Origin of the sequence: Prescottella equi (assembly GCF_020171745.1) — a bacterium.
Taxonomy (GTDB): domain Bacteria; phylum Actinomycetota; class Actinomycetes; order Mycobacteriales; family Mycobacteriaceae; genus Prescottella; species Prescottella equi_A.
On record NZ_JAIVAH010000003.1, the window covers coordinates 1 to 56,845 of the forward strand.

Sequence of the window (56,845 nt, forward strand, 5' to 3'; positions counted from 1 at the left end):
GCGGCCCGAACCGAGATCCGCGAGGCTACCGAGATCCAGACCCGAGCTACCCGCGTCCGTGCCGCCCGCGCTGCCCGCGTCACCCGTGGACCCGAGGGCCGCCGCGCTACCCACGACTGGGAGGGCCAGGCTGCCGAACGGAAGCGCCAAGCTACCCAGAGCGGCCTCACCCAGGCTGCCCAAGTCGAGATCGCCACTGCCCGCAGTCAGCTCACCACTGCCGGTGTCGCCACTGCCCGTGTCGCTGCCGGTGTCGGCACTGCCCGTGTCGCTACCGGAATCGCTGCCCGAACCCAGGTCCGAGAGGCTCCCGGCATCCAGCCCCAAGCTGCCCAGTACAAGCTCGCCCAAGCTGCCCAAGTCGAGATCGCCACTGCCAGCAGTCAACTCACCACTGCCGGTGTCGCCGCTACCGGAGCCGCTACCCGAATCACTGCCCGAACCAAGGTCCGCGAGGCTACCGAGATCCAGACCCGAGCTACCCGCCTCGGTACCACCGGCACTACCCGCATCGCCTGTGGATCCGAGCGCCGCCGCACTACCGACAACCGGCAGGGCCAGGCTGCCGAACGGAAGCGCCAAGCTACCCAGAGCCGCCTCACCCAGGCTTCCCAAGTCCAGATCACCACTTCCGGCAGTCAGCTCACCGCTGCCGGTGTCGCTACCGGAATCGCTGCCCGAACCGAGATCCGCGAGACTGCCGAGATCCAGCCCCAGGCTACCCAGAGCGGCCTCACCCAGGCTGCCCAAGTCGAGATCGCCACTGCCCGCAGTCAACTCACCACTGCCGGTGTCGCCGCTACCGGAATCGCTACCCGAACCGAGATCCGCGAGGCTACCGGCATCCAGTCCCAAGCTTCCCAACGCGAGCTCGCCCAGGCTGCCCAGATCCAGATCACCACTGCCCGCAGTCAGCTCACCACTACCGGTCTCGAGGCTGCCCAGCTCGATACCCGAATCGCTACCCGACCCGAGGTCCGCGAGGCTACCGAGATCCAGACCCGAGCTACCCGCCTCGGCACCACCGGCGCTACCCGCATCACCAGTCGACCCGAGCGCCGCCGCACTACCGACAACCGGCAAAGCCAGGCTGCCGAACGGAAGCGCCAAGCTACCCAACGCGGCCTCACCCAGGCTGCCCAGATCCAGATCGCCGCTGCCCGCAGTCAGCTCACCGCTACCGGAATCGCTACCCGAACCGAGATCGGCGAGGCTACCCAGATCCAGCCCCGTGCTGCCCTCACCGAGGCTGCCGAGCGCAAGCTCGCCCAGGCTGCCCAAGTCGAGATCGCCACTGCCCGCAGTCAGCTCACCGCTGCCGGACTCGAGGCTGCCCAGCTCGATACCCGAATCGCTACCCGACCCGAGGTCGGCGAGACTGCCTAGATCCAGACCCGAGCTACCCGCCTCGGTGCCACCGGTGCTACCCGCATCGCCTGTGGATCCGAGCGCCGCCGCGCTACCGACAACCGGGAGAGCCAGGCTGCCGAACGGAAGCGCCAAGCTACCCAGCGCGGCCTCACCGAGGCTACCCAGATCCAGATCGCCGCTGCCCGCGCCCAGATCAGCCAGGCTACCCAGGTCCAGATCGCCGCTGCCTGCAGCGAGGTCCCCACTGCCGGCGGGAAGATCCAGGCTCCCCACAGCCAACTCGGCAAGGCTGCCGAGATCCAGAGCCGGGTTCGCACTGCCCGCTGTCAGGTCCGAGCTACCCGCGCTGCCCGAGTCGCTTCCGGTCTCACTGCCCGACGCGAGGCTCCCGAGGTCCGTACCGTCGCTGCCGGTGCCGAGGTCAGCAAGGCTGCCGGTGCCGAAATCGGCGCTACCCGCTGGCAGCCCCAGGCTGCCGAGAGCGAGATCCGCGAGGCTCCCGAGGTCGACTCCGCCTTCACCGGCACTCCCCAGCGCCAGTTGCGCCAGAGCGGCCAGGTCGAGGCTGCCGTTGTCCGATCCCAGGTCGGTCAGGCTGCCGAGGCCGGTGTCGCCACTTCCGGGAGCATCGCTGCCCGTGTCTGCGCTACCCGCGCCCGCGTTGCCGACGCTTCCCGCAGCCAGATCACCGATGGCCCCGAGTCCGAGCTCGACGCTGCCCAGACCGAAATCGCCTTGGTCGCTGCCGGTGTCGCCGATGCTTCCGGTGTCGCCCGTGCTGCCGCCGCCGGCGTTCCCGAGGCTTCCGAGCCCCAGATCGGGCACGACATCCGCCACGCTGCCCGCATCCACACCTCCGCCGCCGAGGCTGCCGGTGCCGAGGTTCGCGAGGCTGCCGAACGCCGTCTGCGCAAGATTCGCCAAGTCGAGGTTGCCGGCGCTGCCCGCGTCGATGCCGCCGTTGGCGCCACCGGGGCCCGCGGTGCTGCCGACGCCGGCATCACCGTTACCGCCGACGCTGCTGCCCAGACCTGCGAGTCCTCCGTTGGCGCCGCCGTTCGCGCTGCTGCCGAGTCCGTTCTGCGGGGTGGGCTGAGCCTGAGCGACCGCCGGTGTGGCAATCGTCAAAGCCCCGACCGCGGTGGCCGCGACCATGATTCGGCTCTTCATCCGCAGTGTTCTCAAGTTACGGGCCCTGTGGGTAGACATCGTTCCTCAACCTCCTCGATCGGCATGCCAGCGACGCACAACAAACACCCAGCCGCATGAAGACAGAAAACAGGCGAAGAACGCCCCCCGAAAAACCCGTCAGACCCCCATCTGAACGGATAGCAAAACCCCCAGCCACATGCTTACCGGCGTGATCAAGATAGCATCTCGAACCTATATCGATAGCCCCCGCATTCGGCGAAGCCGGCCGAATTCCATTCGCGGAACTAACCAAACCCGGTGCTGCACATGGCCGATCTGCGGGTTTCGATCAGGAGCCGAATGACACCGCGGGGTGATTCACCCCGACATTCACCCTGAGGTTGGCTTTCGATGGAGAACCGCAGGAAGACGGACGATTCCGCCTGTAACGACGACGCGCACAAATGCGATCACGCGCGCCCGTTGCGGCCTATTCACTGACGATGCATCCGGCGACCACGCCAATTTCCGGCGCGCTTCACACCCCCGTGGATCCGGGCAGACGAAAACGCACACCCACAGAGCATCTCCTCGATCGCCGGACTGCGTCTAGTCGATCCGGTACGAATGCCCGTGCATGGTCGCGTGCTCCTTGGCCCACCCGTAGTCGGGCTTGCCGCTCGGAGTTCGCACCACCTCGTCGGCGGTCCAGTAGGTCCTCGGGATCTTGTAGCCGGCCAGCTGACTTCGGGCGTGCTTCTCGACGGACTCGAAGTCCGGTTCGACGCCGTCTCGCACGCGGACCACGGTGGCCACCCTGCTACCCCACCGCTCATCAGGGACACCGATGACGATCGCGTCGTAGATGTCGGGGTGTGCCTTGACCACGGCCTCGACCTCCTCGACAAATACTTTCTCGCCACCCGTGTTGACGACCATGTTGCCGCGCCCCAGAAGGGTGATCGATCCGTCGTCCTCGATCCTGGCCCGGTCCCCGGTGACCACGGCACGCTGCCCGTCGACGACCCGGAAGATCTCGGCGGACCTGACGGGATCGTTGTAGTACCCCACTGGGACGTTGCCGAGCTTCGCCAACCATCCCTCGGCCCCGGAACCCGGTGTCAGCAGCCGGTTCTCGTCGTCGACGACGACCGAATACTTGTTCGCCCCGACCTTGGGTCCGCCGTGCTGCTCGAACCCCTTGGTGGCGAATCCGATTCCACCGAACCCGGTTTCGGACGATCCCACGGAGTCGGAGATCATCAAGTTCGGCAGGACGTCGAAGAATGCGTCCTTGACCGCGGCGGAGAACAGCGCCGCACCGGAGGCGAGCACGGCCAGGCTCGACGTGTCCCGGTCCTGCTCGCGATACGCCTCGACGAGGGGCCGTCCCATCGCGTCGCCGGTGATGACCATGACCTGCGGCCGGTACTCGGCAACGACTTCCCACACCCGGGACGCATCGAATTTCGGTTCCATGATGACGGTGTTGCCCGAGAAGAAGGCCGTGAACGTCGGCATCATCGCCGAGGTGTGGATCAGTGGCGGCAGCATCACCCAGCGCATCGCCTCGCCCGCCGCCACCCCGACCCGGGACTGCTGGAACTCGTCGGCGATCGGCTCGCCGGTGTAGAAGTCCAGTCCGCCGCCCAGTACCCGCCAGATGTCCTCGTGACGCCAGACCACGCCCTTCGGCCGGCCGGTGGTGCCGCCGGTGTAGAAGATGTAGTGGTCATCCGCGCTGCGCTCCTCGAAGCCGCGCGCAGCACTGCCCCCGGCGAGCGCGTCCCGGTACGCGACGGCTCCGATGACCTCGCACTCGTCGCCGATCGCCAGCTCGTCGGCCACCGAGACGAGGTGTCGGATGCGCGGAACCTCGGGCAGCACCTCGGCGACCCGGTCCGCGAAACCCTGATGGAACACCAGGCCTTCGAGGTCGGCGTTGTCGTAGAGGTAGCGCAGTTCGTCGGACGTGTAGCGGTAGTTCACCGTCACCGGGATCGCCCGGAGCTTGAAGGCGGCGATGATGACGACCATCGTCTCGATCGAGTTGTGCATGTGGACGCCGATGTGGCTTCCCGCGCCGAACCCGGCGCCCTCGAGGTGGTGGGCGAGTCGGTTCGCCCGCTCGTCCAGTTCGCGATAGGTGACCTGCTCGCCGGAGACGATCATTGCGAGACGGTCGGGCATCGCGTCCACCGAATGCTCGAACAGGTCAGCGAACGTATAGGCCATGCGGATGTCCCCTGTCTGGTCGGCCGATCAGATCACATAGAGCGGCAACGGAATTCCACGGTCTTCGAAGGTGAATGCGGCACCGGTGCTCACCTTGGTGATCGCGACCTCGACACATTCGGGTGCGGGTTCGTCGGTGACGTCGACGATGGCGTGCAGACCCGCCGGGTCCTCGCCGGTCACCCGCACGGTGAAGCGCGGGTTGACGCCACGCACCAGCGCCTGCAGCGCCTCGAGGTGTCCGGCGTCGATCAGCGTGGGCCAGCCGCCGTCGGCGTCGACGAGCCCGTCCCGTCGGATGGTGAGCGTCAGTTGCTCTCCGTCGAAGCGGATCTCGCTGTCCACGTACTGCTTGGGGTTCAGCAGCGGATGCACGGACAGCACGGTCGCGAGGCCCTCCAGATCGTCCGGCAGCCCGAGTGCGTCGCGGATCCGCTGCGCGGTGACGCCGGCGATTCCGGTGAGCTGCTTGCGGGTGATCTCCACCGCCTTGTCCTCGTCCACCCGCTTGCGGACCGCGATCAGGAAGCCGAGCGCGAGCAGGTGCTGCTGGAGGCACACCTCCTCGGCGATCCGGACGAGCGCGGACTGCGAGAAGTCTTGGAACCTCAGATCGGACAGCAGCGGTCCCGCGTAGTCGTGATTGCCGTCGCCGCCGGTGTCGATCGGGCTGAGTTCGACTGTGTAGGCCGCGGTCCGGCCGATCTGCTCGGTGTGCGGCTGCATCGTCGGCGGGACGTGCGCGTCGTCGATGACGACCGTCCACGCACAGTGCGGGTGCCGATCCGCCGGTCGGCGCGGCGGACGGTGGATGGGGCGGACCTGCGCGTGCGGATTGGTGGCCAACGCGGTCGCGTCGAAGGTGGGGTCCTCGATGTCGTGGCACATCGCCGTCACGTACTCGTCGCCGAGCGGTTCGACGTCCATCAGCGCACCACAGTGGTCGAGCCAGAACTCCCCGTGGTGCGGATCGTCCACCCGGAATCGGAAGTCCATGAACTGCGGCGGCGCCCCGATGTCGAGTTGCAGGCCCTTGAAGATGGTGACCACGTCGTCGCCCTCGTAGCGCAACGCACGCTGCATGCGGCGGGTGTACCACGGGCTCGACGCCTGCCACTCCTCGATCGCGACCTGCGCCATGCCCTCCCGCCCGAACTCGACGATCAGGTGGGCCATGCCGGACCGATCGATGAGCTGGCCGCAGAGCAACAGCTCCGGGACCAGCGTCGCGAGATCGACCCGCGAGAGCGCCCCGAACGAACGCGACGACTGCGCCTCGGTGCTCACCACAGCGGAACCGGGGCCTGTCCGGCCGGGTACCAGCCCGGCAGCTTCTCGCCCGAGATCGAGCGCTGGATGCGGGCCTGCATGCCCGCCGAGAGCGCGTTGTTCTGGATCATCTCCATGAACAGCGCCGACACGTTGCCGAAGTCGAAGAAGTCGCGCTGCCAGGACCACTGGAAGTTCCCGGAGTACCGGAACCAGCTGCCGCCGATGCCGTACACCGAGTAGTTGGTGCCGTCGGGACGCGCGGCGTCGGAGATCTGCTTCCACAGCCCGATCACGTTGCCGCTGCGCTCGTCGATCACGAACTCCTGGTAGGGGTACTCCCAGCCCTCGAGCCCCTGCATCTCCAGTCCGAGTGCGACCTCGCGGATCTCGTCCCGCCCCACCGCCATGAAATCCTGCTTGGGCCCGTAGTTCCAGCCGTAGGTGGCGTCCTCGGTGTAGAAGTCCGCCAACGGCTTCCAGTCGCCGGCCGCCTCGGCCTTCTTGTTGGCGTCCACCCAGCGCTGGACCATCTCGTCCAGTTCACCGCGGTCGAATCCGGTCATGCTGTCGTCTCCTTCGATAGTCCTGGTGTGGGTACGAACGCGAAATCTCTTCAGTCCTCGACGATCCGCAGGGCCTGCGTCGGGCAGTACCGGACCGCGTTCTCGACGTCGGCCCGCAACGACTCCGGCGGGTTCGCGTCGAGGATGGTGACCTTGCTGCGCTTGGGCACCTCGAACACGTCGGGCGCCTCCAGCTCGCACGCGGCATGCCCCTGACAGAGGTCGAGGTCGGCTTCGACGCGCATGATCAGGCCTCGCTCGCGTGGGCGACCGGGCACCCCGCCGGAGCCGCTGCCGCCGCGCCGACGGACGCCGCCCGGGTGGTCCGTCGCCGATAGCGGACCCGACACGGCTGCTGCAACTGCACCACCATCTTGCTGTGGTCGTTGCGGTACGAGTCGGCCGGCTGCGCCATCTCGAACTCGTAGTCGCGCAGCAGAATCGAGAAGATCGCCTTGAGCTGCATCTGCGCGAACGCCGCCCCGACGCAACGGTGACGACCCGCTCCGAACGGGATCCACGTCCAACGGTTCGCGGTGTCCTCCTGGTTCGGGTCGATGTACCGGGCCGGATCGAAGGCGTCGGGGTCCGGGAAGTCCTCCGGGATCCGGTTCGAGATCGCCGGCGTGGCCGCCACCAGGTTCCCCTCGTGGATCGAGAAGCCGCCCACCTCGAAGTCGCCGCGGGCGACCCGGAGCAGGATGATCAGCGGCGGATGCAACCGGAGGGTCTCCTTGATCACGGCCTCGAGCACCGGGATCTGCCGCAGCGCATGGAAACTGATGTCGGCACCGTCGGCGTACAGCTCGTCGAGCTCGGTGGTGACCTGCCGCATCGCGTCCGGGTGCCGCAGTAGCTCGATCAGCGACCAGGCCGCGGTACCCGAGGTGGTGTGGTGGCCGGCGAACATCATCGAGATGAAGATGCCGGTGATCTCGTCGGCGCTGAACCGCAGGTTGCCGTCGTCGTCCTTGATCGAGACCAGGACGTCGAGCATGTCCCGATCCTCTTTGCCCTGAGGAGGATTCGCGATCCGGCCGTTCATGATCCCTTGGACCAGCTCGACGAGCGCGACACGTGCGGCGTCCCGGCGACGGAAGCTCTCGATCGGGGCGTACGGGTCGACGAACGCGATCGCATCGGTGCCCTGTTCGAGTTCGTGGTAGAGCTTGGCGAACCGGTCGTCGAGTTCATCCCGGAACTTCTTGCCGATCAGGCACGCCGACGAGGTGTAGATGGTCAGTTCGGCGAAGAACTCGAGCAGATCGATCTCGCCCTCGTCGCCCCACCGGGAGACCATGTCCTCGACCTCGACGCCGATCGTCGCCGCATGGCCGCGCATCTGCTCGCCGCGCAACGCGGAGTTGTGCAGCATCTCCGACCGGCGTTCGGGGCTCGCGTCGAACACCACACCCTCTCCGAAGATCGGCTTCATGAATGGGTAGGCGGCCTGTTGGTCCAGATCCTCGTCGGAGGAGCGGAAGAAGAACTCGTTGGCCTCGGCCCCCGTGAGCAGGACGACGTCGCGGTCGACCAACCGGAACACCCCGACGTCGCCGCACTCCTCACGGACGCGGCGCATCAGCGCGATCGGGTCGGTGCGCAGTTCCTCGAGGTGGCCGTGCTCGTGCAGGCCGCCGGACACGCGGGGCGGATCGGTCAGGGTCATTTCGTCTCCTCGGACTTCGGAAGCGGCGCGAGCGGCGCCTCGGGCTGGACCTCGACGAGGACGAGGTGGACACCGCGGGGTGCCCCCACCACCGCGACAACGGCGTTCGCCATGTCCGACGCGCGCAGCATGTAGCCGTGGCGAGCGAAGCCCCACTTGCTCCACAGTTCGGCGACCGGCGCGAGGATCTCGGGCGTGGAGTTCATGCCCATACCGGTGGCGGTCGGTCCGGGTCGCACGATGGATGCGCGAATCCCGGTGCCTTCGAGTTCCATTCGCATCTGACGACCCATCGCCTCGAGGCCTGCCTTGGCCGCGTCGTAGGCGCCCATCATGGGGCGTTGACGGTCGGCGCAGTCCGAGCCGATCAGCACGAAGTCGCCGCGCCGGCGCTCGCGCATCCCGGGCAGGACGCGGTGCGCGAGCCGCTGTGCACCGATGAGGTGGACGTCGATCTGCTTCGCGAAGCGGGCCGGATCCATCTGGTCGGCGGCACCGAACTCGAGGTCCCCGGCACCGGAGACGACGATCTCGGCCGGGCCGAGCGCGTCCTCGGCGGCCGTGACGAACACGTCCACCGAGGCGTCGTCGGTGACGTCGAGGAAGTGGGCGAACGCCTCTCCGCCGTTGCTGCGGATCTTGTCCGCGATCGCCTCGGTCTCCGCCACCCGACGGGCGCCGAGCGCGACCGGGTGCCCCAGGTCGGCGAGCGCGTAGGCGGCGGCCTCACCGATTCCGGACGACGCGCCGCTGATCAGCGTCGGCCTGCGGGCGGGGTTGGGTTCGAAACGGGGCATCAGCGCACCTGCACCTTCATCGGCAGGGCCGCGAAGCCCCGCACGTTCGTGGAATGGACACGTTCGATTCCGGACTCGTCGACCTCGTATTGCTTGACCCTCTTGGCGAATTCGGCGAGGGCGATGTTCGCCTCGAGCCGCGCGAGATGCGCACCGAGGCAGAAGTGCACGCCGCCACCGAAGCTGACGAGCTTGTTGGTGGAGTCCCGGCCGATCCGGTACCGGTCGCCGTCCTCGAACACGTCGTCGTCCCGGTTTGCGGACCCGATCAGCAGCAGCATCTTCTCCCCTGCCGGCACCGTCTGTCCGTAGTACTCGAGATCGACAGCGGTTGTGCGGGCGACGATCTGGCTGGAGGTGTCGAATCGCAGGGTCTCCTCGACCCAGTCCGTCACCCGCTCCGGATCGTTCAGTACCTGCGCGACCTGATCGGGATTGTGCGCACCCCAGTACGCGGCGTTGCCGAGCAGCTTGGTCGTCGTCTCGTTGCCGGCGACCACCATCAGGAACAGGAACCCGAGGACCTCCTGGTCCGACAGCTTGTCGCCGTCGATCTCGGCGTCCAGCAGCGCCGAGGTGAGGTCCTCGGTGCGCGACCGGCGACGCTGCTCGATCATGTCCTTGTAGTAGGTCATCAGACTGAAGGACGCCTCCACCGACGCCGGCGGCACGTCGAGAACCCCGTCCTCCCGGTGCACCACCAAGTCTGCGAGACGACGCAGTTCCGCGCGGTCGGCCTCCGGCACGCCCATCAGTTCGGAGATGACGTCCATCGGGAGCTTGCCCGCGACCTCGGCGACCCAGTCGAACTCGCCCGCCTCCAACGCCGGTTCCAGGTACTGCCGGGTCAGTTCGAGGATCCGGCCGTCGAGTTCGGCGACGCGGCGCGGGGTGAATCCGCGGGACACCAACTGACGCAGGCGGGCGTGCCGCGGATCGTCCATCGCGAGGAAGGACATCACCAGGTGCGCGTGCGGCCCGTACGCGGCGGGATCGAGCGAGACGCCGTTCGCACTCGACAGCCGGGTGCTGTCCCGGAACGCTCGCAGGACGTCGGAGTGGCGCGACAGCGCCCAGAACCCGATCTCCGGGTTGTGGTAGATCGGCGCCTCGTCACGCAACCGCGCATAGATCGGGTACGGGTCCTCGTGGAAGTCGTAGTCGTACGGGTTGAAGAACGTCGAATCGATCGGCGCTTCGGCGCGGGTCGCACCGGACGGATCCAGCATGTGTTCACTCCAGAATCATTGTGGCGGAACGCTCCAACTGACCGGCCAGGTCTTCGTAGGAGCCGTACCCGATGCCGGCCCGGAGCAGCGCTCCGGCGTACAGGAGGTCGAGGGTCTCGAGAACCTCGGGATCGGCGGGCTTGCCGAGCGCCTCTCCGATTCGGCCGCGAATCTCGATGCCGATCCGCACCCGCAGGTGCTCGACGTCGGGGTCGCTACCGAGGAGCGCATTGGTGACGGCACTCGACAGCGCCGGTTCGTCGGCGAGCAGGAGCGCGATGCCACGCAGCACCGCGACGACGCGACCGGTCCGGTCGAGTCCGTCGGACTCGGGCCGCGGCGACTGCGAGAGCCTGCGCCAGAACACCTCGGCGACGAGGTGTTCCTTGGACGAGAAATAGGTGTATGCGGTCGCGGGTCCGACGCCGGCGCGCGACGCGACCGCGCGGACCGTCAGGCCCGCGAAGTCACCCTCCCGCAGCACCTCCACCGCGGCCTCGCACAGTCGGTCGACGGTCTCGGCCTGCTTCGGCGTCAGACGCCGACGCGTGGACTCGAAACTCATACTAGACACATGTCCGGACACTACTACAGATTCCTGTCCATCGGGAGGGATCACAGGCCGATCTTCATGCCGGCACCGGCGTCGATCCGCAACTGCTGTCCCGTGACGTAGCGCGACTCGTCGGAGGCCAGGTACACGACGGCGTGCGAGATATCCTCCGGTTCGACCCACGGAATCGGCATCGCCTGCATGAACGGGAAGGTCACCGCCGCGTCCTCGGCGGTGGGATTCTCGAGGTCCGGCCGGAAGGTCTTGTACATCGGCGGGCTCTGCAACATGTCGGTGTTGCAGTTGGTCGGATGGATCGCGTTGACCCGGATCGAACTGGGCCCGAGGGTCAGCGCCAGCGAGTTCGTGTAGGCCTGAATCATCTTCTTGGCCAACCCGTATCCGTCACCGCCCGGACCCTGCAGCGCCTGCTGACCATTGAAGCCGGTCTGCGGCACGAGGCCCGCCACCGAACCGATCGCGATCACCGAGGCGCCCGCCCCCAGGTACGGCAGCGCCGCGTGAACGGTGTTGACCACACCCACGAAGTCGACGTCGAACGCGTCGACGAACGCCTGCGGCGGCAGATGATTACCGAGCGGACAGATCCCCGCGTTGGCCACCACCACATCGAGGCGACCCAACTGCGCGACGGCATCGGACAGGCGCGCTTCGAGCTCCGCCCGATCCCGGACGTCCACCTTCGCGGCGACCGCCCTCCCGCCGGCCTTCTCGACCAACTGCACGGTCTCGGCCAGGTCCGCCTCGGTCGCGAGGGGGTACTCGTTGGTGCCGATGTCCGCACAGACGTCGAACGCGATGACGTCGGCACCCTCCTCCGCCAATCGAACCGCATGACTACGCCCCTGGCCCCGGGCGGCACCGGTCACCAGAACGACCTTGCCGGCAACTCTCTCCACGACTGCTCCCTTGCACTACGGCAATGGATTCCGAATGACATTCCATCGGAACGGCATTGCTGGCGACATTTGTTCGTACTATAGTCCAGACACCTGTCCAGTCAGAAAGGTTTTGCGCAATGACGCTTCGACCGACCGACAGCTCCGCGCTCCTCATCGACGGCAAACTGGTACCGGGCTCGGGTGGCGTGTTCGAGGTGATCGATCCCGCCACCGAGGAGGTCGTGGGCAACGCGGCGGAGGGCACGGCTACCGACATGGACGCGGCGATCGCGGCGGCCCGCCGGGCCTTCGACGACACCGCCTGGTCGCGCGATCCAGCCTTCCGGGCACGGTGCCTGCGCCAGCTGCGGGACGCCCTGCAGTCACACATCGAGGAACTGCGCGAGATCACGATCGCCGAGGTGGGCGCACCCCGGATGCTCACCGCCGGACCGCAACTCGAAGGCCCGATCGCGGACCTCGGTTACTTCGCCGACCTGGCCGAGTCGTACGCGTGGGAGTCCGATCTGGGCGTCGCCGCGCCGATGGGAATCAAGACCCGCCGCCGAATCCTCAAAGAGGCTGTCGGCGTGGTGGGAGCCGTCACGCCGTGGAACTTTCCGCACCAGATCAACTTCGCCAAGATCGGCCCCGCGCTCGCGGCCGGCAACACCGTCGTCCTCAAGCCGGCGCCGGACACCCCGTGGTGCGCGGCCCTGGTCGGCAAGGTCATCGCCGAGGAGACCGACATCCCGGCCGGCGTGATCAACATCGTCACCTCGACAGATCACCGACTCGGCGCCCAGCTGGCCGAGGATCCGCGCGTCGACCTGATCTCGTTCACCGGCTCGACCGCGACCGGCAAGGCCGTCATGACGGCGGCCGCGCAGTCGCTGAAGAAGGTGTTCCTGGAATTGGGCGGCAAGTCCGCGTTCATCGTCCTCGACGACGCCGACCTGGCCGCGGGATGCGCGATCGCCGCGTTCACAGTGTGCACCCACGCCGGCCAGGGCTGCGCGATCACGACCCGCCTGCTGGTGCCGCGCGAACGTTACGACGAGGCCGTCGAGGCCACCGCCCGCACCATGGCGGGGATTCGGCCCGGCAACCCGGATTCACGCGGAACCGTCTGCGGCCCACTGATCTCCGCCCGCCAGCGTGCCCGCGTGGAGAGCTACCTGAAGCTCGCCGTCGAGGAGGGCGGGACGATCGTCGTCGGCGGCGGCCGGCCCGCCGAGCACGAGCGCGGCTTCTTCGTCGAGCCCACCCTGATCTCCGGCCTCGACAATTCGTCCCGCGTGGCCCAGGAGGAGATCTTCGGGCCGGTGCTGGTGATCCTCCCCCACGACGGTGACGACGACGCGATTCGGATCGCCAACGACTCCCCGTACGGCCTGTCCGGGTCCGTGTGGGGCACCGACCCCGACCGCGTCCGGCACGTGGTCGAGGGCGTGCGGACCGGGACGCTCGCCGTGAACGGCGGCGTCTGGTATGCCGCGGACGCCCCGTTCGGCGGCTACAAGCAGTCCGGCATCGGCCGCGAGATGGGTGTGGCCGGCTTCGAGGAGTACCTGGAGACCAAGCTCGTCGCGGAACCCGCGACCGACTAGCCGAATTCGACGACAGGAGACAAGCAGATGGGACGTTTCGACGGACGCACCGCCATCGTCACCGGCGCCGCCCAGGGCATCGGCGAGGGGTATGCCCGGGCACTGGCCGCCGAGGGCGCCGACGTGGTCGTCGCCGACCTCAACCGTGAACTGGGCGAGACCGTCGCCAAGCAGATCACCTCCGACGGGGGCTCTGCCGTGTTCAAGGAAGTCGATGTGGCCGAGCCGGATTCGGCGCTGGAGCTGGCGTCGTTCACGATCGAGAGGTTCGGCCGCATCGACCACCTCGTGAACAACGCGGCGATCTACGGCGGCATGAAGCTCGACTCGCTGCTCACGGTGCCGTGGGACTACTACAAGAAGTTCATGAGCGTGAACATGGACGGCGCGCTCAACGTGTGCCGCGCCGTGGTGCCGCACATGCGCGCGAGCGGCGGGTCGATCGTCAACCAGTCGTCCACCGCGGCCTGGGTGTACTCCAACTTCTACGGGCTGGCGAAGGTCGGGATCAACGGCCTCACCCAGCAGCTCGCGTTCGAGCTCGGCTGGTCGAACATCCGGATCAACGCGATCGCCCCGGGCCCGATCGACACCGAGGCCACCCGCACGGTGACCCCCGGCAACATCGTCGCGGACATGGTCAAGCGGATTCCGCTGCAGCGCATGGGCACTCCCGACGACCTCGTCGGCATGTGCCTGTTCCTGCTGTCCGACGAGGCGAGCTGGATCACCGGCCAGATCTTCAACGTCGACGGCGGGCAGGTGATCCGGTCGTGAGCGAACCCACCCGCACGGTCGGCCACATCGGCCTGGGGAACATGGGCGCCGCGATGGCCACCAGACTGCTCGAACGTCCGGGCACGCTGGTGGTGTGCGACGCCCGTCCCGAGGCCGTCGAACCGTTCACGAAGGCGGGCGCGACGGCGGTCTCGACACCGGCCCAGGTCGCGGACCGCGCGTCGGTGATCTCGGTGACCGTGCTCGACGACGCCCAGGTCCGCGATGTCGTCGCCGGGCCGGACGGGATCCTGTCCACGGCCCGGCCCGGCACGGTGATCGCGGTGCACTCGACGATCAGCGACACGACGGCCACCGAACTGGCCGCAACGTGCCGGGCCAAGAGCGTCGACCTGATCGACGCCCCGGTCAGCGGCGGGGCACCCGGCGCGCAGCAGGGCCGGTTGGCCGTCATGGTCGGCGGCAGCGACGAGGCGTTCGAGGCGGTGCGTGAACCGTTCGGCTACTTCGCCGAACTGGTGATCCACGCCGGACCTGTCGGCGCCGGAACGCGGATGAAGCTGGCGCGCAACCTGCTTCACTTTGTCTCGTTCACCGCGGCGTGCGAGGCGCAGCGACTCGCCGAGGCCGCCGGCATCGACATTCGCAAGCTCGGCAAGGTCGTCCGGCACACCGACGCGATCACCGGCGGCGCGGGGGCGATCATGCTGCGCGACACGACCGCGCCGGTCGCCGAGGACGATCCGTGGTTCTCGATCCTCTCCCACGTCCGCAACCTCGGGGAGAAGGACCTCGCGCTGGCGCTGGGCCTGGGCGACCGGTTCGACGTCGACCTCCCCCTCGCCACCCGGGCACTCGCCGGCCTCGGCACCGGACTCGGGGTCGGCACCGGAACCGTTGCCGACCAGTCCGCCCACACCAAGGAGAACGCATGAGCGACCACAACGGCGATGCCGCCACGTCGGAGCGCCGCAAGCGCGGTGTCGCAATGATGAACCAGGTGTACGGCTGGGAGATGCCGGCGGACGTGCCGGGCGACTTCTTCGCCGTCACCGCCGACCACCTCTTCGCCGACGTCTGGACCCGCCCGGGCCTGAGCCTGCGCGACCGGCGCCTGCTGCTGCTCGGAGCGATCGCCGCGCAGGGGCAGACCGACGTCGCGAAGATCCAGATCAATGCCGCGCTGGGCAACGAGGAACTGACCGAACAGCAGATCGAGGAGGCCGCGATCTTCCTCTGCCACTACGTCGGCTGGCCGCTGGGCACCGGGCTGAACAACGCGCTGATCTCGGTCAAGGCCGAGCGCCGCAAGGCCGCGCGGGCGGCGGAGAAGCAGCGATCCGAGTAACTCCGCGCGATTCGGGCACGCCGCCCGCCCGATACGCGGATACTGATTTATAGAACACGTTCTACCCGATGCGCGAAAGGATCCACCTCCATGTCAGAGTCGACGTCCGCGGCCACGCCGGTCCGTCCCCTGTCCGCCGAAACCATCGAGACCTGGGACTACGAGGCCGACGTCGTGATCGCCGGCTACGGCATCGCCGGAGTCAGTGCTGCCGTCGAGGCGGCCCGGGCAGGCGCGGAGGTGCTTGTCCTGGAGCGCGCCGGCGGTTGGGGTGGCGCGGCCTCGCTCGCGGGCGGGTTCATCTACATGGGCGGCGGCACGCCGCTGCAGAAGGCACTCGGGTTCGACGACACCCCCGAGAACATGAAGACCTTCATGATGGCGGCGCTCGGACCCGGCGCCGACGAAGCGAAGATCACCGACTACTGCGAGGGCAGCGTCGACCACTACAACTGGCTGGTCGAGTGCGGCGTCCCGTTCAAGGAGAGCTTCTACGGCCAGCCCGGCTGGGAGACGCCGTACGACGACGGCCTGATGTACTCGGGCGGCGAGAACGCGGCGCCGTTCAACACCATCGCCACCCCCGCCCCACGCGGGCACATCCCGCAGATGGCCGACAAGAAGGTGGGTGAGAAGGGCGGCGGCTACATGCTGATGAAGCCGCTGGTCGAGACCGCCGAGAAGCTCGGGGTACAGGCCCAGTACGACATGCGGGTGCAGACCCTGGTCACCGATGCCACCGGCCGCGTCGTCGGCGTGCAGGCCAAGCAGTACGGCAAGGACGTCGTGGTCCGGGCGCGCAAGGGCGTCGTGCTGGCCACCGGCAGCTTCGCCTACAACAAGGACATGGTCGAGGCGTTCGCGCCCCGCCTGATCGGACGTCCGGGCGCCGCGATCGAGGAGCACGACGGCCGCTCGATCCGGATGGCCCAGGCCCTCGGAGCCGATCTCGCGCACATGGACGCCACCGAGGTCGCGTTCTTCGGCGATCCGCAGATGATGGTCCGCGGCATCCTGGTCAACGGGCGCGGGCAGCGCTACGTCAACGAGGACACCTATCCGGGACGGATCGGTCAGCTCACGCTGCTGCAGAACGACAATCAGGCCTACCTGATCATCGACGAGGACTCCTACGAGGAGGCGAAGACGACGCCGAGTTCGACGCCGTTCTTCCGGTTCCAGCCCAAGTGGGTCGCCGAGACCGTCGAGGAACTCGAGTCCGAGATGGGGCTGCCGGAGGGCACCCTGCAGGCCACGGTCGAGGTCTACAACAAGCACGCCGCGAACGGGCAGGACCCGGTGCTCGGCAAGAAGCCGGAGTGGGTCAAGCCGATCGGGTCGCCGATCGCGGCACTGGACCTGCGCAACTACACCGCCGGCTTCACGCTCGGCGGCCTGCGCACCAACACCGCGTCCGAGGTGCTGCACGTATCGGGCGATCCGATTCCGGGGCTGTTCGCCGCCGGACGGTGCACCGCGGGCGTCTGCGCGTGGGGCTACGCGTCCGGCACTTCGCTCGGCGACGGCAGCTTCTTCGGCCGTCGGGCCGGCATCAGTGCCGCGAAGGGCTGACCGCGAACTGACACTGCGGACATGCCGGATCAATCGGTCCGGCATGTCCGCAGCTGCTGACCTCGGCCGTTCGAGGGTGGATACTCGGAGGGGACCGTCGCCCCGCACGGGGCGTAGTCCAGCCGTCCGGGGATGCGCCCATGACCGACGTCGAGACTGCCGACGGGAACGATCTCGTCGTCGATGCGCTCGAAAACAACGGAGTCACAACGATCTACGGGGTCGTCGGGATCCCGGTCACCGATCTCGCCCGAACCGCACAGGCCCGCGGCATCCGCTACCTCGGTTTCCGTAACGAGCAGGCCGCCGGGCACGCGGCCGCCGCAGCGGGTTTCCTGACCGGCCGGCCCGGCGTCTGTCTCACGGTGTCGGCGCCGGGATTCCTCAACGGCCTCGTCGCGCTCGCGAACGCCACCACCGACTGCTTCCCGATGATCCAGATCAGCGGGTCCAGCGACCGGTCGATCATCGACCTGCGGCAGGGCGACTACGAGGAACTCGATCAGCTCGCGGCGGCTCGCCCGTTCGCGAAGGCCGCATACCGCGTCGACTCCCCCGACCTCATCGGGGTGGGCGTCGGGCGGGCGATCCGGGCCGCGGTGTCCGGACGCCCGGGCGGCGTCTACCTGGATCTGCCGGCCCGCGTCCTGGCCGCGACCGCGCCCCGCGCGCCGCGTCCCCCGCTGGTCGATCCGGCGCCGCGCCAATTGCCCGCGCCCGAGTCGGTCGAGCGGGCCGTCACGCTGCTCGAGCAGGCCGAGCGTCCGCTGATCCTGCTCGGCAAGGGCGCCGCGTACGCCCGCGCCGACACCGAGATCCGCGCATTCGTCGAGGCCACCGGCGCCCCGTTCCTGCCGATGTCGATGGCCAAGGGGCTGCTGCCCGACGACCATCCACAGTCCGCGGCGGCGGCCCGCTCGCTGGTGCTCGGCAGCGCCGACGTGGTGGTGCTCGTCGGCGCGCGGCTCAACTGGATGCTCGAGCACGGCCGCTCGCCCCGGTGGTCCCCCGACGCCCGGTTCGTCCAACTCGACGTCTGCCCCACCGAGTTCGACAGCAACCGGCCGATCGCCGCCCCGGTTGCCGGCGACATCGCGTCCTCGATGACGGCGCTGCTGGCGGCGTTGCGGCCCGGCGCGGTCACGCCATCACCGGAGTGGCTCGCCGAGATCGCGGCGAAGAAGCAGGCGAACACCGCGAAGATGGAGGCGCGGCTGCGCGCCGACGTGCATCCGATGAACTTCGCCGTCGCGCTACGCGCGGTACGGGACGTCCTCGCCGCCCATCCCGACGTGATCGTCGTCAGCGAGGGCGCGAACACCCTCGACAACGCGCGCAACATCATTCCGATCCACCGGCCGCGGCACCGGCTCGACACCGGGACGTGGGGTGTGATGGGCGTCGGACTCGGGTATGCGATCGCCGCCGCTGTCGAGACCGGGTCGCCGGTGGTCGCGATCGAGGGCGACAGCGCGTTCGGGTTCAGCGGCATGGAGATCGAGACGATCTGCCGGTACCGACTGCCCGTCGTCGTGCTGGTGTTCAACAACGGCGGCGTGTACCGGGGCGACGAGACCAACGCGCATTCGACGGATCCGGCGCCGACGGTGCTGCTGCACTCGAGCCGGTACGACACGCTGATCGAGGCGTTCGGCGGCGTCGGCTACCACGCGGAGACGCCCGACGAGGTGACCGCGGCGCTGCGGTCGGCACTGGCCTCGGGTGAGCCCGCGCTGATCGACTGCGTCATCGATCCGGCCGTCGGCACCGAAAGCGGCCACCTGCAGAAGCTCAATCGCCCGGCGCACGAGGAGGAAACATGACCGAACACGATCCCGGCGGACATCTCGATCCCACCAAGCCGCAGGCACTCGAGGGCATCACGGTCGTCGACTTCACTCACGTGCTCGCCGGGCCGACGTGCACCCGTATGCTCGCCGACTCGGGTGCCCGCGTCATCAAGATCGAGCGCCCCGGCATCGGCGACGACACCCGGCAGATGGGGCCGTTCGCGGACGACGGCAGTTCCGAGTACTACCGGTTGGCGAACGTCGGCAAGGAGAGCATCGCGCTGAATCTGAAGGACGCGGACGACATGGCGTTGGTGCGGTCGATGATCAAGCACGCCGACGTGGTCGTGGAGAACTTCCGCCCGGGAGTGATGGCGCATCTCGGGCTCGCGCCGGACGACCTCGTGGCCGAGCATCCCCGACTGATCGTCTGTTCGATCTCGGGGTTCGGCCAGTACGGGCCGATGCATCAGGAGTCGGCCTACGACACGGTGATCCAGGCGCTGTCCGGGATCATGGACGCCACCGGGTGGCCCGACGGCCCCGCGACCCGGGTCGGCACGTCGATCTCGGACATCACCGCCGGCATCATGGGGTACTGCGGAATCCTCACGGCCCTCGTCGCCCGCGATCGGACCGGGCGCGGCACCACCGTCGACATCGCGATGCTCGACAGCACGTTCGCGTTGATGGAGCACGGATTGATGGATGCGCTCGGTCCCCGCGTCCGGCCCACGCGCCTGGGCAACCGGCACCCCTTCATGTATCCGTTCGACACGTTCGAGTGCAGTGACCGCCCGATCGCGATCGCCGTCGGCAACGACCATCTGTTCGAACTCATGTGCGGCGCAATGGGCCTCACTCATCTCCCCGAGGACGCGCGGTTCGCCACCAACGTCGACCGCTGCGCCAACCACACCGACCTCAAGACCGCGATGGAGGACGTGCTGCGCACGGACACCGGCGAGGCGTGGCGGGGCCGCCTCATCGAGGCCGGTGTGCCGGTGGGCATCGTCCTCAACGTCGACGACACCCGGAAGCTCGACCAGATCGCCGTGCGCGGAATGATCAAGACCGTGGGCGGATTCGACGTCCCGGGTACGCCGCTGAAGTTCGGCACCTGGGATTCGCTCGGTGCGACGATCCCCTCCCCCGAACTAGACGACTGCGGCGACATGCTGCGCCGGGAGTTCGCTCCGCGTCCCGACGCGTGACGGTCAGCCGCGAGGCGTCACGGTGACCGTGACCTCCTGCCGGGTGGCCGGCGCCCGCAGCGTCAGGATCCGGGTGTCGGGATTCCAGTTCGCGACGTGCGCGCCGTCGACGTCGGCGCCGTTCGGGAACGTCCGGGCCGGCAGGTACACCTCGGTGGGCGCGGTGATCGACAGGTTCGGCACGTAGGAGAACTCGAGCCGGTCCGCATCAGCCGCCCATTCGGTGGGCTGGCCGGCGACCGCGCGCGGGTAGGGCTCGTCCAGTGTCGCAACAAGATTCCGTTCGACGCCGTCCTCCTCGTACGGCCCCCACGGGCCCGGATCCCGCGACCAGTAGGAGACGCCGGCCCCCATCTCGCGGGCGGTGTCGTAGATCCGGTCGACGTAGTCGAGGGCACCCGGCAGCGTGGTGTCGAGTCCGAACTCCCCCAGGATGATCGGCGCGTTGCCGAGGTCCTTCGCGGTGCGCAGGACGTTGCCGCGCCACGCGTCGATCGTCGCGTCCACCTGGGTCCGCGAACTGCCGGTGTACCCGCCGCCGAGGTCCATCGGCAGCGGGTAGATGTGCGGGCAGTAGGCGACGCGCTGTTCACCGTCACGGGCGTCGTCGATGGGGCGCAGTCCGCTGGGCGTGCCCCAGTTGGTGCCCATCGCCTGCGGGGCGACGCACACCCAGGTGTCCTGGTCGACCGTGCGGATCGCGTCGGACGTCTTCTGGTACAGCGCCGTCAGCGGCCCGGCCTCGAACGCCGGCCCCTGCAGGGTGCCGCCGTACGGCTCGTTCATCAGGTCGTACGCGACCACGGCGGGGTTGCCGGCGAAGCGCTCGGCCACCGCGCGCCACGCGTTCGCGTAGTGGTCGGTGAGTTCGGGGTGCGCGCCGGTGGTGTTCCAGAAGTTGTCGAACGCCCGGATCACGCCGGGCTCGAGGTAATACATCTCCCACATGTCGTTGTCGCCCACGGGAAGCCCGTCCAGGTACGTCGCCCACGCGGGCGCGCCGTTGCCGTTCTGCCCGCCCGGGGTGATGGCGCTCGAGTAGAGGTCCTGGTGCATGTCGAGCATGACGCTGTAGCCGCGGTCGGCGTACCAGCCGACGCGTTCGGCGACGCGGTCCAGATACTCCTGGCTGTACACACCGGGTTCGGGTTCGACCGACCGCCACGAGATGAGGAACCGCACGAAGTTGGTGCCCATGTCGGTGTGCTCGCGGTCGAGGTCCGCCTCGGTGAACGTCGGCATGCCGTCAGGCGTGCTCTTGGCGCTCGACGCGGTGTTGAAGCCGTTGAGGATCAGCGCACGGCCGGCGTCGTCGGTGAGATACGCGGTCGACGGTGCCGGGTCCGCCCGGAGCGCCGCACCGATTCCCCCGGCCAGGACCAGTGCCCCGACGGCAGCCAAGGACAGCACCCACACACGTCCCACCGCTCCACCACTCACTTTCGCACGCAAAACCTGGACGATCGTCCTACTTACTGGGCTAATGTTGCGCCATGTCTGTCCAGTCCGGGGCGTTTTCGGCAAGGCCGCTGATCCGGCGGATCGCAGTGGGTCCGTGGCCCGCGACCGCGACGCTCGTGCTCGCGTCGATCCTGTTCGGCACGTGGTCGATCACCGGCTGGGTCCTTACATTCACCCCGGAGTTGCTGGTTCCCAGCGCGATCGGGCTGCCGTTCGGGATCCCGCCGCTGCGTCTGTTCCCGCTGGGCGACACCACGTGGACGTTCTGGTTCGTCGACGTCGTCGCCGCCCTCGTGATGATCGCGACGGCCTGGGTCCGGTTGTCCGCCAGCCGGCGCCGCCCGTTCCTCGCCGGCCTGCTCGCCACCATGCTCGGTGTCGCGGTCGGCAACCTCGTGCGCATCGTGTACCTCAGCTTCGAGACCCACCAGGGCCTCGGGACGTATGCCCTCGCACTGATTCTCGGTCTGGTGGTCTCCGCGCTGTGGGGCGCCGTCGTCGGCCTGTTCGTCGGACTGGTGCACCTGCTCGACGAGAGGCTTCGGCGACGCGTCGAACCGGCGCCGACGAAGACTCGGGCCGCACGGCCTCGTGCCAGGGCCGGATCGCGCTGAGCCGGAGCGTCACCGACCATCAGTCGGTAGCTACGACATGGTGGTGATCGACGGCGCCGCCCTGGCCGTCCGCATCCACCAATCGCATCGGCCGCACCATCTACTCGTCAACGGGATGTGTCGCCACCGAGTCAGTAGGAACCTCGCAGCAATGACCAACTCTGAGGCGTTGATCGGTGAGCCACGTCTCCGAATCAACGTTGCCTCCGCCCAGTAGAGCGGAGGCAACGTCGTCAGTGCGTCGATACCGGGAGGACAGTCAGCTACCGAAGATCGACCCGAGGGAGCCGAGCGAGCCGCTCGCAGGTTCTTCGACTGTGACCGGATCCGGCGCAACAGTCACCGTCACGTCGAGGGTTTTGGGGGTTCCGACACCGTTGGCCGCGCCGAGGGTGAAATTGAAGATTCCTGTGGTGGTGGGTGTTCCGGACAGGGTCGGGACACCGGTGACGGGATCGTTCGCGAACGTCGTTCCAGGCGGGAGCTTCGCCGGGTCGACGACGGTGATGGTCGGGGCCGGCGTCCCAGTCGCGGTGAAGGCGCGGGTCAGTGTGGTTCCGACGGTGCCGGTCAATGCGACGGGAGCCGTGTCGTCGAACGCTGAACCGACAAGAGTGGGAATCGTAGGCGCCGGGATGGTCGCAAAGCCTGCGCTGCAGCAGCCCCCGCCACCCCAGGCCCAGCCCCCACCACTTACACGGCGCTCGAATACGAAACCATCGACCTCCACCACCTCGGTGAGACCAGTCGCTGTGGCGTTGTTGGGGTTCCAAGACAACAAGCGAACCCAGTCGCCCTCCGCGAGGTCGGTGCGCACGACGTTGTGACACCACATGCCGTTGCCGTAGGGAGTCCAGACGTCACCGTCCCACGTCTCGAACGTGACGTTCTCCATCCACTCGCCGTGCCAGCTGTCCTCGGGCGGGTTCTCAATCGGCTCACCCTCATTCACCTGAAAAGCAATGTTGTTCCCGTCCTTCGCGTCCGAGCAGAACTTGGCGCGGTAGGAGACCGTGGTGTCGGCCGACGCGGTACCGACCCCACCGGCGAGTGCAATGCCTGCGGTCGCGGCGAGGAGAGTGGCGGCGAAACGGCCACGCCGGATATGGCGTCGACGATCAGGTGTTGTCACAGTTGGTCTGCCTTTCCTGCAGTATCCGCTCGGGTGCGGAGCGGCCACGGAAGGCAACCGCCGCACTGAAACATAACGGACAGTCGCCTTTATGTATCCACTTCAGTGCGAGCGACTCCATCAAATCCGCCGCCACCGCGACCGGCACCGCACTCTCCGCGAGGACCTGGGATACCTCCGAGACGACCCGCAGCGTCACGTCGCCCTCGAGGCCGGCCGGGGGCCTGATCGAACGCGTCGACGAGCGTCTCGAGGTGCGCGGCCTGGACGTAGCCATCGGCACCCTCGCGATGACCGGTGGTCATCCCGAACCGCTCCGCCAACCCCGGATCCGCATCGAGCCCGGGGACGCCACCGACGTCGGATGGGCGACGGGATATGCATACGGGTGACCTACGTCGTTGCAGGCGTCGCGGCCGATCACCATCTACTCGTTCACCGGATGTGTCCAGATTTTTGCCTGCGCGCGGTCCGGCGTGCGCGGGCTCCCATTGGATGGGAGACCCCGTAGTCGGTCCCGGCCAACAGCTGCTTCTGTGATCTTCGACACCCCACGTTTCGGTTCTTCGGCACACCTGAAGTGGGGTCCCCCCCCGACGAAAGGCTTTCCCACCATGCGAATCCGACCCCTTCGACTATCCATTGCGGTGATGGCGACCGCGGTCGCGGCTACAACCGCTGCCACCGGCGTCGCGTCCGCCGATATCTCCTTCGGAAGTCTCGGGGGCAGCCTCGGCAGCAGCTTCGGCAGCAGCGACGGCGAGATGGTCATCACCCTGGTGCGTCACGCCGAGTCCGCCGGTAACCTCTCCGGACTGGTCGACACCAAGGTGCCCGGACCCGATCTGACCCCACGTGGCCGGACGCAGGCAGACAATCTGGCCGTCCAGTTGGCCGACCAGAATTTCGACTGCGGCTTCGCGTCCAACATGGTGCGTACCGCGCAGACTGCGGCACCGACCGTCGCCGAGCACCACCTGAGCCTCGACATTCAGCCCGGTTTCCGGGAGATCGAGGCAGGCGACTACGAGGGCACCCCGGAGGCCGAGGCGCTGGCCGGCTACCTACAGGCGCCGATCAAGTGGCTCTCCGGCGACCTGAACGCACGGATTCCAGGCTCCATCGACGGCAACGAGTTCGACGACCGCTTCGATCAGGCCCTGCTCGATGTGCAGCGCCGCGGCTGCACCAACCCGGTGATCTTCTCGCACGGCGGCACCATCATGTTCTGGTCCATGATGAACGCCGACAACGCCGATATGAGCAAGCTCGGCACCGATCCGATGCGTAACGGCGGCCACGTCACCCTCAAGGGCAGCCCGCAGAAGGGCTGGACGATTGTCGACTGGGTCGGCCACCCGGACCTCGGCTGATCCACCGCTTCCGCGCCCCGGTGCCATCGACACGATCGATGGCACCGGGGCGCAGTCGTATCTCAGCCAGGTATGCCGCGTCGCCTCGCGGTCAGCGGCTCGCACACCGCAGCGTGGCGGATGGACGCCTGGACCAAGTGGTCCCGCGGATTCGCCGGACCGGGGGCCGTGATCGAGTCGCTGTACGGCAAACGCCTGCAGCAACTCGCGCTACCCGCGGATGCCCTGGCCGTCGCACACGGCGTCGACAGCGAGATCGCCCGGACCGATCACGTCCTGAAGATGTGGGGCGCCACGGCGCGGTCCGGTTGCACTACCGGCTGGTTCCCGTCCCCGACGTGCGCCCGATCTCGGCCACCGCCCAGGCGACAGCCGAGATCGAGTAGGACGCCCGACCCGCCCTCAGAAGTGCCGGGTGAGCCAGTCGACGAGAATCTCGTTGGTGCCCTGCGGGTCCTCGAGCTGCGTCCAGTGCCCGGTGTCGATCATCCGGCGCTCGAAGGTCTCGAAGTACTGCAGCAGGTTGTCGGTGAGCATCGGGTGGCAGATCGGATCACGACGCGCCGCGACCAGCAGCGCGGGAACCGCGACCTTGGGCACGACGCCGTCCGGGAACAGCTCGGTGTGCACCTCCCAGTTGCGGATGATGCTGTGGTACCAGCTCAGTCCCCCACCGAATCCGGTGCGTGCGTATGCGTCTGCGTAGTAGCGCATCTCGTCGGAATCGAGGACAACCTCACCGGGCCACGTCGACTCGTCGTCGGCGAGCCAGTGGATGTAACTCATCGACTCGGGGTCGTGCTTGCCGGAGCGGGACAGGTTGGTGCCTGATCCGGTGTCGCGTCGCATGAAGAAGCGGAAGGTGCGCTCGGCGTCCTTGTCGAGCAGTTCCTCGCACTCGGGAGTCTGGAAGTGCGCCACGTAGTTCCGTGGGCCGTACGCCTGCTCGTACTTCTCGATGGGGTTCTCCCGCGAGTACCCGAACGGGGTGTTGAGCGTGATCACACCGGCCACCGAGTCGGGCTGCAGGTAGGGCATCATCCACGACACCATGCCGCCGAAGTCGTGTCCCACCACGACGGCCTTCTCGTAGCCGGCGTCCGCGATGAGGCCCGCGACGTCGGCCGTCGTCTCGGCGATGCTGTAGGCCCGGCGGTCGTCCGGCCCGGTCGACTGCCCGTAACCGCGCATGTCGGGGGCCATGACATGGAAGCCGGCGTCGGCGATCGGCTCCAACTGGTGCCGCCACGACGCAGCCAGTTCGGGAAAGCCATGGCACAACACGACGCACACGTCGCGGGTGACGCGCTCGGGCACGGCCTCGAAGACGGCGAGGCGGACACCGTTGGTGTCGACGAATCTCGGTTCGGGAAGCATTGCGAAAGTCCTTCCGGTTCAGTGGGCGTGGGAAGCAGCGGCCCGCTCGAGCCGCGGGACAGCGAGGGAGACCAGTGCGCCGATCGCGGCGGCGCCCGCCGCGATCAGGAACGCACCGCGGAATCCGGCGGATTCGTAGGCGACGCCGTGGCCGTCGGTGGCCACCACGTAGTGCGCGAGCACCGTGAAGCCGATGGTGGAGATCAGGGTGCCGGCCAGGGTCTGTGCGACGCCGACGAAGTTGGATCCGACGGCGCGCTCGGTCTCCGGGAGCGCGAGCAGCGCCAGGTTCGGGACGGCCGCGTAGATCATGCAACCGAGGCCGAACACCACCCATGCGAGCACGATCACGGCCGGAACGGTCGGGACCGCGGACAGCACCGCGGCGGCGATCGCGATGAACACCGCGCCGAACACCAGGTGGTTGCGGAAGCCGATCGACTTCGCGGTGGCGCCGACGATGAATCCGCTTGCGACGATCATCAACTGGCCGGGCAGCAGCCAGCCGGCCATCTCGGTCGCGGACAGACCGAATCCGTAGGGCGTGCTCTCGGGGGCCTGCAGCAGCATCGGGGTGAGGCTCGCGAGCAACGTGGTCGCGCCGTACGCGATGCCGCCACCGATGAGCGTGTACCTCAGGGCCGGTTTGGCGATGAGGTCGAGCCGGATCAGCGGTTCGTCGGTACGGCGCTCCCACCACACCCAGACGGCGAAGCCGACCAGCGCGACCGCGACACACGTGAGCGTGCGTCCGTCGGTCAGGCCCCACTCCTTGCCGCGGGAGAGGCCGACCATGATGACGAACATGCTGAACGCCAGCAGCACCGCACCGAGCCAGTCGATCCGCGCGTGCGAGCGGATCGGGGTCTCCGGCACGAAGAAGAACGTGAGCAACGCGCCGATCGCGCAGAACCCGAACGCGAACCAGAACACCGACCGGACACCGAGATGATCGATCAGCACACCGGCGACGAGCAGCGCCCCGACTCCGACGGCGCCGACACCGGTGTTCGCGATGCTGATCGAGATCGGCTGCAGCCGCGGCGGGAACGTGTCCCGGATCAGCGTGTATCCCAGTGCGAGGCAGGCGAAGCCCGCACCCGACAGGAAGCGGCCGGCCACCAGGACGGGGAACGTCGGTGCGGTAGCGGATATCAGCGCCCCCAGCGCCCCGATCGCCGCGGTGACGACGAGCATCCTCTTCTTGCCGTAGAGATCGGCGAGCTTGCCGATGATGGGCGACGCGACCGCGCCGGACAGCGTGAAGGCCGTCATCACCCACACCACCTGCGTGGTCTGGAACTCGGCGGCGACCTTGGGCAGCGTCGGCGCGAACAGCGAGAAGCCCAGCGCGGACTGCTCGGTGAGGAGGAGCAGGATCAGGAGGGTGCGCACCCAGTACCGGGTGGGCCGCTCGTTCGCATCCGCCGGCACCCGGCCGGCGCGTTGTTCATCCGGTCCGTCATTGGTCCGCAAAGACATGAATACCTCGCTCAGATGAGTAGGGACAGAACTGGATCGGACTCCGCCGAAAACCGGCGGGCATCACATCGAGGCGACGCCTCGGGGCAGGACCATGATCTTGACGTGGTCGTCGGGGGCGCGGAGGGCGTCGAACGCACCCGCCACCCCGTCGAGATCGACGCGGCCGGTGATGATCGCGTCGGCGTCGATCACTCCGGACGCGAGGCGCTCGAGCACGATCTCGTAGCCGCGTTCGGTGGGCCCGTGCCCGAAGTTGATCGCGAGGCGACGCAACTGGCCGATCACCGGGATGATCGTCTCGTCGGCGAACGGTGCCGCGAGGACCTGGATCCGCGAGTCGTAGGGCAGATTTCGCAGGAGCGCGTCGAGCATGCCCTTGCGTCCGCTGCACTCGTAGGCGATGAGGATTCCACCGCCGCCGCGCTCCGGGTCGTTGTGACCGTCCGCGACCATACGGTTCCACACCTCGATGGGATCGTCGGAGGTCGGGTCCACGACGACGTCCGCACCCATCTTCAGCGCGAGTTCCCGCCGTTTGGGCGACGGCTCGGACGCGATCACGGTGTGCGCACCGCGCGCCTTGGCCGCGACGATGGCACCGAGACCGATAGTGCCGCAGCCGATCACCAGCGCGGAGTCGGTGGCGGCGAGTCCCGATCGCTGCATGTGCAGCTCGCCGACGTGCAACGGCTCCGCGAGTGCCGCATGCTCGAACGACAGCCCATCGGGAATGTGCCGAACCCAGACGGCGTCGACGACGATCTGATCACCGAACCCGCCGTGATACGTGTTCGAGTACCCGATGATCTTCGGAATACCCGTGGAGGTGTCGGTAACGATTCCGAGGCCGGCCACCCGATCGCCGACCGCGAAATCGATTACCTCGGGCCCGACCTCGGCGACCACGCCGGCGTACTCGTGCCCGAGGACGACCGGTCGACCGTGGTCGAAGGTGGCGAGCGGGTATCGCGCGGCGTCGATGACGTCGACGAACCGGCACGGGTCCTTCGACACGCTCAGGTCGCTCCCGCAGATGCCGCACGCCATCACGTCGATCCGCAGCTGTCCGGGACCGAGGACGGGGAGGTCGGCAACATCGGCGAGCGTGAACTCGCCCTGATGGAACTGGACAGCGCGCATGGTCATGCCCCCGTCTGCGCGGGCGCGCCGTAGTAGTCGGTCCGCGCCTTCTCGAGTGCACCGACGAGGTTGCCGATGAGGTACTCGCGGTTGTCCTCGGCGAACTGCAGACTCGCCTGTCGCCGGACGTTGCGCCGACGGAAGTGGGGCACCACCTCCGATGCGAACAGTTCGTAGCTGCGCTTGGTGTCCTCCCAGTTCGCCATGTCGACGTGCAGGATGAGCATCGTCCCGAAGCCGCCGGTCTTCTCGATCAGCCGCTCGATCTGCGCGATGGCCTGATCCGGGGTGCCGATGATCGCCTGGCCGAACTCGCCGAGCGATTCGTGACGCCAGTGCTCGATGACGCCCTGCGGGGTCTCGCCCCACACCGGATAGCGGCCGTTCTGACGATTGGCGTAGTAGGCCATCGACTGGATGCGCCGACTGACGGCACGCTCCGCATCGGCCTGGGTCTCGGCGAGAAACATCGGATTCACGACGCGCCACGTCGACCGGTCAGCGGTGTGCCCGTGCTCGGCCGACACCTTCTCGTAGATCGACCAGTTCCGGTCGAGCGCATCGAAACCGGACGGCGAGCTGGCCGCCAGCGACAGCAGCGACAGCCCGTTCGTGCCGGCGAGCACCGACCCGTTGGGCGAGATGGTCGAGGCGGTGACGACCTCGATGCCCGCGGGATCGTAGGTGGGTAGCTGCGCGCGGGCGTCGCGCAGCGTGAACCAGTCCGTCTCCATGTTCACGATCTCGCCGCGCATGAGCGGGAGGATCGCCTCGAGTGCTTCTCCCTGTCGACGCCGCTGGTCGCGGGGATCGATGCCCATCATGTGCGCGTCCAGCGGGATCTTGCCCGGCCCGGTACCGAAGATGACCCGCCCGCGGGTCTGCAGGTCCAGCTGCATCATTCGGTCGACGGTGATCAGTGGGTGGTGGTACGGCAGCGACACCACCCCGGTGCCGAACCGGATCCGCTCCGTGCGCTCGGCCGCCGCGGCGATGAACACCTCCGGGGACGGCACGATCTCGGCGCCCGTCGAGTGATGCTCCCCCATCCACGCTTCCTCGAACCCCAGGTGATCGAGGTGCTCCATCAGGTCGATGTCACGCCGAAGTTGCAGGGCCGGATCGGCGTCGAGGGGGTGGAACGGAGCCAGGAAGGCCCCGAATTTGATGGAGTCCGGTGTCCACATGTCGTCTCCTACCTCGTTGGTACGTCGAACTTCTCGACGCACCGAGGTCTATCAAAGATTTGAAACACGTGTTTGAATTCTGGCGATTCGGGTCGACCGTCTCCCGCTCAGTGGGCCCACCGACACAGAAGCCCGCCCCTCGATCACGGGCTGATCGAGGGGCGGGCGAGAACGAGCCGGACGAGCGGCGTCAGCTCGGGACCGCGAGGGCCGCCTTCAGGCCGAGGTGCATGTCCTCACGCGTCCGATCGGAGACCCAGATTCCGGGAAAACCGTTGGATCCGTGGAACGTTCCCGGTCGGTGGTGCAGTTCGACGGGCACCCCGGCGCGCATCAGCCGCAGCGCGTACTCGATGGCCTCGTCGCGCAGCGGATCCAGTTCGTTGGCCGAGATCCAGGCCGGGGGCAGCCCCGAGAGGTCGGCCGCGCGTGCCGCGGCGGCGTAGGACGGGGTGTCCGCGATTCGGTCGCCGAGGTAGAACTCCCAGCCCAGGATCGCCTGCCCGTGGGTCCACAACGGCGTGTCCGTGAACTCGCGGATGGACTCGGTTTCCATGCGGTCGTCGAGCATCGGGTTGTCGAGCACCTGGTAGACGAGTCGGGGACCGTTCTCGTCGCGGACCCGCAGTGCGAGGGCCGCCGTGAGCCCGGCGCCGGCGCTGACCCCACCGATGGCCAGCCGCGCGGGATCGACGCCGAGTTCGTCGCCGTGCTCCGCTACCCATGTCAGTGCGGCGGAGCAGTCGTCGAGCCCCGCCGGGTAGGGATACTCGGGCGCCAGCCGGTACTCGACGCTGACGACGACACACCCCACCACGTCGGCGATCTCGACACAGGCACGCTCGGACGCCGCGATCTCACCGAAGACGTAGCCGCCGCCGTGGAACCAGACGAGCGCGCCGGCCTCGGCCGACACCCCACCAGGGGTGTAGATCCGCACCGGCACGTCGGGCGCCCCGACCGGACCGGGGACGAGACGGTCGACGACGGCCATATCGTGCGGCCGCACGACAGCCGCGGCGAGTTCGGTCGCGCGGATCCGCTGACGCTCGCGGAAGGCCGCCGGCTCGGCGATGTCCACCTTCGGGAGCGCGGGGATCAGGGTACGAAGTTCGGGGTGGATGCGATCGATCAACGCAGGCTCCTGGAGTCTCGGAACGGCACATGATCAGCGATGACGCTGCAGTTCGACAAGATCCAGGGTAGAAACGGACACCACCGCTCAGAACCGGTCCGCCCACCGAGCGGGACGGTCGCGGGACACCGGGCGATCGTCAGGTCAGCATGCGCTCGGCACCGCCGACCACGAAGGCCACGAGATCCTCGTAGAACGCGACGAGTTCGTCGCGACTCCGACCTGCACCGTCGGTCCAGTCGTCGACCCTGCCGAGGGACTGCAGGAAGCTCATCACCGCGATGGGCCACCGCTGGTCGATCCGCTCCGACGGAGTGTCGGGCAGCGCCCGCCGGACCTGGTCCCGCAGTCGCAGCGACAACTCGTCCTGCCCCGTCGCGGTGACGGCCGGCCGCGCCTCCCGCGACACCTGCACGACGATCTTGATCCAGCGGACCCCCCGGACCCGATGATTTTGAAGCAGTTCCAGGTACGGATCGGTGAGAGCCCGGACCACGTCCTCGAGGTCGGGGCGCCGTTCGGACGCGGCCAGTTTGTCGACGCGTGCGGAGATGTCCTGCTTGACCCGCGCACCGACGTCCAGCAACACCGCGGAGAGGAGGTCTTCCTTCGACCCGAAGTGGTAGTGGACGGCCGCCGGGCCCTGGCCCGCCGCGGCGGTGACGGCGCGCACGGACACCGCATCGACCCCCTGCGCGGCAAAGAGCTTTTCGGCGGTCTTGATCAGACGGATCCGGGTGGCGTCACCCTGGCGATTCGGCATCGTGCGGGCCATGCGGAGAGCGTAGCCGACCACCGCGGACCCCCTTCGGCGCAGGGAATCCGCGGCAATCGGCCACTACCGGAGGACGAAGTGCTCCTCGATCGGCGTGCGATGCTGCTGCCACACGTCCACCAGCCGCCAAGGGCTCGCGACGATCACGCGTCCGCTGTCGTTGCGGTAGTAGGTGTGAGCGCCCGGGGTGTGCCGCCACACCGTGCGCTCCATCGCCCGGTCGATCTCGTCGACGTAGGCCTCGTACGCCTCCCGGGTCGGCTCGATGGACCGGGCGCCGCGCGCGGCCAGCAGGTGCAGGCACTCGACGATGTAGTGGACGGCCACCTCGATGCCGAAGTTGTTGCCGGCGCCGTGGCTGGGGTTGGTGTTGGGCGCCGACGTCACGAACAGGTTGGGGAAACCGGGGACGGTACCGCCGCGGTAGGCCCGCGGGTTTCCGGACCACTCGTCGACCAGGGCGCGTCCGTCGCGTCCACGAATGTCCATGGTGGACAGGAAGTCCAGGTGGAATCCCGTCGCGTACACGATGACGTCCACCTCGACGACGTCGCCGTCCGGGGTGACGATCCCCTCCGGCACGATCCGGGCGGGCTCGGCGACCAGGACATCGACGTGGTCGCGGGCGAGCGCCGGGTAGTAGCCGCCGGGGTCGCGGATGATGCGCTTGCCGAACGGAGCGAAGTCGGGCGTCACCTTCGCGGCGAGGTCCGAGCCGGCACCGAACGTGCGGTCGATGTACGCGAGGCAGTCCTGCAGCAGCATGTCGTTGGCCCGCGAGATCGACAGGTGCGTCGACGACCATTCCGGGTCGACGATCACCACCGGGTAGGCGCTGTCCGCCGATCCCCAGAATGCCTTGAGCCGCAGCCAGTTCGCATAGAACGGGACGTGCCGTGACAACCACCGGTGATGCTCGGGAACGTCGTCGCTGTCCCGTTTACGCGGCGCCACCCAGTGGGGCTGACGCTGGAACAACGTCAGGTGCGCGACGTCGTCGGCGATCGAGTCGACGATCTGCGCGGACGTGCAGCCTGCCCCGATCACCGCGACTCGTTTGCCGGTCAGGTCGAGCGACGGATCCCACTCCCCCGAGTGGACGCTGATGCCCGCGAAGGAGTCTCGCCCGTCGACCCGCGGGAACTGCGGCCGGTTGAGGTAGCCCAGCGCGGTGATCACCGCCGCGGCGCGCGTCACCGAGCGGGCGCCGTCCGCCGACCGGGTGTGCACGTCCCAGCGGTGCTCCGCTTCGTCCCAGACCAGCGACTCGACCTCTGTGCCGAAGCGGGTGTGCTCGCGGATGCCGTGCTTGTCGGCGACCGCCCTCAGATAGTCCCGGTACTCGCCGCCCTTGGGGTAGTAGCTGGTCCAGTCGGGGTTCAACTCGGAGGACAGCGAGTAGTAGGACGACGGGGTGTCGACGCCGACACCGGGATAGTTCTGGATGAGCCACGTGCCGCCGACGTCGTCGTTGCGTTCGAGGATCTCGTACGCGATCCCCTCCCGCGCGGCGGCGATCGCGGCCGCGATGCCCGCCAGTCCCCCGCCGACGATCACCAGGTCGAGCGTTCGGGGCAGCGGTGCGGTGCGCGGCAGCACGGGCTGTGCCGGGTGGAATCCGCCCTGTTCGAGCAGCATCGGCAGGAACTCGTCGCCGGGCGTCACGCCGAGCGCCAGCGGAACCAGTCGGGCGAACAGACCGGGGTCGTCCGGTGCGAGGCCCGGTGCCCGGTCGTCGACGGACAGCGCCGCAGACAACTCCGAGACGATCGCGGCCGCCGTCGCGGGATCGGTAACGCCCGCCATCTCGGGCGCGTCGGGCACATGCGAGATCGCACCGACATAGCGGTCGAGCACGGCGGCATCCCCGGTGACCTGCGCGAGGACCGCAAGCAGCACGGCCGGGTCGGCCTTCCGCAGGTGATCCGCCAGAGCCGCGGCGTCCAGCGGGGAGCGGTCGTCGTCAGCGAAGGGCGGTGCCGCGGTGGTGGATGTCATGTGGTGTCTCCTTGCAGGCCAGGTGTTCCCGTGTGCCGGGACAGTAGGCCACCGAGCAGGCCGTGTCCATACCTACATCCCATTTACCAGACTCCCAGTCTGGTTTTTTGCACGAAGGTCTACCGCAGACCGTTTCAGTGGGCTACGGTCCGATCCGTACCCCAGCGTCCCGACGAAAGGTGTTGCCCGCCATGAATCCACTGCGCTACGACGGACAGGTCGCGCTCGTCACGGGCGTATCCACCTTCGGACTCGGCCTCGCGTACGCCCGCCTGCTGGCCTCCCGCGGCTGTTCGGTGGTCGTCAACGACCTCGGCCGCGATTGGGCGGGCGGCGCCGGCACTCCCGGAACGGATGAGGCCGTCCGACTGATCGAGTCCGACGGCGGTACCGCGGTCGGCGTCACCGGCGACGTCGTGACCGACGCGGATCGCATCGTGCAGGCCGCGATCGACGCCTTCGGCCGCCTGGACGTCGTCGTCAACAACGCCGGTGCGGGCGGCGACTTCGACACGCTGGTGGATGTGCACCTGCGCGGGGCACACCGCATCACCGAGGCGGCCTGGCCGCACCTGTCGGAGACCGGGAACGGCCGAATCCTCAACATCTCGTCGAACGGCAGCTACGGCGCACCCGCGATGCCCGGGTACGCCGCCGCGAAGGGCGCGATCCTCTCGCTCACCCGGACGCAGGCGATCCTCGGTAAGCGAAACGGTGTGCGCTCCAACGCGATCCTGCCCGCCGCATGGACCCGATCGACCGCCGGGATCGAACAGCCCGGGTTCGGAGAGTTCATGCAGACCCATTTCCCGCCCGACGCGGTCGCGGCGTTCGCCGCCTACCTCCTGCACGCCGACACCACCCTGAGCGGCGAGGTGTTCGCGGTGGGCGGCGGACTGGTCTCCCGCGTCGTGCAGGCCGAGACGGCGGGCGCACTGACCGACGACCACACCCCGGAGGCGTGGTCCGCGCTCATCGACGAGGTGATGACGCCGGGTGACGTGACCGTGTCGAAATCGCTGTGGTCCCAGCTCGATTCGTTCGTCTCCCGAATGGGACCGCAGACCCGCACGGACTGGGACGCGATCAAGGTCTCCCCCGACGTCGACGGCAAGGTCCAGGCCTGACTCCCAGCTCGACTCCGAGAGGACATCGCACATGCTCGAACTCGATCCCGACGTGGCCGCCTACCTGGGTACCCGTACCGACTGGGTACCCATGCACGTGGCCGGAGTGCACACAGCCCGCACCGCCTTCGAATCGCTGCCGCAGCGGCCTGGCCCCGACATGCACCACGTCGAGGACCGCGTCGTCGACGGGCCGCACGGACCGCTGCGCCTGCGGATCTACCGTCCCGCCGACGCACCGGACCTCCCGGCGATCGTGTACTTCCACGGCGGCGGACTGGTCATCGGCAGCATCGACTCGTTCGACCGCCTCGCCCGCCTGCTGGCCCAGGCGTCGGGCGCGGTGGTGGTCAGCGTCGACTACCGACTCGCCCCCGAACATCCCTACCCGGTGGCAACCGACGAGGCGTACTTCGCGACGCAGTGGGTGGCCGGCAACGCCGCGGACCTCGGCGTCGACCGGGGTCGGATCGCCGTCGCCGGGGACAGCGCCGGCGCGACGCTCGCGGCCGGAGTGACGCTGCAGACCCGCGCCGAGGGCGGGGTGCCACTGTTGTTCCAGTTGCACATCTACGCGGGCATCGACCGCGACGACACCAAACCGTCGGTGCTCGAGTTCGCGGACGGCCCGATCATCACTGCCGGCGACTTCGCGTGGACCAAGAACCTGTATCTCGGTGACGATCCCAGCCGAGACCATCCGTACGGGGTACCGAGCCTGGCGGAGGATCTGTCAGGTCTGCCGTCGGCGATCGTGGTGACGGCGTCGCACGATCCGAGCCGCGACGGCGCGGAGGAGTACGCACATCGGCTGCGGGACGCGGGTGTCCAGACGGCGGTGCTGCGCTATCCCGGTGTGGCACACGGCTTCCTGATGCACGCCGATCTCCACGTCCGAGCCCGGCTGGCACTCGCCGAGATCGGCGGCATCGTGCGCGCCAAGTTCGCGTTCGGGTGACCGCTACTCCGCCCGCAGGGCGGCACACCAGACGTCGGTGATCGTGTCGATCGCGCCCTCGCGATCGGCACGCCACCCGCGCACCATCCAGGTGTTGAGGAACAGTTCGAACCCGCTGATCAGCAGCAGCGCGCGCCGCTCGGCTTCCGCCGCCTCGAATCGTGCCCACAGATCGTCGTTCGCGGTGAGCGCGGCGACGAAGCGATGGTGGTAGTCGAGATAGAACTCGTCGTACCGAACCAGGCCCGCGGCCTGAACCCGCAGCTTGTCACGGCTGGCCTCCCACATCTCGACCACGCTCGTGACCCAAGCCCGGATCGTGCCACGCGACCAGTCCGGGAGTCTGCCGAAATCCTGGTACATGGCCTCGGCGCGATCCCACATCTCGACGACGACGGCCTGGACGATTGCGTCCTTGCTCGGGAAGTACGCATACAGCGTGGCGCGGCTCGCGCCGGCCGCCTTTGCGATGTCGTCGATGGTGGTCTCACGGAACCCGCGTTCCCCGATCAGGCGGGCCGCGACGTCCAGCAGGTGCGCCCGACTCTTCTGCTTCTGCAACGCGCGCAGGGACAGCGTCTCGCCGGGCTCGGTTTCCATACTCGCAGTCTAGTGTCCGCGGGCGACTGTCTGTGACCGCCCTTACACTCACGCCATGACCGTGGAAGTGACCCGCGCGCAGGTGCTCTCGTACCGATGGCATGTCCAGCAACTCGATCGCGGCCCGGGCACCGCGGCGGGGCCCGCCGACTGCGACGTCCTCGATCTCGGCATCCAGAACACCGGCCCGGACGGGGCCGCCTGGGCGCTGCACCTGCGCGGCACGCCGCCCGACGATTCGGACGATCTCGCACTGGCCTGGACCCTGCGTGGGGCGCCGCACTGTTATCGTCGCGCGGACCTGCCGGCCGTCGCGATCGCGACCGCACCGCTCTCCGACGCAGACGCCGCCAAACGGATCTTCGACGCCAACCGTCCGCTGAAGGCTGCGGGAATACCGACGCTCGATGCCCTGCGGGCGGTTGCCGCAGAGATGCGCGACATCGTCCGACAGCCCACAGTGAAGGGCGAGATGTCGGCGGCGCTCACAGCGCGGATGGATGATCCGTATCTGCGGTTCTGCCGCCCCTGCAACGCGACGCACATGTACGAGATGCCGTTCCGGCTCGCGGCGCTGCAGGCGGGCCTGGAATTGCGCCCAGACACCTCACCGCCCGTTCTCGAGAGGATCCCGGGATGGCGGGGAAAGCCGTACGCCCGCGCCGGGACGGACGCCGACAGCCGGTTCGACGTGATCCGCGGTTACCTCCGCTTCTTCGGCCCCGCCGACCCCAAGGCCGCCGCCGCGTACATCGACGCGCCCGTCAAGGACGTGAAACAGCGCTGGCCGGAGGACACGACGGAAGTCACGGTCGACAGCGCCACACGGTCGATCCTGACCGCGGACCTGGACCTGCTGCGCGACCCGCCGGCGGACGCCTCGGTTCGTCTGCTCGGCCCGTTCGATCCGTACCTGCAGCTCAAGGACCGGGAACTGCTGGTCGCCGACGGGATCCGTCGGAAGGAGTTGTGGCCGACGCTGGGTCGTCCGGGTGCGGTCGCGGTCGGCGGCGAGATCGTCGGGCTGTGGCGGCCCCGGACGTCGGGGAAGAAGCTCACGCTCGAACTGACGCCGTGGGCCCGGCTGTCGAAGTCGGTCCGGGCAGGCATCGACGCTCAGGCGAGCGCGCTCGCCGACTTCCGGGGAGTCGCGCTCGCCGCCGTCACCGAGACCGACTGACATCGGCCCGGCGCGGGGATCAGCCCAGGGACGCGTGCCAGACGAGGGCCGCGGCGAGCGCACCGATGCCGTTGAGTGACCAGTGCAGCGCGATCGGCGCCAGCAGGCTGCCACTGCGGCTGCGCAGCCACGTGAATACGAACCCTGCGACCGCGGTGGCCGCGACTGCGCCGGCGATGCCGAGGATCTGTCCCATCAGTCCGCCGCCGAGGATGCCGGTGAGGCCGCGATTTCCCGTCGTGAGTCCCAGCGACGAGGCAATGTGCCACAGACCGAAGAGCAACGACCCGGCCGCGAAGACACCACGGGCCCCCGAGACACGGGACAGCGTGCCCTGCAGGACGCCGCGGAACGCCAACTCCTCGGGGATGACGGTCTGCAGCGGGATGACGATCATGGATGCGATGAGGGCACCGGAGATGGTGGCGTAGCGATCGGCCATGAAGAACTGTCGGGTGAACGGCAGTGCGATACCGATAGCGACGACGGCGAGCACCAGACCCACGCACGCCAGGGCATACAGGGTCCCCTTCTTCCAATGCCGCGGTGACAGGCCCAACTCCGCCCAGCCGAGTCCGCGACGGCGGGTGAGCCCGACGAGGATGACTGCGGCGATCGGGACGGTCGCGATGCTGGCCCAGACGGTGGTGAAGTGCGCGATGAGGTTGGTCGACACCAGGACGGCGATGACGACGACGACGTCGAGCCAGGCGTGCGCGGCACGGATGCGATGAATGCCCGTGGTCGACACGGCACCGGCGTTCGCTGTAGCGACATTCATGCGGTGAGGATCCCCCGTCTGTGCGATCTACCCGATACCGACAGACAACGCATTGTTATCTGTCTGTTATCCAATTGAGCGTACGCCTACTCGACTCCGCCGCCGGGTGAACTTCCGCACACCTCCGAGGCGACCACCTTCGATGGTACGACCCGCGTCCCGCCCCGATTCGGACGTGCAAACGCCCGCCGTTAGCCTGGATACGAACTCAACAGCCCGTGTTCAGGAGAAACGATGCCGGAATTCCTCTACGAGGACCTGCTGCCGATCGGTGAAGACCCCACCGAGTACCGGCTGCTCACCACCGAGGGGGTGTCCACCGTCGAGGGACCGGACGGCCGCACCTTCCTGAAGGTCGAGCCCGAGGCCATGCGGTTGCTCACCGAGACCGCACTGCACGACATCTCGCACTACCTGCGGACCGATCACCTGAAGCAGGTCGCGAGCATCCTCGACGATCCCGAGGCATCGAACAACGACAAGTTCGTCGCGCTCGATCTGCTCAAGAACGCGAACATCTCGGCGGCCGGCGTGCTGCCGATGTGCCAGGACACCGGCACCGCGATCGTGATGGGCAAGCGTGGCCAGCAGGTGCTCACCCCCGGCGACGACGAGGAATCGATCGCCCGTGGCGTGTACGACGCCTACACCAAGCTGAACCTGCGCTACTCGCAGAACGCTCCCATCACCATGTGGGAGGAGAAGAACACGGGCAACAACCTGCCCGCGCAGATCGAGCTGTACGCGGACACCGCGAAGGGCCACGAGAACTCCTACAAGTTCCTGTTCATGGCCAAGGGCGGCGGATCGGCCAACAAGTCGTACCTGTACCAGGAGACGAAGGCCATCCTGAACCCGGACTCGATGATGCAGTTCCTCGAGGCCAAGATCCGTTCGCTCGGCACCGCGGCCTGCCCGCCGTACCACCTGGCGATCGTCGTCGGCGGCACCTCGGCCGAGTTCGCACTCAAGACGGCCAAGTACGCGTCGGCGCACTACCTGGACGAGCTGCCCACCGAGGGCGCAATCACCGGCCGCGGCTTCCGTGACCACGAGCTCGAGAAGCAGGTCTTCGAGCTCACCCAGAAGATCGGCATCGGCGCGCAGTTCGGCGGCAAGTACTTCTGCCACGACGTCCGCGTCATCCGTCTCCCCCGCCACGGCGCGTCGCTGCCCGTCGCGATCGCCGTCTCCTGCTCGGCCGACCGCCAGGCGAAGGCGAAGATCACCCCCGAGGGCGTCTTCCTCGAGCAGCTCGAGTTCAACCCCGGCCAGTTCCTGCCCGAGGTCACCGACACCCAGCTCGACACGGACACCGACGGCGTCTCGGGCACCGGCAAGGGCGCCGCAGTCAAGATCGACCTGACCCGGCCGATGCCGGAGATCCTGGCCGAGCTGTCCAAGCACCCGGTCAAGACCCGCCTGTCGCTGACGGGCCCGCTGGTCGTCGCGCGCGACATCGCGCACGCGAAGATCAAGGAGCGCCTGGACGCCGGCGAGGAGATGCCGCAGTACCTCAAGGACCACCCGGTGTACTACGCCGGACCGGCCAAGACTCCCGAGGGCTTGGCGTCCGGCTCGTTCGGCCCCACCACCGCGGGCCGCATGGACTCGTACGTCGAGCAGTTCCAGGCGGCGGGCGGATCGATGATCATGCTGGCCAAGGGCAACCGTTCCAAGCAGGTCACCGACGCGTGCAACACGCACGGCGGCTTCTACCTCGGTTCGATCGGCGGCCCGGCGGCCCGTCTGGCGCTGGACTGCATCAAGAACGTCGAGATCGTCGAGTACGAAGAGCTCGGCATGGAGGCGGTCTGGAAGATCGACGTCGAGGACTTCCCCGCGTTCATCGTCGTCGACGACAAGGGCAACGACTTCTTCGCCCACACCGGCGAGGTCACGCTGACGATCGGCAAGCGTCCCGGCCTGTGAACTGACGGACACGAATCCTGAAGGCCCGGTGGAGCATTCGCTCCACCGGGCCTTTCGTCGTCTTTGCCGCGTGCAGCGCGAACCCTTGCCAGGATCCGCCCGCGGGGCTTGACTGGAATGCGGACCACCGACCGCCACACGGAGCGAGGGTGCCGATGTCGACCCATCGAGCAGTACACGTCCAATCCCCCGGCGAACCGCTGACGCTCGCCGACGTCGAGACGGCACCACCCGGCCGCGACCACGTCCGCATCGCGGTCGCCGCGTGCGGCGTCTGCGGCACCGATCACGGGTTCGTCAACGGCGGATTCCCCGGAATGTCCTGGCCGCTCACCCCCGGACACGAAATCGCCGGGACGATAGCCGAACTCGGGGACGGCGTCGACGACTTCGCGGTGGGCGACCGGGTGGCCGTCGGCTGGTTCGGCGGGCACTGCAACGAGTGCGTCCCGTGCCGCAAGGGGATCTTCATCCACTGCGAGCGGATGCAGGTGCCCAGCTGGCAGTATCCCGGCGGCTACGCCGAGTCGGTGACCGCGCCGGCCAACGCGCTGGCCCGCATCCCCGACGGTCTGTCCTTCGCCGAGGCCGGCCCGATGAGCTGCGCCGGTGTCACGACCTTCGACGCGCTCCGCAAGACCCGGGCGCGTCCCGGCGACCGCGTCGCCGTCCTCGGAGTCGGAGGACTCGGACACCTCGGCGTCCAGTTCGCCCGGGCGATGGGGTTCGAGACGGTCGCGATCGCGCGCGGCGCCGAAAAGGGTGACGATGCACGCCGATTCGGCGCTCATCACTACGTCGATTCCACCGCGGGCGACGTCGCCGCGGCCCTGCAGTCGCTCGGGGGCGTGTCCGCGGTGCTGGCGACCGCAGCCAACTCGAAGGCCATGGCCGACACGGTCGGCGGGATCCTTCCGCAGGGTGAGCTGGTCGTCGTGGGCGTCACCCCGGATCCGCTGCCGATCAGCCCCCTGCAGCTGATCATGCCCGGAGTCAGCGTGACCGGTCATCCGTCGGGCACCGCCCGCGACGTCGAGGAGACGATGCAGTTCGCGGTCCTGTCCGGCGTGCGTGCGCAGATCGAGGAGCGCCCGCTGGCCGAGGCCGCAGAGGCCTACGCCGCGATGGACGAGGGCCGCGCGCGATACCGCATGGTGCTCACGATGTGAGCGCGCCCACCCCCGTCATTCCGCCGCGATCCGCTCGACCACCGGCTGCAGATCGACGTCGAGCAGTTCCCGCAGGAACACCGCGGCGACGCGGTGCTGCCGATCGAGGACGATCGTGGACGGGATGACACTCGTCGGATACTTGCCGCCCAAGGCCAGCAGCGAGCGCATCGACGGGTCGTAGATCGACGGGTAGGTGAGCCCGAAGTCGACGGCGAAGTCCTGCGCCTTGTCCCGCTGGGGATCTCGGACGTTGATGCCGAGGAACTGAACACCGCTACCCTGGGTCGCCTGATAGACCCGCTCGAGGTCGTCCGCCTCGGCGCGGCACGGCGCGCACCACTGGCCCCACAGGTTGATCACCACGACCTGCCCGGGGTAGTCCGCGACCGCGACCGGCTGATCGGTGATCAGCTCCGGGCCGGCGAGGTTCCCGATCGCACCCCGCGATTCCGGCGGGTCGTAGAAGATGTCCATCTGGCCACCCGGGGCGACGAAGTCGAACGTCCCGCCCTGCGCGACGGCGTCCGCTCCCGTGGCACACCCCGACAGCAACAGGACGGCTGCCCCAGCGGCGGCGATTGCGCGGCCGCTCCTCATTCCTCGCATCCACACGCCCCCAACATACTATCTACGTACGTAGGCAGTAGATATGCCCCCGGGGTGGCTTCACAGGACGAACGGGATCAACCGCCGCGTCCGCCGCATGTACTGCCGGTACGGCTCACCCAGCCCCTCGACGAGAACGTGCTCCTCGTGCGGGATCCGCACGACGTATGCCGCCGCGAGCCCCAGGACCGTCAGCGGCGCAAGCCAATTCGTGTAGGCGATCGTGAAACCGAGGGCACAGATCAGCGCACCTGTGTACGACGGGTGCCGGATCCGGCGGTACAGACCCGTGTCCACGACACGCTGCCCCTGCACGGTCTGGACCTGGAACGTGAACGACGCACCCAGTTCGCGGACAGCCCGCAGGCGCAGCGCCTGTCCCGCCGCAGCCACGGCGAGCCCCACCCAGAAGAACCACCAGGCACCGCCGGTGATCACGGTCGCGGGCACGAGGACGCTGACCGCCGCACCCCCGACGTACGCCGCCACCAGTCCGAGGCCCACGGCCGGTCCTGTCCAACCGTCCCGATGGGAGCCTGCACCCGGGTGCGTCCGGCCGATCCAGAGCTCGGAGAGCAGGACGCCGAGGAACGCGGCGGCCAGAATCGCGGCCGCGACCGCATCGGTCGCGAACAGCGGGAGTGCTGCGCCGTTGGCCGCCACCCTTCGAGTGTGCCGCGTCGACGGCCGTCCCACGACCCCAACGGACCGAACTCGGCGCAACGATCGGGTACACGCTCAGCCCACCACGACGCCCGCATCGACCGCAGCGGCCCGGTACGCCCGGGCCAGCGAGTCGACGGTGTCGTGCGCGTTGAGGCCGCTCGGATTCGGTACCACCCACAGCGCGGCGCCCTCGAAACCGTCGGGCTGACGTCCCGTCGCCGCCTTCCGCGCGCCGAACGCCGTCCGGTAGGCGGTGATGCCGGCGACCGCGACCACCCGCGGCCGCACCCGGGCAACCGTCTCCCAGAGGCGGGCCCCGCCCGCCCGCAACTCGTCCGCGGTCAGTTCGTCGGCGCGCGCCGTCGCCCGATGGGCGATGTTCGTGATCCCGATGCCGCGAGCGACGAGCAGGTCCCGGTCGTCGTCGGACATGCCGGCGGCCGGGTCGATCGGCCGGTCGACGATGCCGGCCCGCTGCAGCGCCGGGTAGAAGCGGTTGCCGGGCCGCGCGAAGTGCGCGCCGGTGGCCGCGGTCCACAGCCCCGGGTTGATGCCCACGAACAGCAGGCGGCAGCCCGGGCCGATCAGGTCCGGTACCTCCGCATCACGGAAGGCCTCGAGTTCGGCACGACTGAATCCCATGCGCTACAGCGAACCGCACCGATCGGGCACGGCCAAACCGTCAGTCGTTCTCGTACGCCTCACGGATGACGTCGATGTCGAGCTTGCGCATCTGCAGCATCGCCTGTGTGGCGCGCTGCGCGCCCGCCGGGGCCGGGCCCCCGATGTACGAGGCGAGGGCCTCCGGGATGATCTGCCACGACACACCCCAGCGATCCTTCAGCCACCCGCACTGACTCTCCTGGCCACCGTCGGCAGTCAACCGATTCCAGTACTCGTCGACCTCGGCCTGGTCTGCGCAGCTCACCTGGAACGACACGGCCTCGGTGAAGGGGAACTCCGGCCCGCCGTTGAGTGCCGTGAACTTCTGGCCGTTCAACTCGAACTCGACGGTCAGAGCGAGCCCCTCCGGCCGGTGCATGCCGGGCCCGTACCGGGAGATGTTCAGGATCTTGGAGTTCTTGAACAGCGCGACATAGAAGTTCGCGGCCTCCTCGCCCTCTGTGTCGAACCACAGGCACGGGGTGATCGTCTGCATGGTCGAGATCCTTCCGGTCGTCGTGTTCCTGGACATGCGCTGTCGGGATAGACCGCGGCCGCGGCGGAAACTCATCGGCCGGCGGTCGCGAGCGTACGACGAAGCGGCGACAACCGGCCGGACGTCCGCCGATCCGGCGGTAGATTGGGACGGGAACGAGCCCGCGCATCGCCGATCGCCGAGGTGGTTCCCCATGTATCAGGTTCCCGACATGACGGGCCGGTACGTCGTCGTCACCGGCGCCAACAGCGGCACCGGCAAGGAGGCCACCCGACGGCTGGCCGCGGCCGGTGCGCACGTCGTGATGGCCGTCCGCACCCCAGGCAAGGGCGAGGCGGCGTGCGCCGAGATCATGCACGAGAACCCGGACGCGCAACTCGAGATCCGTCGGATCGACCTCGCCGATCTCGGATCGGTGCGGGAGTTCGCCGCGGGCTTCCTCGACGACGGTCGACCGCTCGATCTGCTGGTCAACAATGCCGGCGTCATGTCGCCGCCGCGCAGGTTCGAGACCGCCGACGGGTTCGAGCTGCAGTTCGGCTCCAACTTCCTGGGCCCGTTCGCCCTCACGAATCTGCTGCTGCCCCTGCTGTTGGACGCGCCCGAGGCGCGGGTCGCGACGATGACGAGCGGCACGGCGCACTACGGCCGGATCAACTTTCGCGACCTGCAGTCCCGGCACCGGTACAGCCCGGCGCTCAGCTATGCGCAGTCCAAGCTCGCCGACATGCTGATGGCACAGCACCTGGCACGGGTGGCGGAAGCCAGCGGCTGGAGCCTGCTCAGCACCTACGCGCACCCCGGGTACACCCGCACCAATCTCCAGACCGCGGGCGCGAGCCTGGGCCGGGACAAGCCCAGGCACGGGATGTTGTCCGGCAACGACCGCACGATGCTGCCGTCGCAGGACGTACGCGACGGCGTGGAGCCGATCCTGTTCGCCGCCACCAGCCCCGAGGCCGTGCAGGGCGGCTACTACGGACCGGGTGGCCGAATGGCGCTCGTCGGCCCCACCCGGCGGTACGATCCGCCGCGCAGCTCGCGCGGCGAGGATCTGGCCCCCTCGCTCTGGGCGATGGCCGAAAAACTTACCGACACAACACTTCCCTACTGAGCATCCGACGACTGGAGGATCGATGACCGGCCGGACATCTGCCGCAAGCGTGACCACTACCGGCGAGCGCGGAGTGCACATCGAACGCGTCATCGCCGCACCGCGCGACCGCGTCTGGGCGGCCTACACCGAACCGGATCTGCTCGCCCAGTGGTGGGGGCGCGGAAACCGGCTCGACATCGAGAAGTGGGAACTGGAGCGCGGTGGGCACTGGCGCTTCGTCGAGCACCACGAGGGTGGCGTCGCCGGATTCGAGGGCCGATTCCGGGAGGTGACGCCGGTCGAACGCATCGTCTGGTCGTTCGAGTGGGACGGCATGCCCACCCACGTCTCGGTCGAGACGATCGAGTTCGTCGACCTCGGCGACGGCCACACCAAGCTGGTGACGGACACGATCTTCATGACCGGCGAGGACCGCGACGGCATGATGCAGTCCGGCATGGAGGCGGGCATGAATGCGAGCTTCGCGGCTCTCGACGCGCTGCTCGCCCGGACCACCTGACGTCACCGCCACCGGCCGCTGGACGCTTGTCCATGTCGGTTTGCACAAAACGCCCTTCACCAGCGCAGCGCTCGGCTATATTTCGGTCGCATAACGACCCGACACCCGGTCTCGCCCTGGAAAGGCCCAAGATGAACCTCAACCTCATCTCGTTGTTCCCGTCGTTGATCGGAACGATCGGAAACCTCGTGAACTTCGGCAGCACCATCGAGTTCAGCTGAGTTCGACTCTCTCTTCAGACGAACACCCCGGGGTTGCTCCCGGGGTGTTCGCGCGCCCGAGGCCCGATCACGTGCCCTTGACGTTGAGGATCTGCCGTAACTGGTGCCGGACCTCCACGAGATCACGGGCGTCGTCCATGACGACGTCGATGTCCTTGTAGGCGTCCGGGATCTCGTCGATCCACTCGGCTCCGTGCCGGTACTCGATCCCTTTCATCCGATCGGCCAGGTCGGCGACGGTGAACCGCTTACGGGCCTGGGTGCGGGAGAACCTGCGGCCGGCGCCGTGCGGGGCCGAGCACAGCCCGCGCGCATCGCCCTTGCCCCGGACCACGTAGGACCGGGTACCCATCGATCCTGGGATGACCGCGTCGACGCCCCCGTGGGCGTTCACCGCGCCCTTGCGGGTGAGCCAGACGCTCTCGCCGTAGTGCTCCTCCTGCTCGGTGTAGTTGTGGTGACAGTTGATCCGCTCGGCTTCCACCACCGGGGTACCGATCCACTCGCCGAACACCAGGGCGAAGCGGTCCAGCATCTCCGCTCGGTTCAGCAGCGCGAAGCGCTGCGCCCAGCGCAGTTCCCGGATGTAGTTCCAGAACTCGGGCGTCCCCTCCGCCAGGTAGGCGAGGTCCCGGTTCGGCAGGTCGATGTGCCATGTCCGGCACAGCCTCTGGGCGATCGCGATGTGCTTCTGCGCGATCTTGTTCCCCACGCCCCGGCTGCCGGAGTGCAGGAACAGCCACACCCGGTCCTGCTCGTCGACGCACAGTTCGATGAAGTGGTTGCCGCCGCCCAGCGAGCCCAACTGCTCGCGCCACTTCGGTGAGTGCGACAGGTCGACGCCGTCACGCGCGGCCCGCTCCTCGAGTTCGGCGATCCGCGGCTCCGCGAACCACTTCCCCAGCGACGCCGTGAGGTTGTAGTTACCCGGGGACAGCGGGATCGCGTGCTCGATCCGCAACCGCAGCGCGTGCAGCGTCCGCCCCGCGCCACCGGCACCCTCGATATCGGCCAGCGTGAACTGCGTTCGGGCGGCGATCATTCCGCAACCGATGTCGACACCGACGGCAGCCGGGATCACCGCGCCGCGGGTGGGGATGACCGTTCCCACCGCCGAGCCCTTGCCGAAGTGCGCGTCGGGCATCAACGCGACGTGCGGGTACACGAACGGCATGGACGCGGTCTCCCGCGCCTGCGCGAGGGTTCCGTCGTCGAGGTGGCTGGCGAAGTTCACGAGGTTCTGGTCGTGCTCGGTGGGGCTCACTGTTCCGCTCCGGTCGGGGACGAAGGCCACGGGGATCGCCGCGCCGTCGTCCGATCAATTGTTCGATCTTCCAACCGTAGAGCGATTTCGGGACAGGGCAAGCGAATTACGCTCCGGCGGCGTTCAATGGACCGCACGCGCGCAACGACTCGAGAACGGTGACGAGACATGACGGAACACGACGACTGGGCACGCCACAGCGGCGCTTCGGCGCTGCGCCATTTCGCTCCCGAGGTGGCATCGACGCTCGATCGACTCGTTGCGATCGCGCCCATCGATCTCGTCGCCGGCACCCGCGTGGTGTGCGCGCGGACGCTGTCGCTTCCGCCGCTACCGGCGCCCGCACAGACCACCGACGCACTCACCGCCGCCCCACTGGAGTTCGCCGAGCAGTTCTCGGTGGACGTGTCGATGATCGACGACGCCCAGCGGGCCGCACTGGCGTCCGGACTCGGCCAAGACACCGGCCGATTCGTCCAACTGCTGTACGTCGCCGACTGGGTGCCGCGGGCACGGGCCGGCCTCGACGCACTGTTCACGGCGCCGGAACCGGGATGGCCGGTCCCCGTCGAGTGGGACACCACCGGCGAACCGTGGCCACTGATCCAGCGCACGCTCGTCGAGGTTGCTCGGGTGCGGGAACTCGATCCGGTGACGACCGAGGTGGTCCGCCTCTACCAGGCCCGGCAACACAACTGCCGACTGTGCAAGTCGCTGCGCAACCGGACCGCGATGCTGGCCGGCGGCGGCGAGGAACTCTACGACGAGATCGACGACTTCCGGGCAAGCAGCCTGTCGCCCCGGCACAAGGCCGCGCTCGAGTTCGCCGACGCCCTCATCTGGCAGCCCGCGCACCTCGATCCACAGGTCGTGGCCGACGTGCGCACGCACTTCTCCCCCGCCGAGGCCGTCGAGTTGGTGATCGACCTGATGCGCAACGCGTGCAACAAGATCGCGGTGTCGACGGGAACGGACGGGGCGAACGTTGCCGACGGAATCGAGGTCTACGACGTCAACGCCGACGGCAGCGTCGATTTCGGTCTGGCGCTACCCGGCTGACCCACTTCGGGCTGCCGCAGCGCCATTGCCAGGTCCCCGGTACCGGAGGAAGGTGAAGTGAGAAACGGGACCGGTGGCGCCACCGGGGCGCCGCCCCGAGGAAAGGGAGTCGATCGTGTACGCGCGTTCTACAACCATTCAGGCGCATCCCTCGTTCATCGACGCCGGAATCAAACACATCCGTGACACCGTGATGCCGGCGCTCGCCGACATCGAGGGCAGCGAGGGACTGTCGCTACTGGTCGACCGCGAATCCGGACGCTGCATCGCCACCAGTTCGTGGAGGGACGAGGAGACGCTCCGGGCGAGCGAGGGACCCGCCATTCACCTCCGGGATCAGGCCACCGAGGTCTTCCACGGCACCGCGCACGTCGAGCGGTGGGACATCGAGGTCCTGCACCGCGACCACACGTCGCGCCCCGGCGCGTGCGTCCGCGCGACCTGGTTCAAGGTCGATCCCGGCACGATGACGCACGCAGTCGATGTCTGGAAGCTGAACTTGCCCGCGATGGAAGGCACCGACGGCTTCTGCAGCGCGAGCCTGATGGCCGACCATGCCGCGGGCCGGGCAGTGTCCTCGGTGACCTTCGACAGCGTCGAGCAGATGCGTGCCGATCGCGAGCAGGCCGAAGCGATCCGGACTCGGGCCCTCCGTGAGACAGGCGCCGAGCTACTGGAGGTGTGCGAGTTCGAGCTGGCAATTGCGCACCTGCACGTGCCCGAAATGGTCTGACCGTCGAGGAGGTCGGGTTCAGACGTACAGCCGGTCGACGAACGCGTTGATGTTGTCGCGCACGCGCTCGGTCTTCTCCTCCGGGCTGAGGTCCTCGCGGTACCGGCTGCCGAGCGCGGGCTTCTTCCTGCCGCGGGCATACAGCGGGCACGCCAGGTCGATGCACATGTAGATGCCCACGGAGTTGCCCGCCCGGCCCGATTCGCCGATCTTGTTCGCGGTCATCAGCGCGATGCCGCCACGGGTGTGGGTGGTGAGGCAGATCGCGCACATCTGGGACTTGCCGGACCCGTTGGGTTCGAAGCGCATCGCCACGCCGATCGGACCGTCCGCCCGGGGCACGACCAGGTAGCCGCGTCCGGGGAACGATTGGTCGGTCCAGCCCAGGAAATCCAGATCGTCCCAGGGGCGATCGTCCAGGTCACGCGGCGCGGGCAGGCGCTTGGCGTCCCCCTTGGAACAGTTGACGAACGACGCCCGCAGGTCGCGTTCGGTGATCGGATCCATGACGGGGCCGGCTCCTTCGATCGTTCGGGCAGCGAACTGCCGCCACGATACGACCGGGGCCGGCGGATGGACAAACGGTTTCTTGCCCGCTCGAACGCTTCACCGAGGCCGTCGTGCTCGCCGAAGCTCTCGCGCACGGCACCAAACCACAGTTCGTCTTCGACTGAGGTCGGGACGACGAGTGGTTCGGCGCCGGCGTTCGGTTCGGGTCAGGCCGCCTGTAGCAGCCCCTGCCGGGACAGGATCGGCCGCACGCCCTCCGCGAACCAGTACGCCTCCTCGATGTGCGGCTGGCCCGAGAGGACGAAGTGTTCGACGCCCACCGCCGCGTACTCCCGGATCAGCGCCGCCACCTCCTCGTGGCTGCCGACGAGCGCGGTGCCGGCACCGCCGCGGACCAGTCCGAATCCCGCCCACAACCCGGGGTACACCTCGAGATTGCGCAGGTCCGCGCTGAGCCCCAGCTGACGCCGCTGCCCCTCCGACTCGCTCTGTGCCAGCCGGGTGCGGGCCAGCTCGATCTGGGCGGGACTGATCCGGCCGACGAGCTTGTCGGCCTCGGCCCACGCCTCCTCGGACGTGTCCCGCGCGATCACGTGCGCGCGGATGCCGAAGCTCAGCGTCCGCCCGTGGACGGCGGCACGACGGCGGACGTCGTCGATGAGTGCGCCCACCTTCGCCGGCGGCTCGGTCCAGGTGAGGTACGTGTCGACGTGCTCGGCCGCGACGTCGAGCGCGGGTTCGCTGGCGCCGCCGAAGAAGATTCCCGGTGCCGGGGAGGGCGCCGGGAAGGCCGCCGCACCCTCGACCGTGTAGTACTTGCCGGAGAAGTCGTACGGCGTGCCGCTCCAGGCCCCGCGCACGATGTCGAGGAACTCGCCGGTGCGCTCGTACCGCTCCTCCTTGGAGTGGAAGTCGCCGAAGCGGCGCTGCTCCTCGGCGTCGCCGCCGGTGACGATGTTGAGCAGCAGACGGCCTCCCGACAGCTGCTGGAACGCGGCCGCCTGCTGGGCCGCGAGTGTCGGCGTGATCAGTCCGGGCCGAAATGCGACCAGGAACTTCAGGTTCCGGGTCTCCCGGATGAGTGCCGCCGTGGTGATCCAGGCGTCGGGGCACCACGATCCGGTGGGCGTGAGCACGGCCTCGAATCCGAGTTGTTCGGCGGTCTTCGCCACCAGCGTCAGGTAGTCGAGCGAGGCCGGGCGGAACTCGGACGCCCGTCCCGACGCCTCACGGGGTTCGAGGGCGCCGATCACCTCACGCCCGTCGCCGTTCGTGGGCAGGTACCAGTGGAAGTGCAGGGTCATGCCGAAATCCCTTCGAGAACACCGAGATGAACGAGAACTTGCTTGCGCAGGGCGACGACGTCCGGATCCGCGCGCTGCCGCGGACGCGGCGCGCTGACCGCGACGTCGTGGGCGATCCGTCCATCGTCGAGGACGAGGACGCGGTCGGCGAGCAGCACCGCCTCCTCCACGTCGTGGGTGACCAGCAGGACGGCGAAGCCGTGCCGCCGCCACAGTCGGATCAGCAACTCGTAGGCCGTGATCCGGGTGAGCGCGTCGAGCGCCCCGAACGGCTCGTCGAGCAGCAGCAGGTCCGGCTCACGGACCAGCGCGCGGGCGAGGGACACCCGCTGCGCCTCACCGCCCGAGAGCGTGAGCGGCCACGCGTCGACACGGTGGCCGAGGGCGACCTCGCCGAGGGCGTCGATCGCCCGCCGCTTGCCGTCACCGTCGGGAAGTCCGAGGGAAACGTTGCGGTGCACCCGCTTCCACGGCAGCAGCCGCGGTTCCTGGAAGGCGACGGCAACCGAACCGTCGACGTCGATGCGGCCCTCGTGTCCACGGTCGAGCCCGGCGACGGTGCGCAGGAGCGTCGACTTGCCCGACCCGCTGCGCCCGACGAGTGCGACGATCTCGCCGCCGCGCAGCGTCAGGTCGATGCCGTCGAGCACGACGTCGGTGCCGAACACCCGCCGCACGCCGCGGGCGGTGACGACGGCGTCCCTCACGCGCCCTGGTACGTCTTGCGCCATGTCAGCAGCCTTCCCTCCAGGGCCCGCACGATCGCGTCGGTCGCGAGACCGAGGAATGCGTAGACGAGCAGACCGAAGATGACGATGTCGATGCGGAAATAGATGCGGGCGTTGTTGATCAGGTAGCCGAGGCCGGCGTCGGCGTTGATCTGTTCGGCGACGATGAGTGCGAGCCAGGCGACGCCGAGCGACATCCTCAGCCCGGTCAGTGCCTGCGGCAGTGCACCGGGGAGGACGACATGGAGGGCAAGCTGGAACTTGTTCAACCCCAACGTCTCCGTCGCCTCGATCAGCTTGCCGTCGATGCTGCGGATACCCGCGAACAGATTGAGGTAGAGCGGGAACATCACGCCGAGCGCCACGAGGAACACCTTGGGCTGCTCGCCGATCCCGAACCAGATGATGAACAGCGGGATCAGGCCGAGGAACGGGACCGTCCGCAACATCTGGATCGGCGGATCGATCGCGAGCTCCACGATCCGGGAGAACCCGGCCAGCACGCCCAACAGCACGGCGACCGCGATGCCGAGGACGGCGCCGAGCAGCACCCGCTGCACCGAGACGGCCAGCGCGTCCTGCAGGCTGCCGTCCGACCACAGTTCCGCGGCCGCCGAGATCACCTGCGCGGGCGAGGCGAGTGTCTTGTCCGAGACGACGCCGGCGCTGCTGAGCAGCTGCCACAGGACGAGCAGCACCAGCGGGGAGATCAGGCGCAGCAGCGGTGTCCACGAGCGCCGCGATTGTTTCGGCTGTCCCGGTGCGGCGGCTTCCGTCGCCGCGGCCTCCGGCAAGCCCTTCGTCAGCACGGCAGTCATTTCGCACCCGCCTGAATCTGCGCGTTGAACCGGGCGTCGAACCAGTCACCGGCCACCGGCGCCTGCTTCAGCAGTCCTGCGGCGGCGAACAGGTCGATCAGCCTCTGCTGCTTCGCGATGCGCTGGTCGTCGATCGCAACGTACGACCCCTTCGACGTGTCGAACGACGCCGCGGCGACGTCCTCGGGCAGCTTGGTCAGCTTCGCGAAGATCGGCACCCACGCCTCCGGGTGCGCGTCCGCCCACACCTGGGCGCGGGCCAGTCGTCCGAAGAAGTCGGCGAGTGCCGCCGACTTCGCCGGATCGGCCAGGGCCTCGGACGCGGCCGAGAAGTACGACTGCCCGGTGGTGACCTCGCTGCCATCCGCGATGATCCGGGCGCCGGCGGTGTTCTTGCCGATCGTCGAGTAGGGGTTCCACACCGCCCACGCGTCGACCTGTCCGGCGGTGAACGCGCTCAATGCGTCGGCGGGACCGAGGAACTGGAACTGGAAGTCCGACACCGGCAGCTTCGCCTGCTCGAGCAGCCCGAGGACTAGCCCGTGCGAGCTCGACCCCTGCGTGACCGCGATCTTCTTGCCCTTCAGGTCGGCGATCGACGACGCCGTCGAGTTCGCCGGCACCAGCAGGAAGTCGTTGGCACCGGTCCGCGCCTGCACCGCGACGATGCGGCCCGAATTGCCGTTGGCCTGCGCGAATACCGGGGGTACGTCGCCGGTACCGCCGGCGTCGATCTTGTTGGCGCCCAGCGCCTCCAGCAATGGCGGTCCGGCCTCGAACGTGGACCACTCGATCTTGTAGTCGAGGCCGTCGAGCGCGCCGGCCGCCTCGAGCAGCGACTGGGTGCTCTTGACCTGGTCGCCGATGCGCAGGGTGACGTCGGCCTGCGGGTTACCCGCCGAGTCCGACGCCTCGGACGCGCCGGAACTGCTGCATGCACCGATCGTCAGAGCAGATACCGCCGTCAGGGCGGCAAGGACGAAACGTGTTCGCGTCGAACGACGCATGGAGACCTCCGATATGAACGTGAGGAGTGCACGAGGAACCCGGGCCCGATCGGGACGACCGGCGGGTGAGGAGAATCGGCCTGGCGAGGACGCTCGGCCGGTGAGATCAACAGGAACGCGGACAGGGCGCACACACGCAGCAGGCCGAGAAGGCGTGCCGGCGGGCCAGGGTCTCGACGCTGCCGTAGGTCATGCCGAGAATCCTGGGAGGGCCCGGAGCAACCGTCAACGGATGCAGGCGCTTCGACACCGTCGTTCCCGCGATTGTGCTGGGGGTTCAAGAGTTTCGATCACGCGACGCGGATTCGAACCATTTGCATCGAAATACGGAGAATTCGGGACAGGCGGGCAGCCCGGCTGCCATACTCCGGCCATGCTGATCATCGGGATCATCCTGTTCGGGCTGCTCGTCGGCGCCGTCGCCCAGTTGGTCGTGGGCAAGTCCAAGTCGGGCATCGACTGGGGTCTGGCCTGCGCCGCCGGCGTCGGCGGCTCGTTCGTCGGCGGTCTGCTGATCAGCCTCTTCGCCGGTGACGGTCTCGCGCTCCGTCCGAGCGGGATCATCGGCTCCCTCGCCGGCGCGATCATCGTGACCGCCGCCTGGACGTGGTGGAAGGCGCGGGACACCGCCGAGGTCAATTGAGCCGGACTGTCCGGGACGAACGACACCGGCCGGCCAGTGCCGCCCACCTGATTGCGGGTGCCCCGCGCGAACATCGGGCCAGGGTATGCGTGGCGAGCGGGTCGGCAACGACGGTTCCCTCGACGTCCGCCTGAGGCGGCTCGTCCCGCAGCGGGAGCAATACATTCAGTCCGGCAGGGCCTCCCGGCTCGTCGTAGAACGTCGCGACGCCACGCGTGGCGCCAGCCAGTGATCACCTTCTGCGCAGTTCTGCCGACCAGTTGGGTGCTGAACGCACTCCTGGGTCCTCTCGTCGCCAGTTGGCCTGCCTCGCAGTGCGCCCAGAGCCGACCGAATCGTGCCGCTTCCGGCCCACGCGACGATTCTTTTTGATAGACATTGCCATTCGTGCCCAAATCGCTCATCACTCGACAACTCCCACCCGCGTCGATGCGTGATGCCGCCCTCACCGCTGCGCCGAAGGAACAATCGTGCCCGCTCCCCTAGCCCTGGAATCGCGCCGGCCCCTGCAGTTCGCCCACCGCATGCGTTCCACGCTCCTTGCGGCCGCCGTCGCCGCAACCGTCGCAGCGTCATTGGCTGCCTGCGGGAGCAGTGACTCCGCCGGGGGCACCCTCACCGTGCCGAGCGCTACCTCGTCGACGACGACTCCCGCGGCAACACCGACGACACGCGCCGCCGCCCCCGTGGCGATGCTGACCTCCGACGCCGCCACAGCTGCCCTCGCCACGCTCGAGACGTTGCCGGTGAAGGGCCGGGCTCCCAAGACCGGGTACGACCGGGCCCTGTTCGGTCAGGCTTGGTCCGACGATGTGACCGTCCCGGGCGGCCGCAACGGCTGCGACACCCGCAACGACATCCTGCGCCGCGACCTGCTCGACATCACCGTCAAGCCCGGCTCGAACAACTGCACCGTTCTGACAGGCACCCTCGACGACACGTACACGGGTACGACCATCGCGTTCACTCGGGGCGAGGGAACTTCGAACGCGGTGCAGATCGATCACGTCGTCGCGCTGTCCGACGCCTGGCAGAAGGGCGCGCAGCAGCTCGACGAGGCGGCCCGCCGCAACCTGGCGAACGACCCGCGCAACCTGCAGGCCGTCGACGGCCCCACCAACGGGCAGAAGAGTGACGGGGACGCCGCGACCTGGCTGCCTCCGAACAAGGCCTATCGATGCACCTACGTGTCCCGGCAGGTCGAGGTGAAAGCCGCGTACGGACTGTGGGTGACCCAGGCAGAGAAGGACGCGATCGCGCGAGTTCTCGGCGACTGCGGGGGCGTTCCGGCCGCCGCGACCTCGGCCGCGATCTCGGCATCGGCGTCGGCGTCGATGGCTCCGACGACCCTCGCGCCGCCGGCCACCGCGGCCATCCGGCAGTCGGCCCCGGCTCCCGCTCCCGCACCGGCGCCAGCTCCGGCACCGGCACCGGCTCCGGTGGTTGCGCCTGTCGCACCGCAGGGCGCGAGCGTGCACTATGCCAACTGCGCTGCCGCCCGCGCGGCGGGCGCAGCCCCGATCTACGCCGGGCAGCCGGGCTACAGCAGCAAGCTCGACCGTGACAGCGACGGAGTCGCCTGCGAGTAGAGCCAAGGCTCACTCCCGCCGCCGGCGAAGGAGACCGAACGGTCATTCGTATGCCAGAATGACCGCCGCTCGGGCTGTCGTGACGCGCACGTCGGCCTACCGAGCGGATTGAAGAGGAACGAAATGAATCGTCGGTTCGGCCTGCTCGGCCGTGGACCGCGTCGCTCGGTGATTGCGGCGGCGGCACTGTCGGCAGCGGCGGCGCTCGCGCTGTCCGGTTGTTCGTCACCGGAGGCCGACGCGACGGGACCGTCCGACGCCGCAGTCGAGACGGTCGTGACCGGGGAGGCGCTGGATTCACCGACCGCGCTGGCGATCCGACCGGACAGCACCGAACTGTGGGTCACCAATGCCGGCAACGACTCCGTCACCGTGATCGACACCGCGGTCGCAGGCTCGGCCAAGATGATGCAGGACAGCTACGGCGAGCACTTCACGGCACGGCCCTCGGGCATCGCCTTCACCGACGACGGCGGATACTTCGCGGTGTCGAACAACTCGAACAACGAGGTGCGCGGGATGGAGTTCAAGCTCAATCCCGAGCGCGAAGCCCACTTCAAGGGCAACAACTTCATGGGCCCGACGTTGTTTTCCACCAGCACCTTCGCACTCGCCGGCCAGAGCAAGCCCTACATGGCGGACTGGCCGCAACCGGGCATCAGCCACGATCCGCCGGACGACACCCCGCAGAACCAGTGCCCGTCCGAGTACTGGTCCGACGCGACCGCGCGCTGCGTGTGGCCCCGCCAGGGCAGTCACCTCGACATGCTGCACGGCAACCCGCTCGGCACCGGCATCCTGCACGACGAGGTCAACGCGTTCTTCATCCTCGACGGCTGCGGCGTGCACGACGCGGCCAACGAGTGCCAGGGCCCCGGCCACGTGGCGCGCGTCGACTTCAACCGGGACCACCAGGAGGGCAACGGCTTCCACGGCGACGGCACCACCAAGCGCTACATCGATCTGCCGTACCAGCGGGTGGACGACGTGCCCAGCGGCATGTTCGAGCACGACGGCTGGGTGTACTACTCCGACACCGGTGCCGGTGTGGTTCGACGGTTTCAGCCCGACAGCGGAACCACCGAGGTGATGGTCGAGAACTGGAACGACTCCCCCGCGAGCCACGGTGAGCACGGGCCCGGCGTCATCGACTGGAGCCACATCGAGAACGGCCCCGGCGACGGGGACGATCCTGTCACCGTCGATGCATGGGTCGAGCGACGCGGCAACCACGCCGCCATCGCCGCGGCCGGGGACAAGTGGATCCGCCCGATGGAGACGCTGTCCGAGTACTCGTACGTGTGGAACGCGACCCGCGAGGACGCCAGCCCTGCGGGCGCAGTCGAGCGCCCGGCCGGCCTGGCCGCGGGCGCGGATTCGTGGTTCGTCGCGGACAACGCGTCCGGCCGCATCGTCGAGTTCGACTGGAGCGGAAAGCAGCTGCGAGTCCTCGAAACCGGAAAGAGCGGACTCACCGGCCTCACGATCACGCCGGACGGCA

53 protein-coding genes (1 of these 53 cut by a window edge) are annotated in these 56,845 nt (G+C 68.4%); 22 read left to right on the forward strand and 31 right to left on the reverse strand.

The features are described 5' to 3' along the window. The 10 genes from LCL87_RS00790 to LCL87_RS00835 form a co-directional block, all read right to left on the reverse strand. Positions 1 to 2,541 (reverse strand): beta strand repeat-containing protein (locus tag LCL87_RS00790; RefSeq protein WP_510850675.1); only part of this gene is annotated, 2,541 nt, incomplete at its 3' end. Between the two features lie 570 nt (positions 2,542 to 3,111). Beyond that, positions 3,112 to 4,737, reverse strand: coding sequence for an acyl-CoA synthetase (locus tag LCL87_RS00795; RefSeq protein ID WP_225015591.1), 1,626 nt, complete (start codon positions 4,735 to 4,737; stop codon positions 3,112 to 3,114). Positions 4,738 to 4,764: 27 nt separating this feature from the next. Further along, positions 4,765 to 6,027 carry a hypothetical protein gene (locus LCL87_RS00800; RefSeq protein ID WP_225015593.1) on the reverse strand — a complete coding sequence of 421 codons (1,263 nt, stop codon included), beginning with the start codon at positions 6,025 to 6,027 and terminating at the stop codon, positions 4,765 to 4,767. Beyond that, complete coding sequence (locus tag LCL87_RS00805; protein ID WP_225015595.1) at positions 6,021 to 6,572, reverse strand: nuclear transport factor 2 family protein; 552 nt, start codon at positions 6,570 to 6,572, stop codon at positions 6,021 to 6,023. The genes LCL87_RS00800 and LCL87_RS00805 overlap by 7 nt, the downstream gene beginning before the upstream one ends. 50 nt (positions 6,573 to 6,622) lie before the next feature. Next, positions 6,623 to 6,817, reverse strand: a complete 195-nt coding sequence (locus LCL87_RS00810) for a ferredoxin (RefSeq protein ID WP_225015597.1) — start codon at positions 6,815 to 6,817, stop codon at positions 6,623 to 6,625. A 2-nt stretch (positions 6,818 to 6,819) separates the two neighbouring features. Beyond that, complete coding sequence (cyp51, locus tag LCL87_RS00815) at positions 6,820 to 8,241, reverse strand: lanosterol 14-alpha demethylase (RefSeq protein ID WP_225015599.1); 1,422 nt, start codon at positions 8,239 to 8,241, stop codon at positions 6,820 to 6,822. Beyond that, the gene (locus LCL87_RS00820; protein ID WP_225015601.1) at positions 8,238 to 9,038 is read right to left on the reverse strand and encodes an SDR family oxidoreductase; all 801 of its coding nucleotides are present in this window, start codon (positions 9,036 to 9,038) and stop codon (positions 8,238 to 8,240) included. Before LCL87_RS00820 ends, cyp51 begins: the two co-directional genes overlap by 4 nt. Next, positions 9,038 to 10,267 carry a cytochrome P450 gene (locus LCL87_RS00825; protein ID WP_225015603.1) on the reverse strand — a complete coding sequence of 410 codons (1,230 nt, stop codon included), beginning with the start codon at positions 10,265 to 10,267 and terminating at the stop codon, positions 9,038 to 9,040. The genes LCL87_RS00820 and LCL87_RS00825 overlap by 1 nt, the downstream gene beginning before the upstream one ends. Before the next feature lie 4 nt (positions 10,268 to 10,271). After that, the gene (locus LCL87_RS00830; protein WP_225015605.1) at positions 10,272 to 10,832 is read right to left on the reverse strand and encodes a helix-turn-helix domain-containing protein; all 561 of its coding nucleotides are present in this window, start codon (positions 10,830 to 10,832) and stop codon (positions 10,272 to 10,274) included. 50 nt (positions 10,833 to 10,882) lie between these two features. Continuing rightward, on the reverse strand, positions 10,883 to 11,740 hold the full coding sequence (locus LCL87_RS00835) for a mycofactocin-coupled SDR family oxidoreductase (RefSeq protein WP_225015607.1): 858 nt from the start codon (positions 11,738 to 11,740) through the stop codon (positions 10,883 to 10,885). A 119-nt stretch (positions 11,741 to 11,859) separates the two neighbouring features. Between LCL87_RS00835 and LCL87_RS00840 the strand changes: the two genes are divergently transcribed. The 7 genes from LCL87_RS00840 to LCL87_RS00870 all read left to right on the forward strand — a co-directional run bounded on the left by LCL87_RS00840 (position 11,860) and on the right by LCL87_RS00870 (position 19,994). Then, positions 11,860 to 13,332 carry an aldehyde dehydrogenase gene (locus LCL87_RS00840; RefSeq protein ID WP_225015609.1) on the forward strand — a complete coding sequence of 491 codons (1,473 nt, stop codon included), beginning with the start codon at positions 11,860 to 11,862 and terminating at the stop codon, positions 13,330 to 13,332. Positions 13,333 to 13,359: 27 nt separating this feature from the next. Then, positions 13,360 to 14,109, forward strand: a complete 750-nt coding sequence (locus LCL87_RS00845; RefSeq protein WP_225015611.1) for an SDR family oxidoreductase — start codon at positions 13,360 to 13,362, stop codon at positions 14,107 to 14,109. Then, complete coding sequence (locus tag LCL87_RS00850; protein WP_225015613.1) at positions 14,106 to 15,005, forward strand: NAD(P)-dependent oxidoreductase; 900 nt, start codon at positions 14,106 to 14,108, stop codon at positions 15,003 to 15,005. Before LCL87_RS00845 ends, LCL87_RS00850 begins: the two co-directional genes overlap by 4 nt. Next, a complete protein-coding gene (locus tag LCL87_RS00855; RefSeq protein WP_225015615.1) occupies positions 15,002 to 15,418 on the forward strand; it encodes a carboxymuconolactone decarboxylase family protein in 417 nt (138 codons plus the stop codon). The genes LCL87_RS00850 and LCL87_RS00855 overlap by 4 nt, the downstream gene beginning before the upstream one ends. Before the next feature lie 90 nt (positions 15,419 to 15,508). After that, complete coding sequence (locus LCL87_RS00860) at positions 15,509 to 16,990, forward strand: FAD-dependent oxidoreductase (protein ID WP_225015617.1); 1,482 nt, start codon at positions 15,509 to 15,511, stop codon at positions 16,988 to 16,990. A 140-nt stretch (positions 16,991 to 17,130) separates the two neighbouring features. Next, positions 17,131 to 18,813: an oxalyl-CoA decarboxylase gene (gene oxc / locus LCL87_RS00865; RefSeq protein WP_225015619.1), complete on the forward strand. Its 1,683-nt coding sequence runs from the start codon at positions 17,131 to 17,133 to the stop codon at positions 18,811 to 18,813. Continuing rightward, positions 18,810 to 19,994 (forward strand): CoA transferase, encoded by a 1,185-nt coding sequence (locus LCL87_RS00870; protein WP_225015621.1) that lies wholly within the window; start codon positions 18,810 to 18,812, stop codon positions 19,992 to 19,994. The genes oxc and LCL87_RS00870 overlap by 4 nt, the downstream gene beginning before the upstream one ends. Positions 19,995 to 19,997: 3 nt before the next feature. Here LCL87_RS00870 and LCL87_RS00875 read toward each other — a convergent pair whose 3' ends face one another. Further along, positions 19,998 to 21,419 carry a cellulase family glycosylhydrolase gene (locus tag LCL87_RS00875; protein WP_225015622.1) on the reverse strand — a complete coding sequence of 474 codons (1,422 nt, stop codon included), beginning with the start codon at positions 21,417 to 21,419 and terminating at the stop codon, positions 19,998 to 20,000. Between the two features lie 68 nt (positions 21,420 to 21,487). On the opposite strand from LCL87_RS00875, the gene LCL87_RS00880 reads away from it, so the two are divergent. Further along, on the forward strand, positions 21,488 to 22,069 hold the full coding sequence (locus LCL87_RS00880) for a hypothetical protein (protein WP_225015624.1): 582 nt from the start codon (positions 21,488 to 21,490) through the stop codon (positions 22,067 to 22,069). Positions 22,070 to 22,328: 259 nt separating this feature from the next. Here LCL87_RS00880 and LCL87_RS00885 read toward each other — a convergent pair whose 3' ends face one another. Continuing rightward, positions 22,329 to 23,201 carry a hypothetical protein gene (locus tag LCL87_RS00885; RefSeq protein WP_225015626.1) on the reverse strand — a complete coding sequence of 291 codons (873 nt, stop codon included), beginning with the start codon at positions 23,199 to 23,201 and terminating at the stop codon, positions 22,329 to 22,331. A gap of 254 nt (positions 23,202 to 23,455) precedes the next feature. Between LCL87_RS00885 and LCL87_RS00890 the strand changes: the two genes are divergently transcribed. After that, positions 23,456 to 23,593 carry a hypothetical protein gene (locus tag LCL87_RS00890; RefSeq protein WP_225015628.1) on the forward strand — a complete coding sequence of 46 codons (138 nt, stop codon included), beginning with the start codon at positions 23,456 to 23,458 and terminating at the stop codon, positions 23,591 to 23,593. Between the two features lie 258 nt (positions 23,594 to 23,851). Beyond that, the gene (locus LCL87_RS00895; protein WP_225015630.1) at positions 23,852 to 24,574 is read left to right on the forward strand and encodes a histidine phosphatase family protein; all 723 of its coding nucleotides are present in this window, start codon (positions 23,852 to 23,854) and stop codon (positions 24,572 to 24,574) included. A gap of 402 nt (positions 24,575 to 24,976) precedes the next feature. Here the strand turns inward: LCL87_RS00895 and LCL87_RS00900 are convergent, their stop codons facing one another. The 7 genes from LCL87_RS00900 to LCL87_RS00930 form a co-directional block, all read right to left on the reverse strand. Further along, the gene (locus LCL87_RS00900; RefSeq protein ID WP_225015633.1) at positions 24,977 to 25,951 is read right to left on the reverse strand and encodes an alpha/beta hydrolase; all 975 of its coding nucleotides are present in this window, start codon (positions 25,949 to 25,951) and stop codon (positions 24,977 to 24,979) included. A gap of 18 nt (positions 25,952 to 25,969) precedes the next feature. Further along, positions 25,970 to 27,433, reverse strand: coding sequence for an MFS transporter (locus LCL87_RS00905; RefSeq protein ID WP_225015635.1), 1,464 nt, complete (start codon positions 27,431 to 27,433; stop codon positions 25,970 to 25,972). A gap of 63 nt (positions 27,434 to 27,496) precedes the next feature. Next, positions 27,497 to 28,576 (reverse strand): zinc-binding dehydrogenase, encoded by a 1,080-nt coding sequence (locus tag LCL87_RS00910; protein ID WP_225015798.1) that lies wholly within the window; start codon positions 28,574 to 28,576, stop codon positions 27,497 to 27,499. A 2-nt stretch (positions 28,577 to 28,578) separates the two neighbouring features. Continuing rightward, positions 28,579 to 29,763, reverse strand: a complete 1,185-nt coding sequence (locus LCL87_RS00915; RefSeq protein WP_225015637.1) for an LLM class flavin-dependent oxidoreductase — start codon at positions 29,761 to 29,763, stop codon at positions 28,579 to 28,581. 190 nt (positions 29,764 to 29,953) lie between these two features. Continuing rightward, a complete protein-coding gene (locus tag LCL87_RS00920; protein ID WP_225015639.1) occupies positions 29,954 to 30,898 on the reverse strand; it encodes an alpha/beta hydrolase in 945 nt (314 codons plus the stop codon). Between the two features lie 139 nt (positions 30,899 to 31,037). Continuing rightward, positions 31,038 to 31,673 carry a TetR/AcrR family transcriptional regulator gene (locus LCL87_RS00925; RefSeq protein WP_225015641.1) on the reverse strand — a complete coding sequence of 212 codons (636 nt, stop codon included), beginning with the start codon at positions 31,671 to 31,673 and terminating at the stop codon, positions 31,038 to 31,040. 63 nt (positions 31,674 to 31,736) lie between these two features. Next, positions 31,737 to 33,671, reverse strand: coding sequence for a flavin-containing monooxygenase (locus LCL87_RS00930; protein ID WP_225015643.1), 1,935 nt, complete (start codon positions 33,669 to 33,671; stop codon positions 31,737 to 31,739). Positions 33,672 to 33,862: 191 nt separating this feature from the next. On the opposite strand from LCL87_RS00930, the gene LCL87_RS00935 reads away from it, so the two are divergent. Both LCL87_RS00935 and LCL87_RS00940 read left to right on the forward strand, forming a co-directional pair. Next, on the forward strand, positions 33,863 to 34,798 hold the full coding sequence (locus LCL87_RS00935) for an SDR family NAD(P)-dependent oxidoreductase (RefSeq protein ID WP_225015645.1): 936 nt from the start codon (positions 33,863 to 33,865) through the stop codon (positions 34,796 to 34,798). Positions 34,799 to 34,829: 31 nt separating this feature from the next. Further along, complete coding sequence (locus LCL87_RS00940) at positions 34,830 to 35,756, forward strand: alpha/beta hydrolase (protein ID WP_225015647.1); 927 nt, start codon at positions 34,830 to 34,832, stop codon at positions 35,754 to 35,756. 3 nt (positions 35,757 to 35,759) lie between these two features. Here LCL87_RS00940 and LCL87_RS00945 read toward each other — a convergent pair whose 3' ends face one another. After that, on the reverse strand, positions 35,760 to 36,356 hold the full coding sequence (locus LCL87_RS00945; RefSeq protein ID WP_225015649.1) for a TetR/AcrR family transcriptional regulator: 597 nt from the start codon (positions 36,354 to 36,356) through the stop codon (positions 35,760 to 35,762). Between the two features lie 55 nt (positions 36,357 to 36,411). Here LCL87_RS00945 and LCL87_RS00950 point away from each other — a divergent pair, with 55 nt between their 5' ends. After that, entirely contained in the window at positions 36,412 to 37,536 is a 1,125-nt protein-coding gene (locus tag LCL87_RS00950) for a winged helix DNA-binding domain-containing protein (RefSeq protein ID WP_225015651.1), read from the forward strand. A gap of 19 nt (positions 37,537 to 37,555) precedes the next feature. Here the strand turns inward: LCL87_RS00950 and LCL87_RS00955 are convergent, their stop codons facing one another. Continuing rightward, positions 37,556 to 38,317 carry a CPBP family intramembrane glutamic endopeptidase gene (locus tag LCL87_RS00955; RefSeq protein ID WP_225015653.1) on the reverse strand — a complete coding sequence of 254 codons (762 nt, stop codon included), beginning with the start codon at positions 38,315 to 38,317 and terminating at the stop codon, positions 37,556 to 37,558. A gap of 234 nt (positions 38,318 to 38,551) precedes the next feature. Between LCL87_RS00955 and LCL87_RS00960 the strand changes: the two genes are divergently transcribed. Together LCL87_RS00960 and LCL87_RS00965 are read left to right on the forward strand one after the other, a co-directional pair. Next, positions 38,552 to 40,249, forward strand: coding sequence for a fumarate hydratase (locus tag LCL87_RS00960; RefSeq protein WP_225015655.1), 1,698 nt, complete (start codon positions 38,552 to 38,554; stop codon positions 40,247 to 40,249). Positions 40,250 to 40,404: 155 nt separating this feature from the next. Further along, complete coding sequence (locus LCL87_RS00965) at positions 40,405 to 41,418, forward strand: alcohol dehydrogenase catalytic domain-containing protein (protein ID WP_225015657.1); 1,014 nt, start codon at positions 40,405 to 40,407, stop codon at positions 41,416 to 41,418. Between the two features lie 15 nt (positions 41,419 to 41,433). Here LCL87_RS00965 and LCL87_RS00970 read toward each other — a convergent pair whose 3' ends face one another. The 4 genes from LCL87_RS00970 to LCL87_RS00985 form a co-directional block, all read right to left on the reverse strand. Then, the gene (locus tag LCL87_RS00970; RefSeq protein ID WP_225015659.1) at positions 41,434 to 42,018 is read right to left on the reverse strand and encodes a TlpA disulfide reductase family protein; all 585 of its coding nucleotides are present in this window, start codon (positions 42,016 to 42,018) and stop codon (positions 41,434 to 41,436) included. A gap of 69 nt (positions 42,019 to 42,087) precedes the next feature. Further along, entirely contained in the window at positions 42,088 to 42,690 is a 603-nt protein-coding gene (locus tag LCL87_RS00975; protein WP_225015660.1) for a methyltransferase family protein, read from the reverse strand. Positions 42,691 to 42,765: 75 nt separating this feature from the next. Next, complete coding sequence (locus LCL87_RS00980) at positions 42,766 to 43,335, reverse strand: mismatch-specific DNA-glycosylase (protein WP_225015662.1); 570 nt, start codon at positions 43,333 to 43,335, stop codon at positions 42,766 to 42,768. Positions 43,336 to 43,375: 40 nt separating this feature from the next. Further along, the gene (locus LCL87_RS00985) at positions 43,376 to 43,852 is read right to left on the reverse strand and encodes a VOC family protein (protein WP_225015664.1); all 477 of its coding nucleotides are present in this window, start codon (positions 43,850 to 43,852) and stop codon (positions 43,376 to 43,378) included. A gap of 193 nt (positions 43,853 to 44,045) precedes the next feature. On the opposite strand from LCL87_RS00985, the gene LCL87_RS00990 reads away from it, so the two are divergent. Next, positions 44,046 to 44,966 carry an SDR family oxidoreductase gene (locus LCL87_RS00990; protein WP_225015666.1) on the forward strand — a complete coding sequence of 307 codons (921 nt, stop codon included), beginning with the start codon at positions 44,046 to 44,048 and terminating at the stop codon, positions 44,964 to 44,966. Positions 44,967 to 44,988: 22 nt separating this feature from the next. Beyond that, positions 44,989 to 45,468, forward strand: a complete 480-nt coding sequence (locus LCL87_RS00995) for an SRPBCC family protein (protein WP_225015667.1) — start codon at positions 44,989 to 44,991, stop codon at positions 45,466 to 45,468. A gap of 288 nt (positions 45,469 to 45,756) precedes the next feature. Here the strand turns inward: LCL87_RS00995 and LCL87_RS01000 are convergent, their stop codons facing one another. After that, positions 45,757 to 46,953, reverse strand: coding sequence for an RtcB family protein (locus LCL87_RS01000; RefSeq protein WP_225015669.1), 1,197 nt, complete (start codon positions 46,951 to 46,953; stop codon positions 45,757 to 45,759). A 168-nt stretch (positions 46,954 to 47,121) separates the two neighbouring features. Between LCL87_RS01000 and LCL87_RS01005 the strand changes: the two genes are divergently transcribed. Both LCL87_RS01005 and LCL87_RS01010 read left to right on the forward strand, forming a co-directional pair. Continuing rightward, positions 47,122 to 48,012, forward strand: a complete 891-nt coding sequence (locus LCL87_RS01005) for a carboxymuconolactone decarboxylase family protein (protein ID WP_225015671.1) — start codon at positions 47,122 to 47,124, stop codon at positions 48,010 to 48,012. Positions 48,013 to 48,127: 115 nt separating this feature from the next. After that, entirely contained in the window at positions 48,128 to 48,745 is a 618-nt protein-coding gene (locus LCL87_RS01010; protein WP_225015673.1) for a hypothetical protein, read from the forward strand. An 18-nt stretch (positions 48,746 to 48,763) separates the two neighbouring features. Here LCL87_RS01010 and LCL87_RS01015 read toward each other — a convergent pair whose 3' ends face one another. From LCL87_RS01015 to LCL87_RS01035, 5 genes are all read right to left on the reverse strand, one after another. Further along, complete coding sequence (locus tag LCL87_RS01015) at positions 48,764 to 49,252, reverse strand: FBP domain-containing protein (RefSeq protein WP_225015682.1); 489 nt, start codon at positions 49,250 to 49,252, stop codon at positions 48,764 to 48,766. A 209-nt stretch (positions 49,253 to 49,461) separates the two neighbouring features. Further along, positions 49,462 to 50,559, reverse strand: a complete 1,098-nt coding sequence (locus LCL87_RS01020) for an LLM class flavin-dependent oxidoreductase (protein ID WP_225015684.1) — start codon at positions 50,557 to 50,559, stop codon at positions 49,462 to 49,464. Next, positions 50,556 to 51,290: an ABC transporter ATP-binding protein gene (locus tag LCL87_RS01025; protein ID WP_225015686.1), complete on the reverse strand. Its 735-nt coding sequence runs from the start codon at positions 51,288 to 51,290 to the stop codon at positions 50,556 to 50,558. The genes LCL87_RS01020 and LCL87_RS01025 overlap by 4 nt, the downstream gene beginning before the upstream one ends. After that, positions 51,263 to 52,105: an ABC transporter permease gene (locus tag LCL87_RS01030; protein ID WP_225015688.1), complete on the reverse strand. Its 843-nt coding sequence runs from the start codon at positions 52,103 to 52,105 to the stop codon at positions 51,263 to 51,265. The genes LCL87_RS01025 and LCL87_RS01030 overlap by 28 nt, the downstream gene beginning before the upstream one ends. Next, complete coding sequence (locus LCL87_RS01035) at positions 52,102 to 53,112, reverse strand: ABC transporter substrate-binding protein (protein ID WP_225015690.1); 1,011 nt, start codon at positions 53,110 to 53,112, stop codon at positions 52,102 to 52,104. Before LCL87_RS01035 ends, LCL87_RS01030 begins: the two co-directional genes overlap by 4 nt. 373 nt (positions 53,113 to 53,485) lie before the next feature. Here LCL87_RS01035 and LCL87_RS01040 point away from each other — a divergent pair, with 373 nt between their 5' ends. The 3 genes from LCL87_RS01040 to LCL87_RS01050 all read left to right on the forward strand — a co-directional run. Further along, a complete protein-coding gene (locus LCL87_RS01040; RefSeq protein WP_225015692.1) occupies positions 53,486 to 53,755 on the forward strand; it encodes a GlsB/YeaQ/YmgE family stress response membrane protein in 270 nt (89 codons plus the stop codon). Positions 53,756 to 54,225: 470 nt separating this feature from the next. Continuing rightward, the gene (locus LCL87_RS01045; RefSeq protein ID WP_225015694.1) at positions 54,226 to 55,344 is read left to right on the forward strand and encodes a GmrSD restriction endonuclease domain-containing protein; all 1,119 of its coding nucleotides are present in this window, start codon (positions 54,226 to 54,228) and stop codon (positions 55,342 to 55,344) included. 123 nt (positions 55,345 to 55,467) lie between these two features. Next, on the forward strand, positions 55,468 to 56,845 hold the 5' portion of the coding sequence (locus tag LCL87_RS01050) for a hypothetical protein (protein WP_225015696.1). The gene runs 59 nt beyond the window's last position; 1,378 of the gene's 1,437 nt are visible here — the first part of the coding sequence; its start codon is at positions 55,468 to 55,470; its stop codon lies off the right edge, out of view.

What these genes read in the sequence shown, in the direction of transcription:
- LCL87_RS00795 (WP_225015591.1), bottom strand. Translation starts at nt 4,737, where the DNA reads ATGGCCTATACGTTCGCTGACCTGTTCGAGCATTCGGTGGACGCGATG.
- LCL87_RS00805 (WP_225015595.1), bottom strand. Translation starts at nt 6,572, where the DNA reads ATGACCGGATTCGACCGCGGTGAACTGGACGAGATGGTCCAGCGCTGG.
- LCL87_RS00810 (WP_225015597.1), bottom strand. Translation starts at nt 6,817, where the DNA reads ATGCGCGTCGAAGCCGACCTCGACCTCTGTCAGGGGCATGCCGCGTGC.
- cyp51 (WP_225015599.1), bottom strand. Translation starts at nt 8,241, where the DNA reads ATGACCCTGACCGATCCGCCCCGCGTGTCCGGCGGCCTGCACGAGCAC.
- LCL87_RS00820 (WP_225015601.1), bottom strand. Translation starts at nt 9,038, where the DNA reads ATGCCCCGTTTCGAACCCAACCCCGCCCGCAGGCCGACGCTGATCAGC.
- LCL87_RS00825 (WP_225015603.1), bottom strand. Translation starts at nt 10,267, where the DNA reads ATGCTGGATCCGTCCGGTGCGACCCGCGCCGAAGCGCCGATCGATTCG.
- LCL87_RS00830 (WP_225015605.1), bottom strand. Translation starts at nt 10,832, where the DNA reads ATGAGTTTCGAGTCCACGCGTCGGCGTCTGACGCCGAAGCAGGCCGAG.
- LCL87_RS00840 (WP_225015609.1), top strand. Translation starts at nt 11,860, where the DNA reads ATGACGCTTCGACCGACCGACAGCTCCGCGCTCCTCATCGACGGCAAA.
- LCL87_RS00845 (WP_225015611.1), top strand. Translation starts at nt 13,360, where the DNA reads ATGGGACGTTTCGACGGACGCACCGCCATCGTCACCGGCGCCGCCCAG.
- LCL87_RS00855 (WP_225015615.1), top strand. Translation starts at nt 15,002, where the DNA reads ATGAGCGACCACAACGGCGATGCCGCCACGTCGGAGCGCCGCAAGCGC.
- LCL87_RS00860 (WP_225015617.1), top strand. Translation starts at nt 15,509, where the DNA reads ATGTCAGAGTCGACGTCCGCGGCCACGCCGGTCCGTCCCCTGTCCGCC.
- oxc (WP_225015619.1), top strand. Translation starts at nt 17,131, where the DNA reads ATGACCGACGTCGAGACTGCCGACGGGAACGATCTCGTCGTCGATGCG.
- LCL87_RS00870 (WP_225015621.1), top strand. Translation starts at nt 18,810, where the DNA reads ATGACCGAACACGATCCCGGCGGACATCTCGATCCCACCAAGCCGCAG.
- LCL87_RS00880 (WP_225015624.1), top strand. Translation starts at nt 21,488, where the DNA reads ATGTCTGTCCAGTCCGGGGCGTTTTCGGCAAGGCCGCTGATCCGGCGG.
- LCL87_RS00895 (WP_225015630.1), top strand. Translation starts at nt 23,852, where the DNA reads ATGGCGACCGCGGTCGCGGCTACAACCGCTGCCACCGGCGTCGCGTCC.
- LCL87_RS00900 (WP_225015633.1), bottom strand. Translation starts at nt 25,951, where the DNA reads ATGCTTCCCGAACCGAGATTCGTCGACACCAACGGTGTCCGCCTCGCC.
- LCL87_RS00905 (WP_225015635.1), bottom strand. Translation starts at nt 27,433, where the DNA reads ATGTCTTTGCGGACCAATGACGGACCGGATGAACAACGCGCCGGCCGG.
- LCL87_RS00910 (WP_225015798.1), bottom strand. Translation starts at nt 28,576, where the DNA reads ATGCGCGCTGTCCAGTTCCATCAGGGCGAGTTCACGCTCGCCGATGTT.
- LCL87_RS00915 (WP_225015637.1), bottom strand. Translation starts at nt 29,763, where the DNA reads ATGTGGACACCGGACTCCATCAAATTCGGGGCCTTCCTGGCTCCGTTC.
- LCL87_RS00925 (WP_225015641.1), bottom strand. Translation starts at nt 31,673, where the DNA reads ATGGCCCGCACGATGCCGAATCGCCAGGGTGACGCCACCCGGATCCGT.
- LCL87_RS00930 (WP_225015643.1), bottom strand. Translation starts at nt 33,671, where the DNA reads ATGACATCCACCACCGCGGCACCGCCCTTCGCTGACGACGACCGCTCC.
- LCL87_RS00935 (WP_225015645.1), top strand. Translation starts at nt 33,863, where the DNA reads ATGAATCCACTGCGCTACGACGGACAGGTCGCGCTCGTCACGGGCGTA.
- LCL87_RS00940 (WP_225015647.1), top strand. Translation starts at nt 34,830, where the DNA reads ATGCTCGAACTCGATCCCGACGTGGCCGCCTACCTGGGTACCCGTACC.
- LCL87_RS00945 (WP_225015649.1), bottom strand. Translation starts at nt 36,356, where the DNA reads ATGGAAACCGAGCCCGGCGAGACGCTGTCCCTGCGCGCGTTGCAGAAG.
- LCL87_RS00950 (WP_225015651.1), top strand. Translation starts at nt 36,412, where the DNA reads ATGACCGTGGAAGTGACCCGCGCGCAGGTGCTCTCGTACCGATGGCAT.
- LCL87_RS00955 (WP_225015653.1), bottom strand. Translation starts at nt 38,317, where the DNA reads ATGAATGTCGCTACAGCGAACGCCGGTGCCGTGTCGACCACGGGCATT.
- LCL87_RS00960 (WP_225015655.1), top strand. Translation starts at nt 38,552, where the DNA reads ATGCCGGAATTCCTCTACGAGGACCTGCTGCCGATCGGTGAAGACCCC.
- LCL87_RS00965 (WP_225015657.1), top strand. Translation starts at nt 40,405, where the DNA reads ATGTCGACCCATCGAGCAGTACACGTCCAATCCCCCGGCGAACCGCTG.
- LCL87_RS00970 (WP_225015659.1), bottom strand. Translation starts at nt 42,018, where the DNA reads ATGAGGAGCGGCCGCGCAATCGCCGCCGCTGGGGCAGCCGTCCTGTTG.
- LCL87_RS00980 (WP_225015662.1), bottom strand. Translation starts at nt 43,335, where the DNA reads ATGGGATTCAGTCGTGCCGAACTCGAGGCCTTCCGTGATGCGGAGGTA.
- LCL87_RS00985 (WP_225015664.1), bottom strand. Translation starts at nt 43,852, where the DNA reads ATGCAGACGATCACCCCGTGCCTGTGGTTCGACACAGAGGGCGAGGAG.
- LCL87_RS00990 (WP_225015666.1), top strand. Translation starts at nt 44,046, where the DNA reads ATGTATCAGGTTCCCGACATGACGGGCCGGTACGTCGTCGTCACCGGC.
- LCL87_RS00995 (WP_225015667.1), top strand. Translation starts at nt 44,989, where the DNA reads ATGACCGGCCGGACATCTGCCGCAAGCGTGACCACTACCGGCGAGCGC.
- LCL87_RS01005 (WP_225015671.1), top strand. Translation starts at nt 47,122, where the DNA reads ATGACGGAACACGACGACTGGGCACGCCACAGCGGCGCTTCGGCGCTG.
- LCL87_RS01015 (WP_225015682.1), bottom strand. Translation starts at nt 49,252, where the DNA reads ATGGATCCGATCACCGAACGCGACCTGCGGGCGTCGTTCGTCAACTGT.
- LCL87_RS01020 (WP_225015684.1), bottom strand. Translation starts at nt 50,559, where the DNA reads ATGACCCTGCACTTCCACTGGTACCTGCCCACGAACGGCGACGGGCGT.
- LCL87_RS01025 (WP_225015686.1), bottom strand. Translation starts at nt 51,290, where the DNA reads ATGGCGCAAGACGTACCAGGGCGCGTGAGGGACGCCGTCGTCACCGCC.
- LCL87_RS01030 (WP_225015688.1), bottom strand. Translation starts at nt 52,105, where the DNA reads ATGACTGCCGTGCTGACGAAGGGCTTGCCGGAGGCCGCGGCGACGGAA.
- LCL87_RS01035 (WP_225015690.1), bottom strand. Translation starts at nt 53,112, where the DNA reads ATGCGTCGTTCGACGCGAACACGTTTCGTCCTTGCCGCCCTGACGGCG.
- LCL87_RS01040 (WP_225015692.1), top strand. Translation starts at nt 53,486, where the DNA reads ATGCTGATCATCGGGATCATCCTGTTCGGGCTGCTCGTCGGCGCCGTC.